49 protein-coding genes and 1 pseudogene (1 of these 50 running past the window's edge) are annotated in these 57,671 nt (G+C 38.3%); 21 read left to right on the top strand and 29 right to left on the bottom strand.

What is annotated here, in order from left to right:
- Window positions 1–769: the 5' portion of an IS110 family transposase gene (locus ACED29_RS17610; RefSeq protein WP_371698242.1), read on the bottom strand. Its footprint begins 260 nt before the window's first position; the window shows 769 of its 1,029 coding nt (coding positions 1–769); the start codon lies at window positions 767–769; its stop codon lies beyond the left edge, outside the window.
- A 571-nt stretch (window positions 770–1,340) separates the two neighbouring features.
- Here ACED29_RS17610 and ACED29_RS17605 point away from each other — a divergent pair.
- The 3 genes from ACED29_RS17605 to ACED29_RS17595 all read left to right on the top strand — a co-directional run bounded on the left by ACED29_RS17605 (window position 1,341) and on the right by ACED29_RS17595 (window position 3,797).
- A complete protein-coding gene (locus ACED29_RS17605) occupies window positions 1,341–1,697 on the top strand; it encodes a hypothetical protein (protein WP_371698241.1) in 357 nt (118 codons plus the stop codon).
- 20 nt (window positions 1,698–1,717) lie between these two features.
- The gene (locus ACED29_RS17600; protein ID WP_182741282.1) at window positions 1,718–1,972 is read left to right on the top strand and encodes a hypothetical protein; all 255 of its coding nucleotides are present in this window, start codon (window positions 1,718–1,720) and stop codon (window positions 1,970–1,972) included.
- 91 nt (window positions 1,973–2,063) lie between these two features.
- Window positions 2,064–3,797 (top strand): hypothetical protein, encoded by a 1,734-nt coding sequence (locus tag ACED29_RS17595; protein WP_371698240.1) that lies wholly within the window; start codon window positions 2,064–2,066, stop codon window positions 3,795–3,797.
- 55 nt (window positions 3,798–3,852) lie between these two features.
- Here ACED29_RS17595 and ACED29_RS17590 read toward each other — a convergent pair whose 3' ends face one another.
- Window positions 3,853–4,989, bottom strand: coding sequence for a hypothetical protein (locus ACED29_RS17590; RefSeq protein ID WP_371698238.1), 1,137 nt, complete (start codon window positions 4,987–4,989; stop codon window positions 3,853–3,855).
- 254 nt (window positions 4,990–5,243) lie between these two features.
- Here ACED29_RS17590 and ACED29_RS17585 point away from each other — a divergent pair, with 254 nt between their 5' ends.
- The 7 genes from ACED29_RS17585 (at window position 5,244) to comJ (ending at window position 11,555) form a co-directional block, all read left to right on the top strand.
- Window positions 5,244–5,462, top strand: a complete 219-nt coding sequence (locus ACED29_RS17585) for a hypothetical protein (RefSeq protein ID WP_347690992.1) — start codon at window positions 5,244–5,246, stop codon at window positions 5,460–5,462.
- A 50-nt stretch (window positions 5,463–5,512) separates the two neighbouring features.
- Window positions 5,513–5,755, top strand: a complete 243-nt coding sequence (locus tag ACED29_RS17580; protein WP_371698237.1) for a hypothetical protein — start codon at window positions 5,513–5,515, stop codon at window positions 5,753–5,755.
- Between the two features lie 110 nt (window positions 5,756–5,865).
- Window positions 5,866–6,270, top strand: a complete 405-nt coding sequence (locus ACED29_RS17575; protein ID WP_347690990.1) for a nuclease-related domain-containing protein — start codon at window positions 5,866–5,868, stop codon at window positions 6,268–6,270.
- A 19-nt stretch (window positions 6,271–6,289) separates the two neighbouring features.
- On the top strand, window positions 6,290–6,559 hold the full coding sequence (locus tag ACED29_RS17570; RefSeq protein ID WP_371698235.1) for a hypothetical protein: 270 nt from the start codon (window positions 6,290–6,292) through the stop codon (window positions 6,557–6,559).
- A gap of 471 nt (window positions 6,560–7,030) precedes the next feature.
- Window positions 7,031–9,157, top strand: a complete 2,127-nt coding sequence (locus ACED29_RS17565) for a SpvB/TcaC N-terminal domain-containing protein (RefSeq protein WP_371698234.1) — start codon at window positions 7,031–7,033, stop codon at window positions 9,155–9,157.
- Window positions 9,097–11,082 (top strand): RHS repeat-associated core domain-containing protein, encoded by a 1,986-nt coding sequence (locus ACED29_RS17560; RefSeq protein WP_371698247.1) that lies wholly within the window; start codon window positions 9,097–9,099, stop codon window positions 11,080–11,082. The genes ACED29_RS17565 and ACED29_RS17560 overlap by 61 nt, the downstream gene beginning before the upstream one ends.
- Window positions 11,082–11,555: a competence protein ComJ gene (comJ, locus tag ACED29_RS17555; protein ID WP_371698233.1), complete on the top strand. Its 474-nt coding sequence runs from the start codon at window positions 11,082–11,084 to the stop codon at window positions 11,553–11,555. Before ACED29_RS17560 ends, comJ begins: the two co-directional genes overlap by 1 nt.
- Before the next feature lie 442 nt (window positions 11,556–11,997).
- On the opposite strand, the pseudogene ACED29_RS17550 reads toward comJ, so the two are convergent.
- Window positions 11,998–12,352, bottom strand: a pseudogene (locus ACED29_RS17550) (transposase); the annotation flags it as partial.
- Between the two features lie 186 nt (window positions 12,353–12,538).
- On the opposite strand from ACED29_RS17550, the gene ACED29_RS17545 reads away from it, so the two are divergent.
- Window positions 12,539–13,036, top strand: a complete 498-nt coding sequence (locus tag ACED29_RS17545; RefSeq protein WP_371698232.1) for a hypothetical protein — start codon at window positions 12,539–12,541, stop codon at window positions 13,034–13,036.
- Here ACED29_RS17545 and ACED29_RS17540 read toward each other — a convergent pair.
- Complete coding sequence (locus tag ACED29_RS17540; protein ID WP_371698230.1) at window positions 12,970–13,926, bottom strand: IS1595 family transposase; 957 nt, start codon at window positions 13,924–13,926, stop codon at window positions 12,970–12,972. The genes ACED29_RS17545 and ACED29_RS17540 overlap by 67 nt on opposite strands.
- 183 nt (window positions 13,927–14,109) lie before the next feature.
- Here ACED29_RS17540 and ACED29_RS17535 point away from each other — a divergent pair, with 183 nt between their 5' ends.
- The gene (locus ACED29_RS17535; RefSeq protein ID WP_347690925.1) at window positions 14,110–14,445 is read left to right on the top strand and encodes a hypothetical protein; all 336 of its coding nucleotides are present in this window, start codon (window positions 14,110–14,112) and stop codon (window positions 14,443–14,445) included.
- Window positions 14,446–14,475: 30 nt separating this feature from the next.
- The gene (locus ACED29_RS17530) at window positions 14,476–15,252 is read left to right on the top strand and encodes a hypothetical protein (protein WP_371698229.1); all 777 of its coding nucleotides are present in this window, start codon (window positions 14,476–14,478) and stop codon (window positions 15,250–15,252) included.
- Between the two features lie 535 nt (window positions 15,253–15,787).
- Here the strand turns inward: ACED29_RS17530 and ACED29_RS17525 are convergent.
- The 8 genes from ACED29_RS17525 to ACED29_RS17490 form a co-directional block, all read right to left on the bottom strand.
- Complete coding sequence (locus ACED29_RS17525) at window positions 15,788–16,867, bottom strand: replication initiation protein (protein ID WP_182741292.1); 1,080 nt, start codon at window positions 16,865–16,867, stop codon at window positions 15,788–15,790.
- Window positions 16,868–17,754: 887 nt separating this feature from the next.
- Complete coding sequence (locus ACED29_RS17520; RefSeq protein ID WP_347690927.1) at window positions 17,755–20,349, bottom strand: TraC family protein; 2,595 nt, start codon at window positions 20,347–20,349, stop codon at window positions 17,755–17,757.
- A 1-nt stretch (window position 20,350) separates the two neighbouring features.
- Window positions 20,351–20,944 (bottom strand): TraV family lipoprotein, encoded by a 594-nt coding sequence (locus tag ACED29_RS17515; RefSeq protein ID WP_371698246.1) that lies wholly within the window; start codon window positions 20,942–20,944, stop codon window positions 20,351–20,353.
- A gap of 183 nt (window positions 20,945–21,127) precedes the next feature.
- Window positions 21,128–22,045: a hypothetical protein gene (locus ACED29_RS17510; RefSeq protein ID WP_347690928.1), complete on the bottom strand. Its 918-nt coding sequence runs from the start codon at window positions 22,043–22,045 to the stop codon at window positions 21,128–21,130.
- On the bottom strand, window positions 22,042–22,764 hold the full coding sequence (locus ACED29_RS17505; RefSeq protein WP_371698227.1) for a thioredoxin fold domain-containing protein: 723 nt from the start codon (window positions 22,762–22,764) through the stop codon (window positions 22,042–22,044). The genes ACED29_RS17510 and ACED29_RS17505 overlap by 4 nt, the downstream gene beginning before the upstream one ends.
- A gap of 633 nt (window positions 22,765–23,397) precedes the next feature.
- The gene (locus ACED29_RS17500; RefSeq protein ID WP_371698226.1) at window positions 23,398–25,266 is read right to left on the bottom strand and encodes a hypothetical protein; all 1,869 of its coding nucleotides are present in this window, start codon (window positions 25,264–25,266) and stop codon (window positions 23,398–23,400) included.
- 428 nt (window positions 25,267–25,694) lie between these two features.
- Entirely contained in the window at window positions 25,695–26,807 is a 1,113-nt protein-coding gene (locus ACED29_RS17495; RefSeq protein ID WP_371698225.1) for a DUF3800 domain-containing protein, read from the bottom strand.
- A 291-nt stretch (window positions 26,808–27,098) separates the two neighbouring features.
- The gene (locus ACED29_RS17490; protein ID WP_371698224.1) at window positions 27,099–28,178 is read right to left on the bottom strand and encodes an Abi family protein; all 1,080 of its coding nucleotides are present in this window, start codon (window positions 28,176–28,178) and stop codon (window positions 27,099–27,101) included.
- A 708-nt stretch (window positions 28,179–28,886) separates the two neighbouring features.
- Between ACED29_RS17490 and ACED29_RS17485 the strand changes: the two genes are divergently transcribed.
- On the top strand, window positions 28,887–29,486 hold the full coding sequence (locus tag ACED29_RS17485; RefSeq protein WP_371698223.1) for a DUF2913 family protein: 600 nt from the start codon (window positions 28,887–28,889) through the stop codon (window positions 29,484–29,486).
- A 70-nt stretch (window positions 29,487–29,556) separates the two neighbouring features.
- The gene (locus ACED29_RS17480; protein ID WP_371698222.1) at window positions 29,557–29,715 is read left to right on the top strand and encodes a hypothetical protein; all 159 of its coding nucleotides are present in this window, start codon (window positions 29,557–29,559) and stop codon (window positions 29,713–29,715) included.
- 2 nt (window positions 29,716–29,717) lie between these two features.
- Here ACED29_RS17480 and ACED29_RS17475 read toward each other — a convergent pair whose 3' ends face one another.
- The gene (locus tag ACED29_RS17475) at window positions 29,718–29,876 is read right to left on the bottom strand and encodes a hypothetical protein (RefSeq protein ID WP_371698221.1); all 159 of its coding nucleotides are present in this window, start codon (window positions 29,874–29,876) and stop codon (window positions 29,718–29,720) included.
- Between the two features lie 569 nt (window positions 29,877–30,445).
- Here ACED29_RS17475 and ACED29_RS17470 point away from each other — a divergent pair.
- Complete coding sequence (locus tag ACED29_RS17470) at window positions 30,446–33,529, top strand: EAL domain-containing protein (protein ID WP_371698220.1); 3,084 nt, start codon at window positions 30,446–30,448, stop codon at window positions 33,527–33,529.
- Window positions 33,530–33,816: 287 nt separating this feature from the next.
- Here the strand turns inward: ACED29_RS17470 and ACED29_RS17465 are convergent, their stop codons facing one another.
- The 13 genes from ACED29_RS17465 to mobI form a co-directional block, all read right to left on the bottom strand.
- On the bottom strand, window positions 33,817–34,302 hold the full coding sequence (locus ACED29_RS17465) for a hypothetical protein (RefSeq protein ID WP_347690934.1): 486 nt from the start codon (window positions 34,300–34,302) through the stop codon (window positions 33,817–33,819).
- Between the two features lie 3 nt (window positions 34,303–34,305).
- Window positions 34,306–35,637 carry a TraB/VirB10 family protein gene (locus tag ACED29_RS17460; RefSeq protein ID WP_347690935.1) on the bottom strand — a complete coding sequence of 444 codons (1,332 nt, stop codon included), beginning with the start codon at window positions 35,635–35,637 and terminating at the stop codon, window positions 34,306–34,308.
- Window positions 35,637–36,752, bottom strand: coding sequence for a type-F conjugative transfer system secretin TraK (locus ACED29_RS17455; RefSeq protein ID WP_347690936.1), 1,116 nt, complete (start codon window positions 36,750–36,752; stop codon window positions 35,637–35,639). The genes ACED29_RS17460 and ACED29_RS17455 overlap by 1 nt, the downstream gene beginning before the upstream one ends.
- On the bottom strand, window positions 36,752–37,429 hold the full coding sequence (locus ACED29_RS17450) for a TraE/TraK family type IV conjugative transfer system protein (RefSeq protein ID WP_371698219.1): 678 nt from the start codon (window positions 37,427–37,429) through the stop codon (window positions 36,752–36,754). The genes ACED29_RS17455 and ACED29_RS17450 overlap by 1 nt, the downstream gene beginning before the upstream one ends.
- Complete coding sequence (traL, locus tag ACED29_RS17445; protein ID WP_182741302.1) at window positions 37,429–37,713, bottom strand: type IV conjugative transfer system protein TraL; 285 nt, start codon at window positions 37,711–37,713, stop codon at window positions 37,429–37,431. The genes ACED29_RS17450 and traL overlap by 1 nt, the downstream gene beginning before the upstream one ends.
- Window positions 37,714–37,853: 140 nt before the next feature.
- Window positions 37,854–38,189 (bottom strand): hypothetical protein, encoded by a 336-nt coding sequence (locus ACED29_RS17440; protein WP_182741303.1) that lies wholly within the window; start codon window positions 38,187–38,189, stop codon window positions 37,854–37,856.
- Window positions 38,190–38,301: 112 nt separating this feature from the next.
- Complete coding sequence (locus ACED29_RS17435; RefSeq protein ID WP_347690938.1) at window positions 38,302–39,285, bottom strand: S49 family peptidase; 984 nt, start codon at window positions 39,283–39,285, stop codon at window positions 38,302–38,304.
- A 10-nt stretch (window positions 39,286–39,295) separates the two neighbouring features.
- Window positions 39,296–39,952, bottom strand: a complete 657-nt coding sequence (locus ACED29_RS17430; protein ID WP_347690939.1) for a DUF4400 domain-containing protein — start codon at window positions 39,950–39,952, stop codon at window positions 39,296–39,298.
- 13 nt (window positions 39,953–39,965) lie between these two features.
- Window positions 39,966–40,526 carry a hypothetical protein gene (locus ACED29_RS17425; protein WP_182741306.1) on the bottom strand — a complete coding sequence of 187 codons (561 nt, stop codon included), beginning with the start codon at window positions 40,524–40,526 and terminating at the stop codon, window positions 39,966–39,968.
- A gap of 5 nt (window positions 40,527–40,531) precedes the next feature.
- Window positions 40,532–42,436, bottom strand: coding sequence for a conjugative transfer system coupling protein TraD (gene traD, locus ACED29_RS17420; RefSeq protein WP_371698217.1), 1,905 nt, complete (start codon window positions 42,434–42,436; stop codon window positions 40,532–40,534).
- Window positions 42,429–44,897 (bottom strand): MobH family relaxase, encoded by a 2,469-nt coding sequence (gene mobH, locus ACED29_RS17415; RefSeq protein WP_371698216.1) that lies wholly within the window; start codon window positions 44,895–44,897, stop codon window positions 42,429–42,431. The genes traD and mobH overlap by 8 nt, the downstream gene beginning before the upstream one ends.
- Complete coding sequence (locus ACED29_RS17410) at window positions 44,898–45,632, bottom strand: hypothetical protein (RefSeq protein ID WP_347690943.1); 735 nt, start codon at window positions 45,630–45,632, stop codon at window positions 44,898–44,900. It abuts the gene before it with no gap.
- Window positions 45,633–45,644: 12 nt separating this feature from the next.
- Window positions 45,645–46,115, bottom strand: a complete 471-nt coding sequence (gene mobI, locus ACED29_RS17405) for a conjugative transfer protein MobI(A/C) (protein WP_182741310.1) — start codon at window positions 46,113–46,115, stop codon at window positions 45,645–45,647.
- A gap of 567 nt (window positions 46,116–46,682) precedes the next feature.
- Here mobI and ACED29_RS17400 point away from each other — a divergent pair.
- From ACED29_RS17400 to ACED29_RS17380, 5 genes are all read left to right on the top strand, one after another.
- Window positions 46,683–47,294 carry a hypothetical protein gene (locus ACED29_RS17400; protein WP_347690944.1) on the top strand — a complete coding sequence of 204 codons (612 nt, stop codon included), beginning with the start codon at window positions 46,683–46,685 and terminating at the stop codon, window positions 47,292–47,294.
- 18 nt (window positions 47,295–47,312) lie between these two features.
- Window positions 47,313–48,053 (top strand): hypothetical protein, encoded by a 741-nt coding sequence (locus tag ACED29_RS17395; protein ID WP_347690945.1) that lies wholly within the window; start codon window positions 47,313–47,315, stop codon window positions 48,051–48,053.
- Window positions 48,054–48,180: 127 nt separating this feature from the next.
- Window positions 48,181–49,155, top strand: coding sequence for a conjugal transfer protein TraF (gene traF, locus ACED29_RS17390; RefSeq protein ID WP_371698214.1), 975 nt, complete (start codon window positions 48,181–48,183; stop codon window positions 49,153–49,155).
- Window positions 49,152–50,567, top strand: a complete 1,416-nt coding sequence (locus tag ACED29_RS17385; protein WP_347690947.1) for a conjugal transfer protein TraH — start codon at window positions 49,152–49,154, stop codon at window positions 50,565–50,567. Before traF ends, ACED29_RS17385 begins: the two co-directional genes overlap by 4 nt.
- 1 nt (window position 50,568) lies before the next feature.
- Window positions 50,569–54,849 (top strand): conjugal transfer protein TraG N-terminal domain-containing protein, encoded by a 4,281-nt coding sequence (locus ACED29_RS17380; protein WP_371698213.1) that lies wholly within the window; start codon window positions 50,569–50,571, stop codon window positions 54,847–54,849.
- 41 nt (window positions 54,850–54,890) lie between these two features.
- Here the strand turns inward: ACED29_RS17380 and ACED29_RS17375 are convergent, their stop codons facing one another.
- The 3 genes from ACED29_RS17375 to ACED29_RS17365 form a co-directional block, all read right to left on the bottom strand.
- Window positions 54,891–55,418 (bottom strand): hypothetical protein, encoded by a 528-nt coding sequence (locus ACED29_RS17375; RefSeq protein ID WP_286957223.1) that lies wholly within the window; start codon window positions 55,416–55,418, stop codon window positions 54,891–54,893.
- 460 nt (window positions 55,419–55,878) lie between these two features.
- On the bottom strand, window positions 55,879–56,214 hold the full coding sequence (locus ACED29_RS17370) for a hypothetical protein (protein WP_347690949.1): 336 nt from the start codon (window positions 56,212–56,214) through the stop codon (window positions 55,879–55,881).
- 18 nt (window positions 56,215–56,232) lie between these two features.
- A complete protein-coding gene (locus ACED29_RS17365; protein WP_371698245.1) occupies window positions 56,233–57,129 on the bottom strand; it encodes a DNA replication terminus site-binding protein in 897 nt (298 codons plus the stop codon).
- Window positions 57,130–57,671 lie beyond the last annotated feature (542 nt).

Below are 57,671 nucleotides of genomic sequence, written 5' to 3'. Positions count from 1 at the left end.
TCGATTGTGATGGCACTAAGCCACACCATGCAGAGAATTGTCGACCGTTTTTAAATTGATGACCCGAACCTAATTCACTCATAAAGCTTGCCGTGACTAATGGCCCAAAGCCAGGGATCGACAGCAAGGCATTATAGCGAGGTTGCATTTGACATAGCGCTTTAATGTCGTGCTCGATTTGATTAATTCTCTCATTTAAAACACATAAATCTTCATACAAAAATTTTAACAAGTGATGAAGCGTATGAGACAGTTCATGTTCATTGTCTGCTAAAACCCGACTAAGTGACGCTTGTAGTTGCAATCTGCCGACAGAGAAGATCACCCCAGACTCGCTCGCTAGGCTTCGAATTTGATTGACCATCGCGGTTCGATTCTGAACTAGACGACTACGTACACAACGTAATGCTTTAATGTCTTGTTGCTCAACAGTTTTAACTGGAACCATGTGGATATTAGGTCTGAAAGCAGCTTCGCATATAGCGAGGGCATCGTTGGCATCATTCTTTTGGTTTGCAACGAATGGCTTAACATGTTGAGCAGGGATCAGTTGCACTTGATAACCAAGTGCTTGAAATTGTCTTCCCCAGTAATGCGCTGTCCCACAGGCCTCCATAGCAATAAGGCTACCTTCGGGGAATTGTCTAATTTTATCGAGCAGCTTGTTTCTGTTAATCTTTTTGTTACTCATGATTGAGTTATCCATAAGACAAACACAAACTTGAAAAACATTTTTGGCTAAATCGATACCAATAACTTTAATATCCATGATGGAAACCTCCTGAACTATTTGTCAGCTTCAAGCTTGGCATAATACTGCAAGCTTGGGTGCTGAGGCGTCCATCACATCACTACAGCTAGAGTTCGTGAAGATTGTCAATTGGACTTCATATAGGTTTTATTAGAAATATGATTTCGATTTACCTCAAGCTCTAGAAGAGCTGAAAATGTGAGTTGTTTACCATGGAGTCCGCTAAAAGTCGAGGATGTAAGTATTTCGAATAATGAGTTTGAGTTGATTACGATGGAACAATAGGTTTTTAGTGTACAAACTTTATTGTTCCGAAACATCACTTCATTGAAACACACTGGCTAATATAGATACGCCTGTCTTATTCCTCAGGAATAAATAACTTAATTATTAATTTCAACAATGACTTACACCACAAAAAATACTGTCCGAAACTTTCAGGATATATTTACAATTACTCAACTAAGTCAGTACGAATCTCAGTTGCGGGTTATTGGAACCATGATGAAATGAAATCAATTAACCACAATGATTAATACTCTTTGTGGCATTCATTAACTGTTTTATCCACCGCTAATGGAACCGCACGATGCAAAAAAAAATGACCTATTCAAAACCGGCGACCAATGCTGATGAAATATTAGCATTTATATCAACTCCGAATTCAAAACCATTTTACGACGCGATGTTGGGCTTTCTAACCGCTGAATACCAATCAGTTACGGGCTTTGGCCAAAGCGCTATTATCGCTCTTAACCGAATTCCGTCAGAGGTAAAAGCTGACTGTTACGCAGACGTTATTAGAGTGCTTGACGGGTTAGTGCAATCGGGATTAGCAAAATCACGTACAACAATGGTGGTGCAAGGCGAACATGAAATAGTTGTAGGTTCGCGAGTGGATTACGCATTGATGGATGATGAGAAATCAGTAATAAATCAGAATTAATCATAGGGAAATATGCAAATATGACTAATTTAATTAATCGCAATGGTAGCTTTAACTATTCAGCATTTGTTAAGCAATTATCGGCAACATTGGAGCCAGGACAAGTGATCCACCCTCGCTGTGTCAGGGAAACAAGGGGATACGGTAACACCGATCCGATCGAGAAAGCAGAAAAAGCCTTACGAAGTGCCTTTGAAATGCAATTGGGCAGTATTAACCCAAATTTCAAACGAAAACGCGCGCCTCATGGTGGTTATGAATATCTAAGAGTTTAGGCCCGCATGACCCTGACTGTTTGTGCCTCAGTTGCGGGTTTTTCATTTCAAGAGATCATAGGGGTATTCAACAAATACAAGGCACACACCAATGAATACCGCAATCGATTATCAATATATTGACTCTCACGACCATGACCAATATGAATTTGCCGTAGCACGTGCGCAACAGTTATTTTTAGATGGATGGCGTGTCTCAATCGGTTTTTCAGGTAAAGATTCAAGCGCTGCTTGTGTGTGTATAGTTGAGGGTTTACGAAGAGCTAAAGCGATTAGAGGCGATGTTGGTCCACTTCATGTTGTGACAACAAATACGACACTCGATAACATGGTTTTGCATGATTATATTCTAACGCTACATGATGATCTAATTGAATACGGCAGACAACACGATCTCCCCATCGAATGCCATGAATTAAAGCCTGCGTTATCGTCATTACCGGTTGTCGAGTTTGTGGGGCGCGGCAAATTGTTAAGAACCCCTGAAACATCTTCAAATGGGCGTGATTGTGCATTAGATTGGAAGATTAAACCCATGAAAACCTTTTTGAAATCGCTTTCTAAAAAGTATCAAACCGATAAGATTTGCTCGATTTCAGGATCAAGAGATGACGAAAGCAACGTGAGAAAAGGAAACCTCAAAAAAAGAGGCGAAACAGCCCATACGCCAGTTATGACAGATCTTGGTTGGACATTAGCCCTAATAAAAAAGTGGAGCCTCAGCGATGTATGGCACCTATTTGAATTGATAGATAACGATGACATTGAATCTTTTAGCGATAACTTACGATTTATGAAAAAACACTATCCAGCCAGTAACGGAGGCGCATGTGATTTATTTGCAGGAAAGTTAGCGGCCAATAAGAGCTGCGGATCAAGATTTGGCTGCGTGCTATGCGCTCAGGTAAAGGAGGATAACTCACTGTTAAATCAGATAAATATTGACCCTGAACAGTATGGATTTATGCGACCTCTAAATGATTTACGCAACTATATGGTAAACACGCTATACGATTTTAGTAAGCGTTCTACTTTGGGGCGAAAACTGACGAAAGACGGTTATATTAAAGTGGGTTTGAACCAATACAGCCTAGAATACCGCATGGATTTATTGCGATATATTCTGACTATTCAGCAAGATACCTATGAAAGCGGCGGCAACCACACCATTGATTTGATAGACTACCGTGAACTGTTGGCCATTCAATTTGCATGGTCAAGAGAGGGCGGCGAGGAAGCTCCAGGCATGGCACTCCAAATTTGGCATGATATCGTCAACAATGGTCAACGTTACCCAATACCAAAAACGACTCTTGTTGAAAAATCTTTTACGCCAACCTATACGTATTTCCCGTTAATGAAGTTCGTAGAAAGCAATCAGCCTGTTGGTCTAGACGATGAAGGCATACAAGCCGGCGGCAAATTTAAAGAAATTGAACGAATGTTTAATCGAAATGGTGAAAAACATCGCGTCATTAGATATACCGAGTCATCATCGTTCAATGTTGTTACTAAGAATGCGTTTGCAATGACGTTCGTTGAGGATTTTTATCTAGAATTGCTGGAAGACGGCCATTTAGAGAACAAATGCCCTACAGTCATGCTCAAGCAGTTATTAGAATCTGGTGTAGTGACACTGGCAAAAGGAACCATTGGGCGCGTTCACGACGACGCAAGACGTGCACAAGCGTTAAATACGCTAAGAGCCACCACCGGCATTCCTACCGCAGAGGCAATAATGGCATTATCTGTCTCTGAGAAAGTGATGAATGCTGAAATTTCATCGCGTCAAACTAACCAAGCAACCCAACAATCATTGTTTTAACTCTTGTCTATTTGATGCCTGTTGGACATTACCATTCAGGCATCCTATTTGTACGCTAGTTTCTTGGTTTGAGCCGATTAAATTCGGTTTGTAATTTAGTATATTTAGCATCCCAATTTTGAATACTTTTGTTCAATTCACTTATCATCTTATCTGCTGTAACAGCCTTGTTTTTCATCTCTCCTTGACGCTCGGTCAATCTTCGAACTTCAGCCTGAGCGTTAGCATCATCTCTTTCTACACGAGCAAGTCTGGCTCTTAGCTCTTTTTGCTCATCTTCTCTATCACTTAGCAATAGTCTTAACGACGTTTCATTATTAATGGCTAGCTCATATTGGTTGAGGCTATTTACTAACAGTTCATCTTTAGCAGTTAATTTCTCATTTGCTACGGCCAGCGCTTGTGAACAAGCAATGTGTTTTTCGCTTAACGTCGTGAATGATTCTTCTAACTTCGCTATTCGGGCCTTTGCTTCTTCTTGTGATGCAGTAGCGCGAGCTTTGACTTCTTCAACTAAGCTGGTGTTACTTTCAAGTTTAAGTTGATATTTCGCTAGTTCTGTACGTTGGTTTTCATTCACTTCACGTAATTCATTATTTTTCGTGGTGAGTGAGTCTATTTGATGTTGAAGCTGCTCGACTATCAGACGCTTTTCATTGTTTAAGCGTTTTTCTAAATCACCCATTTGCTGCTCAAGCTTACCAATGGCAAAGGCATTTTCTTTTTCTAGCTGTTCTGAATGTTGTTTAGCTTCTCTGGTGAGTAAATGAATTTCATTCTGTAACTCTCGAACCTGGTCATCTAATGTGTCGGCTCTAGTTTGATGGGTAATAATGGCATTATCGGCATTTTCTAGCCCTAAAATTGCCGCATCTCTTTCTTCGGTGAGTTCCACCAATTTTTCACTGTATTCATTTTTCGCATCCGTATGAAACCGGGCAATTTCTGACACAAAAGCGTTTTGAAAGTTATCACTGAAGCCAAAGGAATCAAACAACGTCTTTTTAGAGTTGTCTAACTCTGTTCGCCATTCTTTATGATATTTGTGAACAGTCGATGTGCTTTTGATGTCAGGCAGTAATTCTAAAACGGTTCGAATTTTTACCTTCGTATTTTCTGCGTAAAGCTGATTGCAGATCCTAAATACTCGTTCTCTCACAGATAAGCCAGTTGGTAGAGTGTCGCTGTTCATTGCTATATACCTGTCTCAAATATCAATTGTGCAAATAATACGCTAGCCGTTTGTATCGGTCAAACTTTTTTGTTCGGGCGAACATGTTCGTTTGTTCGCCAAAATATTTTATTAAATTTATATTTATTAAGGCTTTATAAAATATTTTTACAGAACATTTTTCAGTTTTGTTCGCTGAAAACATCAATAGTTGCGCGTTGTGTTCGCCATGTTCTTATATAGGTATATCGAGACGTTAAGCAGCAGGACTATTTATGGACACAGTAAGTAACATTGAGTATGTGGGCGGGCAAATGGGGTTCTTTTTTGGCTCTGAGGATGAACTATCAACCTATATCGCACAAACTCAAGGCAGTAAAAAGCTAAAATGCCGTGTTCAAGTGAAAGCAAATGACTTTCTTTATGATTTTCCTCTATCAAAATTGGGTATGGAGACTCGCTATAACGTGAATGTAGCCGCCATTAAGATCTAATCAGCGTTAAATGCCGCACAAGCTGAGGCAACTCTTGCAGAACAAAAAAATTGGCAAAATACGTAGGGTGGGGCGGCTGCGCCAATGTGTTTAACCCTAATGATGCTAAATGGTCCAAACGCCACAACACTTTAAAAAGCCTACTGACTTGTGATCAATGGAACTCTGCTAAATTATCCACCTTATCAGCTTTTTACACTCCTGACTTCTTGTCTAAAACCATTTATAACGAACTCGTAGAAGCGGGGGTTTGCTCAGGTACATTTTTAGACACATCGGGGTGGGCGGTTTAGTGCGTACCATGCCAGAATCCCTGTCGCTGAAAGCATTGACAAATTTAACCCATTCAATGACATAAAATGGCTTTTGTAATAAGGATATTTCTGTAGATCTAATAGGTGTTGTGATTAATTCTGCTTTTCAGGTTTGGTATATCTTTCCTATAATTATATTGACTTTTATAATCAGAACTCCTTGGTTTAAAGGCATTTTAGGTGAGTTTCAGGTCAATTTGATACTCAATAGGTTACCGCAAAATGAGTATTACAGGCTTAAAAATATTACCTTGCTAACAGAAGATGGTACAACTCAAATTGATCATATCGTTGTATCAAAATTTGGTGTGTTCATTATTGAAACAAAAAATTTGAAAGGGTGGGTTTTTGGCTCTGCTAACCAAAAGCTGTGGACACAGAAAATATTTAAATACTCATCTACGTTTCAGAATCCAATCCATCAAAATTATAAGCATCTAAAAACACTAGAAGCGCAGCTTAGCGCTATTTTCTGTCGTTGTATTTATCGGTGATAGTCAATTTAAAACGGATATGCCAGAGAATGTCACTTATGCAAGTGGTTGCTTATTATACATTCGTTCACATTCTGCTGAACTACTGAATCAACAGCAAGTTTTAGATGTCATCAAAAATATTGAATCAGGTCGTTTAGAGCAAGGGTTCTCAACAAATCAAGCTCATAAAGCGCTTGTTAAAGAAATCATTAAGCAAAAAACTACAAATAAGCTTTGCACAAAATGTGGGTCAGTTATGGTGTTACGTGAAGCTAAAAAAGGCCAAAATGTAGGATCTAAATTTTAGGGCTGTTCAAGTTTTCCCAAATGTAGAGTTGTTGAAAAACTCAACTAACTATAGCTGTTATGTATTGCCGTCATTTATTCGATCTAGGAAGATAAACCTTGGACTCAAGTTCAGCATTTACCACTACAATGTAAATCATTTATGCCCCAAAGCATCTTAGGGCTAAGCTATATTGCGCTAGGCTTACTTTCATTTCTTATGCAAAAGCTAATCAATATCCAACTGTTGGCAATAACAGTTGTTGCTTATTAGATTAACCAATCAAGTAAGATATTTTTGCACCAGTCACTCTCACATATCATTTATTACAAATAAAACAAGTAGCTTTTCAGCATGCGGAGAGTTTTTGATAGTTATTCAGCTATATAGGGAAACGCTAAATTAAAACATTTACAAAACTATTCATTTACATGGCTGTGTGTTTTGCGTACATTTTTAGCTTCTTATGTGATTTACTACTAATGGACTAGTATGCCACACTTTATTGTCTACCGATTTTGTTTGTATCTTTTACTCTCCTTAAATTCTTTTTTTGCCATTTCGGCTTATGCAGCTCCAACACTTGAAGTACCTTCATCTCCTATATTGACTGGATCGAAGTCGGGTTCTGCGGTGCAATTATACTGGTCAATGAGTTGCAGCATAACCTCTGCTAATATTCAAGAGTCACAAGATGGAACGACATGGCAAACTGTTTACGATGGTTTAGGGAGTCCTTATGACGGTGGCATTGTCTCTCGGGTATCAACCCCATCTAGTTTTTCTACTGTTCCCCTTCAGCCTAGCGCTATTGATTTTGTACCTGGACCTACTATATGTATTGGTTGGACAAGTTCAAGAATATTATCATTATCAAATAAAACAAAGCCCGGTTATTACTATCGTATTAAGGCCTGTGATGTAGGTGGATGTAGTAAATACAGTGCTACTGCTTTAGTTGGTAGCATAAGCAATGGTGGAGGTTCTCCAAGTAACGGTATTTTAGCTGATATATCAACCATTCCAGACTCAACCAACGGACAGGTATCACCAGAACAACGTGATTTAGTCGGTGAGATAAAAGGGGATAGTGGCGTTGATGGCGGCGCATTTTCCTATTCAGTGCCTTTGACTATCGCCCCAGGTCGTAAGGGCGTTCAACCTCGCTTATCACTAAACTACAGCAGTCAATCTGGTGAAGGAATTGCCGGCATGGGTTGGAGCCTATCAGCTAATTCTAGTATTTCCCGCTGTTCTAATATTTATGATTTAGATGGATCAACGATTAATAGTACCTTTAGTTCAAGCGATAAAATTTGTTACAACGGTAGCCGCTTAGTGGCAGTATCTGCAAATAATGGCGGCTCTGCAGGGCAATACGGCGCCTCTGGCACCTACTATCAAACCGAGCGTGATGGCTCCGTTATCGTGCAGCAATTAGGTGGCGGGCTAAATAGCAGTAGTGTTTACTTTGTTGCTTCTGAAGTGAATGGCACTCAACACATCTTTGGCCAATCCACAAATAGTCGCATTGTTCCTGCTGGTTTAAGTTTAGCTTCAACGTGGTTGCAAGATACCATCCGTGACAGTCACGGCAATGAAGTCAGTTATCAATATGATGAAGCCTCTGCAGGAAATCGTTATCTTCTTGATATCTATTATACCGGTCATAAAGGTGTTTTAGGGACTCGTCATATTCACTTTGACTACAAGACAATTCCTGGCTCTAAAAGTTATCAATGGGGAGGTTATAGTGTTCATAACAGGCAGTTGATGAGCATTTCAATGAACATTGAAGGGCAAGAGAAAGCCACGTGGTTATTAAATTATCAGGCGCCGACCACTTCTTTAAATGATGCAGCGATATTAGATAATTTACAGTATTGCGATACAGGCAATAACGATTGTTTAACAACCGAGTTTGGTTGGTTTTACCGTCAATATCAACACGGTTTGAAAAGTAGTCATGCGTTATCAAATATTACAAATAACTATACAGTAGGATTAAAAGTAAAGCAGGATGCTGATTATGATGGTGACGGTGTAGCTGATTTATCCGTCCCACTCGATGGTATTTATTTATCACGCACCGGAAATAAGATTACTTATAAAAACTTACCGGGGATTAGTAGTCGTCAGTGGGCAGGTGATTTGAATGGTGATGGCTTACCGACCTCTAATGAAGAAAGCAGTAATACTGTAACAGGTAATATTGATTATGATTTAGATGGTGCAGACGATTTTGTTTATACCAATAGTGCATCTAAGCTTGTTTTTAGCAGTTTTAACGCTGATGGCAGCATTAAAAGTACCTATACTTCAAATATTAGCGCGACTTGTTATACACTATTTATCGCGATATTGGTGATAAGTATTGTTCAAGCCATGCTGTTGATATTAATGGCGATGGGCGTAAAGATATTTTACTGGCGACCAACAAGCAAACTGGCTCGGGTAATAATGTCATTACCTACAAAGCTTATTTACGCAGCGATTCAGGTTCAGGTTTTGTCGAAAAAGGTACTTTCACTGCGCAAGCGAAAGAACCGCTCATTCCAATGGATGTTGATGGTGATGGTGTATTGGATTTGGCGCCAAGTCAATTCCACAAATCATTAAAATGGTACAAAGTTGGATTTAATTCAGTCTCAAATACGGTCTCATTTATTGAGAGAAATATCACTTTTAACATCAATGTCGATATTGTTCATAGAACAAGGCCGAGCCGCTGGGTAGACTTAAACGGTGACGGACTCAGCGATATCTTGACGTTGCATAAGGTGAACAGCACCGACACCTTTTACACCCGCTATATCATTTTCAATAAAGGCAATGGTTTATTTGAAGCACCTCTAAATACAGGTATAAAAGAGCTTGCATTTAGTGGCGGCAACGGCAGTTTTGCTAAGGACCCAACTTATGGTGGTTCTGCTGGTTATGTACACGAGAATTTTATTCAATTTATTGATTATAATGATGATGGTCGTCAAGACATCCTTTATCCTAATTATGCTCGCAAGCAATACCTGTACGAATGCTGGAATTGGACGTCTAACGAGTCATGTCGCGCCGTTGATGGCGGTAATGCAGGCCCTAACGCCATTAGGCAGTTTATTCGTGGTGGTACAAAAACCTTCACCTATGACAATAACGGTAACCGGCTCACGGGTGATGGCGTAACGTTAAGCTATAACGACCAAAACAAGCCGTTAACGGTAGACCGCAATAATGTAAAAAGTATATTCAGTTACGATGCGAATGGTAACCGCTATAAACAGGTTAAACAGCAAAGCGGTAGTGTGGTATCGACCACGTATTATGTGGGCAGTTTTGAGCGTGAAGTGACCCTAAGCAGTACGGTAGATAAAACCTACATTGGTGACCACACTATTAAGATGAAAGCCCATGTGGGCAGCTTAGGTAATCAATCACCGTTCCAGCACGTACTGCGAGACCATTTAGGCAGTGTTGATACCTTGATGGATGCCAAAACCGGTGCCGTATTACAACGCCGCGGTTATGATGTATTTGGTCGTCCAAGAGACATTGCAGCAGGTAATAACCTGTTAACTAGCTGGCAAGGTGTCACCAAAGGCTATACAGACCATGAACATTTGAACGAGCAAGAGCTTATTCACATGAACGGGCGGATTTACGACTTTAATGTAGGCCGCTTTTTAAGTGTTGACCCGTTTTTGCAGTTCCCAGAGAATAGCCAAAGCGCTAATCCTTATTCGTATATTTTGAATAACCCGATGAGTGGGACTGACCCGACGGGGTATCTAGCAGAAACAGATAAAGCAGAAGCGGTAGGTGGTCCGTCAAATGATGCAGAAGTAGAAAAAGAAGGCGCAAAAGTAACAGGTAATGGCCAGAAAAATGAAACTCGTCGTGCAGTCAGAGATCACCGTTCTGCAAGTAAAGCAGGAACTTTTGCGCCTAGTTCTGGTACGTTTGGTGGTTCTACTAGCTATGGAAATTCGTCAAGTTTTATCGCTGGTTATAGCTCTGCGAATAAAGGAGATATGACTGGTGCGCTTTCGCTAACACCCATTGGGCAAACTGTTGATGGAATTAAGTCTGGGATAGATGCATTAGAAGCAGGTTATGAGGAATATCAAAAAACAGGTGATCTAACAAGCGCAGCTGTTGTAGCAGGAAAAGTTGGAATTGAAGCCTATATTGAGCGTAAACTTAAGGTTGCTAGGCTTCCTGATGTTACAAAGAATGTAGACATTTCTAGAGCCAAATACGGTGACGCAGCAGAGCATATAGCTGACGCACAAAAAGCTGGTCATCCAGATGTGTTGACAATTGCTCGCGATGGCGCTAACGCAAACAGAAAAGCTTCAATTGGTGGAATGCCAAAAGTTCCCGGCAAACAACTAGACGAGTACCCTCCTGCGATGTTCAAAGAGGGAGGAGCTGGATCGAGTGTTAGAGCAATCAGTCCCAAAAACAATATGGGGGCAGGCGCTTGCATCGGTAATGCTTGTCGCAGTCTCGCAAACGGTGAAAAAGTTAGAATAAGGATTTTGGACTAATGGCCAACTTAGTTTTACAGATATATTTGTCATATTCTCAGATTTGTATTTTTTTGAGTTCCCTCTCACAACCATTTAATGACTGGAGTGACCGAAATTTCACTCAAGGTTTTTCTTGGCGAGATGGAAGCGTCTCGTTTCGGGCACTTACAGAAGAGGGCTATCATAAAATCAATTTATTCATCAACGAGCCTATTCCTAGTATAGATGAACAAGTTGTTCGGGCGTTCAAGGTGCCTTTTGAAACATCGGATGGGAATATCGAAATTGCAAGTATCTCAGATTCAACTCATTTGGAGATAGCTCCAGGAAAGTACTCATTGCAGGTTGAGTTTCTTCAGTTTGATGATGGAGATATGCCTCAAATAAACATCAGACTAAACAAAGGGCAGACCAAATTCACAATATTGAGAGCTGATGAAGAATTGATTCTTGATGAGGATTTAGATTTGGAGGCTGTACCAGCAACATAGGGAACTTCAGGGTCAGGTCTTGCCTTTTCTGTCAAAAATAATTAAGACATATATGGACGCTCCCGGTGAGCCAAGATAATACTCTGCTCACCGAAGGCTTTTTGGCCTTAGTTTTCTATTCTATTACTTCACACTTGTCATTGCTTTTAATGTGCTCATTTACCGCTTAAAGCGGTTGTACTGACATATATTCGGGCTTAACAGCCAAGCTGCGCCCCTAATGAAATCCGTACCACTGCGCCTAAAAGTGTGAAACACCCATGCGGATTAGGGCTTATCCTATCCTTGTCCTGTTCGGGCTTGCACTGGTTGGACTGAGCCATTTTTTCATCATTAACAACAACCTTGGTGAGTGTTTAACGTGCTATCTTGCCGCTCTTATCACCCAAACGGGTTAAATACCCTTGTCTCGAACGAGCTGCGCAAGATAGCGACAGCGGGATTAACAAGTGCCATGGCTTGCTCCTTGATTTGCAGCATATTGCGGAGCATAAGGCACTTTTTTTGTAATAAAACCCACATCAGTCTGGCAAGCCTGTGGGCGGTGGCAACGACAGTTGTGCAGATGCCTTTTCGGCCTCTTAACTGCATTATCCACTGATTCAAATCATCATTTTTTTTACTGGCATGGCTAACGACTGTTCTGGCGCCATGAATAAGCTGTTTATGTAAGTAGCAATCGCCTCGTTTGGTAATACTGCCATTGACACTCTTGTTGCCTGAGGCGAATTGTTGTGGGGTTAATCCTAGCCAGACCGCCAAGCTTGGCCAGCGCCAATGGAAGCGGCAAACGCCGCTAATTAACATGGCCACCCATGCCAACTTGCTAAATATTGAACACTCAACAATTAACATGAACCATAACATGGCCACCCACGATTACTGGCTAAATAAAAAAATTAACATAGCCACCCATGCTAGCTGGCTAAATATTGAACACTCAACTGCGCTTTATTTACGTTTTATCGACATGGTAATTAAAGATGGCCAGACCAAGACAGACAATCGTTAGCCTAGAAGATACGCCTTATTACCACTGCTGTTCACGTGTGGTGCGTAAGGCCTTTCTGTGTGGTATAGATAATTCAACAGGTGAGAATTTTGAGCATCGGCGTGAATGGGTTGATTCTCGCATCCTTGAATTGGCAACTATCTTCGCTATTGATATATGTGCCTACGCAGTCATGAGTAATCACTTACATGTAGTCGTTAAAGTCGATGCAGCTAGAGTGAAACACTGGTCAGATAAAGACGTGTTGGTGCAGTGGCACAAAGGCTTTAAAGGCACCTTACTGACACACAAGTTTGTTAAAGGTGAATACCTAAACGAATTTGAGTTTAAAACAGTGAATGATTGCATTACCCTATATCGAAGGGCTATCCACTTAGCACAACCAACCACTGTATATTGTGGTTATCGATTTTTAATTGATTGGTACGTTATCGGCTTAGAACGCACTGCTTGTTCAAGCAACCTGTAGAATAATAATCCCCGAGAATCTGACTTTCTTCTATTGAAGCGAAATGTAAACTCATCTAAATAATAATCAAGTTGCTTAGCCTTTACCGCGCCTTGATATGTACCTAAAAGCCATCTTTTACATAATGATGAGACTCGATGTACCCCAGCCATTGTTTCATGTGCAGGTACAGATGAACCTAAATGCACTATTAGGTTATGCTTATATCCTTTCTTGTCTATTTGTTTGTATGCTTGAGAGCCATCACTACAAATTGTACTACCAGGTTCAATTACATCTTGAATGAATTGATGGATATGTTCTTTGGTTGCACTTTCCACTTGCCTTAAACGTATCCGGCCAAATCCAGAGCGTGATAGCAGCTCAACAGCGACCAAAACGACAGCCTTACGCTTACCCTGTTGATTTTTAATAGATGATTGGGGAACGACACTACCTATTAGTGTTTCGTCAACCTCTACAATGCCGGACAGTTTATCCCTTTCAGGATCAACCATGGCATGTCTTAACTTGTGCATTAATGACCAAGCGGTTTGATAACTCCCAAGACCTAATAACCTTTGAACTCCAAGAGCGCTGACACCATTTTTTTGATTTGTAATAAACCAGACGGCAGCAAACCAACTTTTCATGGGGGTTCTTGTTTTATCAAAAAGTGTACTTGATGTTACTGAACACTGAGAACGACAAGCATGACATTTTAACTTGCCATTACTTAACTGATAAGGTGATTGATGGCTTGAACAGCTTGGGCATATGAATCCGTTTGGCCAACGAAGTTTGTAAAGGTAGCTAATGCAGGATTGTTCATCATGAAACCAATCAACAAATTCGCCCCAACTTGTAGGGTAATCTACACCAGTTTTTAATAAATACGATGAAGTTTTCATCACTACATATTGATACTGGTGGCGCTAAATGGATAGCCCTTGTTTATTTACAGTTACTCTAACACTAATTACACCTGAATTCATAATGACAGTTCGAATTACGCTGGACTTCAGTAGCCGGTTTTTCGATGCATGTTGTACTAACTGCAAACGTTAAACCACTTTGCAGTTAAGGAACTTCTCGTGAATTATTTAAGCTCGTTTTACCTAGAACCGGCAACAGTAAATGCTATTGATCGATTTTCTAAACAAGAATTAAAAACTGTATTACTTTCTCGGATTATCTATAAGATAATGAATGATATTTTTAGCAAACAAACACTAGCCAGGTTCGATAAATTATATCTCATCAATGGTTTTAATCATAAATTGCAAGTTGACGAGGTTAGTAAGGTTGCTGTCAATAAGCTGCTAAATCGGGATGTTATCGTAACTCTAGATCATCAATTACTTAATGACGCTTGGAAAAAAGTTTATTCGGCCGGTCTATGCCCCACGAATACTGATGTTAGTCATTAAGCATACTCTTCACATTTTACAGGCAACCACATGATCCACTTTGATGTAAATGTCATAACTCAATTTATTTATGCCTTTTCAGCATGTTTGTTTTCATTCATCACCATTGTTTACGTACGAAATATGTTGGCAGAAATTACTAATAATATTGCTTACAAGGTTTTGGGCATTGTCGGTGTGCCTATTCATGAGCTCTCTCATTTGACCACAGCGCTATTATTTAATCATAAAATAGTTGACTTTCAGTTATTTAAACCTAGTAGGGATGGTTCCCTTGGCTATGTTTTACATAGCTATAACCCATCACTATTTTCTCCTATTGCTAACATGTTGATTGGTATAGCACCGCTTTTTGGAGGGACTTTAGCTTTTATAGGTGTGACAAAATGGTTACGACCAGATGTGTTTGATTATTTTGCAACTTATATTGAGTTATCAAACGTGCTGAATGGCGATTTAAGCGGGTTTTTAAGTAAATTGACATCTATGTTAGATATTATCTTATTTTCTTCCACAAACGTTTATTTAACTGCCTTATGGGTGTTTGTTAGTAATTCCCTTGTTGTTTACTCTGTTCCGAGTAAAGCAGATTTCTCTCAAAGTAAAATAGGGCTCCTTTTAATCATCGTCATTATTCTATTGTTAAGTATATTGATGCCTTCGTTCCTTGAGTCGATAGGGGGCCTTATTTTATCACTTAGTGCAATATGGATTGCAATTGCACTTTTACACCTGGTGATCCTCTTAGTTACATTCATGGCTGTTTTTGTAACTCGGTTAATCTTCCAAAGTGGTAATAGACCTTAATGTTTTTAAATTCAAAATAGAATTCTCTTATAATAGATATAGGAAATATAAAGAATATAAAAGATATAGATCTATAGGAGAGACTAAAAATCTAACTTTCCATATGTAAAACAACAACTTAAAACGCCATAATTATGTAATCATCAACAAATCTTGTTTTACTCGATCAATTAAGTGTTGATAAAGATCTAATATCCGTTTTTAACGATCATTTACTTAGTTTTCGAGATCATTATAACGGCTTTCAAGATCTTTTATTTGTTGCTAGTTATCCACAAGATTAAAAAATAGCCAGATAGTTTGTTATTCACTCTAAACACCCACTAAATTTACATTTTGTTGTCTTATCCGATCATTAATTTGTTTCCACTTTTACATTTTTATGTTTTTTGGGCCTTTTTTTTAGTCCTAAGCCTAGGTAGTAAAAATATTGGGATCATTTAGTTGGCAACAAACGGATCTTTAAGTTGGTGTATACAGATCACTTTTTGGGCCATCTAAAGATCAATATTTTGTTGTTAAGGCGAAGAGATGATTAATAACCCACTTTAGATTTGGCTTTCATTTGCTTAATCTTCTCTAAAAACTTCAATTTATCATCTTTAGCTTTTTGTTCTGGTTCAATAACTAGCGCCGCCTCACGCTCGTTAATAACTTCATAAATCTCATTAGCCGTAGTTGTATCTTCAAACACCATATATGCTTCAGCTAACAAATTCAGTTCTGGTATTGTCAGCTTTTCATTCTTAAGATTTAACTTCGTTTCAAGCTCCCTAATAGTATCTTTAGCTGTGTCTTCGCTCATTGAAACTTTATGATCAATCCATTTATAGTGAAACTTTATGCCGATTGTAACTCTACCTTTTTTTATTAGGCTATAACCTAACTCGCCTTTATCGCTTTTGAATAAAACTAGCTCGTGCTTACAAATTTCGTTGATTTCTTGAAATGAATCTGAGATGCAACGTTTTATGAATACACCAATAGGGCCTAAGCTTTGGTTTCCTTTACTCAGGTTCCCGTTTTCGTCGAATAGCCCGAAATATCCTTTTAACTCATCGATTGTTAATGGTCGTTGATAACCCTCTTGCTTAAATCGAGATAAGATTTCATAAAGTCGCTTACTGTATGATTTCTTAAGTTTGTACAAAGGTTTACGATTGATTAACGCATACCCTTTCTTTGAGTAATCGATATATTGTTCTTTTAACTCAGGGTTGGGAATGATTATTAGCTTTGCATTTTTATATTTGATACGAGCAAGAATAGGTATGTAATCCCATTCGTCAGTTTCGCTATTAGTAAAGCCTACCGTTCGGGTCGCTAATCGATCAGCAACCGGGCTTAATGTCGAGCTTAAATGACTCGATTCAATATCAAACCAATCCGAAAGGATTTGTGCAGGGAATTCATATGATGGTCCAGATTTTGATTTCCAATGATCTTCCCTCATGTGAGCGACCATCAGATTAAAAATATTTTGCTCATGGACAGAGAGACGTTGCCGCGAAAAAATCAATTCATGAGATTTCTTAAATACTTCTGGCATTGATTCCTGCAAGCCTAAATCTACATGTTTTTGTTTTGGTGCGTTGTCTTTACTGTTGGATGTCATCTTCTTACCTTATTACCCTATCCATTGATAAGTATTTAAGCTTTAGCAATATTACATGTATTTGTCATATCAGCAAACAATTTATTGTTGTTCAGACGGACAGAAAATTGTTGTCAACAAATACAGGATTACGTTGTATGTCGTTACATTTTTCTGTTGTATTAATCGCTGAATATTGTTGTCGCTCGTTACTAAACATTGTTATTCAAAATTGCAGGAATTTGTTGTCAAAATAGCGCATATGATGTGTTAGTAAGGCGTTTAAGTTATGAAGTCCTTATAAAAATCCCATAAATATACATTCATTTTCCGCAAATCCGATTATTATTCTCGCGACTAAACATAAAGATATGTTTAGTTAACGTGTTGTAATAAAACATAAAACATAAAACTAGCAACTAATAGATCATTTTTATGTTGTTAAGATTACATAATCTTGGCATCTTTATTATATATTTCTGTTCAACCGATGTGATAACCGTTCTGTTAATAAATCAAAAAAATGACACAAGTTGCTGATTAATATGATTTAAAAATAATATTTTACCGCATGTTTGTTTTTTTAATATTATTCCTTTACATTTCTCCATATGAAAATAAACCATATAAAACAGTGTTTTAAGTTAAATTCTTTATTTCAACAACAAAAAAGTGATCCTTTGTACTCAAAGGATCATTTTATTGGTAACGGGAATTCTTGAATTTAACACCTAAGATACTGATTTAAAAATATTAAAGTATTTCCGTGTTATAGATCATAATAGTGTGCAACAACAAAAAAATGTATTAATTGGTTCAATTGCACCAAAAAACAGTAATAGTCATGCTAAATGCAACATAAAAGTGATCTTTAACCGGTATTCAGTAATATTCACTCATCTTAAATTCTAAATTTTATGTTTCTCTAGCACTGATAACCTTGCGGCCTCTTTTACACCATTACCTCTTGCCCTGTACTTTTTCATTAACTCGCGATCGTCGGCATCGGTTGAGAAAATCATTAACGTTTCAGGCTCAAGCTCCAATCGGCAAATCTCACTCATTTGCTTGTGGAAAATCATGATTTCTGAATATGAGCCCTTTTTAGTATGAACCGTTTTCATTTGCTCAAATTGCGCGTCAGAAGCTGTAAATGATTGAGTATTTTTAATCTTATCTACAGAAGAGGGGTCTTGCCCCAGGAACAACTTCCAGTCAGTATTGGCTAAGATAGCTTGACCCACTGCATTGCCGGTAGCGTCCATCAAGTTCTGTGTAATAACGCCACCCGACGCACGTACTTTACGAAACTTACGGAAAGCGGCTTGCAAAAACTCACCGACGAATTCAATCAGAGCGCCCTTATCGCCATCTTTATCACCGGCCATCCATTGCCAAGCTTCTTCAAGTAAGAATAAACTTTTGCGTGCAGTACCACCTTGGAATATTTTGTGCTGAATTTGATTTATCACACCAAGAATGACCACCAGCTGTAAATGCAAATCATTCTGTAGTTCTTCTAGCTCAACGACGACTAGGCGGCCATCAAAGTCAATTGCAGGGCGCTTGTCTGAAAACAAATGGCCATATACGCCGCCCTCAGCAAATATCATTAACTGTTTGCCGATCTGTCGCATGTATTCTTCAGGATGTTGTAAGCAACGCTCAACAAAGATAGTGACCGTGGACTTTTGCCCTAATTCATTCCACATGCCCGTGAGCATTGTCATCATTTCTGCTCGTTGGACTTCTGTCACGCCATGTTTTGGTGCCGCCATCGCTTTAAACATGGTCAATATCATTGGCCCTTGACCAATATCGCCTGTCCATTGATGAATAGATGGAAAGGGATTGAGCGAATATTTGAAATTGTTATCGAACGAAATAAACTGACTGTCAGTGAACATTTCTGCTAAATTTTGATATGAACGGCCACTGTCTAAAATAAACACTTGGGCCCCATCATCAAATTCTGGCAATTCATATAGCTTTTGATGTGGTTTTCGTAACAGTGATCCCCCAGGCTTAACTCCTGAGTTTAAATAACAGTTCACAATGTAGTTCACCAATACCGACTTACCTGAGCCGGTTGCCGCACTGAGTAAAAAGTTATATCCGCCATCAGTCTTAAATAAGTCCCAAAAGAAGATTTGGCCGTTACGCGTAGATAGCGGAACTATAGGCAAGTTTGTATTGCCCTTCCAATTACTCATATGGGGAGTCAAAAAAACTAGTGCTTCTGAGGAGTAGGTCGAGTGGCGACGATAATTTGAATACCCTTTATCCATCATGCAAGGGATGTTTTGTAAGAATAGAGGACCCGTTAATACTGACTCTGGAGTAAATGTAATTCGTTTCGTTTCAAAATAACGCTTCATTTTTGCTAATGAGCGTTCACTTCTTTCCGCTGAGCCTGAAAAGATAATTACATGGGTACCAGAGTGGGCGATTTTTGCCCCGCGCTGATCTATCTCTGTCCAAAGCTGGTCATAATCTCGCTTTTGGTCCGCTAACCCTTGGAACCACTCTAAAATTTTACCTTTTGCTTGGCCTATTAACCATTTCCTACCATTGGCTATGTCACTTTTTGCTTTCCCTTGCTCAGGATAATGAATTAGCGTCGAAATCATGAATGGATCACCATGAGCAACCCCACCTGACATCCAGTCACCCACTAAATCAAACATTTGCCCATAATAAATTTCATCAGGTAAAGACGATAACGACATGATTTTTATGTGTGTTTGATTGTCTGTTTCAAATTTTACTTGCCCATCGGATTCAACTTCTTTAGGTTTGCCAGTGATAATACCGTTGGGGGTAAAATGAACTGTATTTCCATCTTCAATAATTTGTTCTGAAAAGGTCTTACAAGCATTCGGTTTAACATTGCTATTACGCCAAATAGCATCTTTTGATGTATTCATTAGCATCTGAAGACGCCATAACAAATTATTAGGTGCTAATTTATTCGGTGCGAACCCAACCCCTTTTAAACTTTCTTCAATATCTAAAATGAGCGTGCGAAAACGTTTTTCTTCACGATCATTGGCAAGTAGTTCTGCTGTAGGTACTCTTACAGTAAACCAAAACTCAAAATTACGTAGACGTGCACCATTATGCATGTCTTTATGCACCTTACTTTCAAGGTCTTGAGCTAACGATTCGGCCATCGATGTGGTGAGTTCATTATCATTACCCATCAACCGATTACCACGAGTCGTTTCATATTGATTAATGAAGTAACTTATATCTGGTATAGCAACTAATTGAGCTTGGATAGTCGTATCAGCTGGATAATCCTTTTTAAAAATGGCATCCAATGAGTTTTTTAATTCTTCATTGCAACCAGGAGTTGGCTGACAACAGAACATGACGGCCATGCCGCCACCTTCCATGATGTAGTAATCCGATTCATAACCAACGAAACCAAACATTTCATCAACTTTGTCATAGTCTGCTAGTTTGCGAATTTTATTAAAATAACTCGAAAAAACACCCATATTACTTTCCTTGTCTTTCTGTTACACCCAAGCTGTTATAACCTTGCTTAGAATGAGATTGTCGGCGTTCCTCTTCTTGGGTAACTTGCTGGATCTGTAATGGAACTATTCGGCCAGGACGGTCATTCGCTTGCTCTCCCACTAACCATTTCTTAGGTGCAACTTCGACATATACAAATCCTGGCATGTGCAAATCTCCATCACTGTCCGTCCAAGACGCAACAAGAATACGCATCGTTTTGGGTTGCTGCAGCACGGCTAATGGTTCAGGTGCTAACGCCATTGGTGATTCTCTATGAACCATTAATTGACCATGTTCATTTTGCACACCCTCAACCGCCCCAAACGTCCTGTTTGTCGGTTCTTCGATTAATTGGGCTTCTGGTAATGTGTCGTGCCTTATGTGCGTAAGAGGCTCATATACTTCGTTATTTTTATTGTTTTTTCCTATATTTGACGATGAAGCAGGTTGATTTACGACTTGTACACTTTCTACTCGTATCGGATTTAATGAATCAGAGTCAAAAGTATAATCCGTGCCTGATGCTGGTTTAGCTTCAGCATCATCGCCTGTAGTGCTTTGAATTTTCCCCATCGACACATTAAGTCCTTCTAGACTACTTCGATTGTTTGTTAGGTCGTGTATTTGACGCGCTGATGAACATGTCGCACCCTTTGTATCATTTGGACAGGCGAATTCACTCTCACCTACCTGTAAAGCACAGCCAGAAGAAAGAATGCTTAACGTGAAAGGGATCAATAGGGCTAATTTATTCATTTATTGTTGCTCCGTGACATCGGCCATCGCGTCGGCCATAACTTGTTCGCTTGGGGATTCAATCACTTCATTTGAGGGGTTTTTAACAACAGGGATTTTTTTCACTGTTTTAGCTGATGTTTCAGTAGTTTCAGCCACCGGGGCTTTGGGCAGGTTTTGTAACCATTCAATCGGTTTATCAGGTAAGCCAGCAAAGCGTTTGCCATCAATGCGAACAAAATAAGGGATCTTGCTGATGTCTAAATATGTCGCCATCAACATAGGTGTCATCACTTTCTTTAAATCTGTTTCATCACACTCGCGTTGCGCGATATCATTTGCATCGCCCGTCATTAAGACTTGCAGTGAATCTACTGTCGAATACCCACACCATGCTTTCATAGATGGCGTAATTGACCCTTTGTCATGCGGCATAATAATCAAATCTAAATTTACTTTGCTCGGGTCAATGTTCATTAAAAACTCTTGAGACTGTTTAGCTGTTGGGCTAACAAATACACGAGCTTGTTTTTTTAATGATGGATTGCCAAAGGGGATAACCGCCATTTGGTCCATTAGCGTGCCGTTAGCAAAGGTATCAAGATGTAATAACCAAGAATCTTCGGCTTGCTCAACCGTTTGCACTGGCGTCATTGACCATAAATCTTTAATGTCACCTTCTATTAGGAAGCGGCCATTGGATGAAACGAATATTGGAGGCTTACCTTTAAGCTGAATCAGCATGACATTTCTAATCGGCAACATTCGCACATTTTCTACATCACCCAGTTCACTCATCATTTTTTTCACATCTTCTGAAAAACTCGATTTTATATCTGATTGGGCTTCTTTTAATTTGGCCGCTTCTTCAAGATCAAATGCCATTATTGACGGACTACAAAGCAGCATTGCTAACGTCAATCCTGTTATTAGCTTCATCCCGCATTCTCCAGTGTTTGTAATAATTGCAGAGCAGGTCGATAGCCTGGCACCATTTCGCCATTTGGTAAGATGATGGCGGGTGTACCATTAATGCCTAACGATTCACCAATTTGATACATTTGGTCTACTGGGGTTTGGCAAGAGCCTTTAGCTATTGGGATATCATTCTTAGCGTCAGAGAGGGCTTTGTTGTGGTCTTTTGAACACCATACATCCTTCAACAGTTTGTCCATTTCGGAGTTAATACCGCCACGAGGGAACGCTGCATATGCGATGGTGATGCCTAAATCGTTGTATTGTTCGATTTCAGAGTGTAGTTTTCTGCAGTAACCACACGTTGGATCAGTGAACACAGTGACGCGATATTTTTCATTTTGGGCAGGGAACACAATGAGTTCATCTTGAATGGCTTCCATTTGCTTATTGGCAAGCTCACGTTGTCTTACCGCGGTTAAATTAAGTAACCCATCTGTAAAGCTATGAAGCGAACCTGAGAAAATATACTCACCGTCTCGAGACACATAAAAAATGCCTTTTTCTGACTCTAATTGATAAAAACCTGCCAGTGGTGAATCACTAACTTGATTGATTTTGAAAGGTAGTAACAACTCAAACTTGGTTTTGGCCTCTGTGGTCGTTAAATCAGCCGCAAGTGTGGGGGCTGACATTACGACCGATAGAACAGTTGCCAGTATTTTAGTGTTTGCTAGTCTCATATCTAAACCCTAATGATTGAATTCGGGATAATTATGTCTTACTTTTTTTTTTGCCTTGTCGTTTCAGTGTCCCAAAGGGCACCTGAAACGAAAAACAATTAAAATAGTGGTCATTTTTGTAGAAATGGATAGTTTGAGAGGTATGTATGAGTGAAGTAATGGAGTAGTTTACTGAACCTGTTTTGATGACAGCGGAAAATATATTACCAGACCCTCTATTTTAAAGTGATGGAGCGGTATTTTATCCAACTTTTCTTCGTTTAGACGTTTTATTTTTCATTTACAAGATGTGCGTTTAGATTAAAGTTTGATAAAAAACAAGGCTACCTTGAGCGGTAACAGTGCTATAGTTTGATAATTTATCTGAGTAATAACATCATTTTTTTATAATAAAAAATGTTATTTTCAGGCTCATTTTTGGACAGAAATGAGTCAACGACTTTTCTAAATTAGCAAAAGATAGATTAATTCAAGTATGGCAAACTCCGATCGGCAAAAGGTATGACCTGCCCCCAATTAATTCACTAAGTTAAAGATTTAGATCAGATGATTCATAATCTCAAGAAACAGCACAAAGCCTGTGCTGTTTAATTTTATTATGCTCAATTAGTTGTATTGCCCGATATGAATAAGCTACATAATCTCTGGCAAAGGTGGTTTTTCTTTACCAATACGAGCCTTGAAGTTATGAATATCCGTTTCGAAACTTTTGTCTTCTGTTTTTAGAGCAAATTCTAACATACCATCTGTAAATCTAGTTAGGTTCAAAAGATTTGATATGCGCTCATGCTTGAGGATTTTTCCATAAAGTAAGTTATGATCTATATAATCAATAGATATAACAGAAACATAATCATTGTATTTTAGGTATCTTGCATTAATTCTTTGCCTATGTGCAAATTGAATCCTACAATAATCTCTTAATATCAACCCACAACTTTCAATTAATTTAGATGAATCGCCAAGCTCATATTTTTGAGCAGAGTTTAATATTTTATCAAAATGATATGACAATGATAAGAAATCTTCCTTACTGAAGTATTTTAATGCATCACTTATTAAAAATTTGTAGTTCTTCTCTTGATTGTCAATTACATCATTTAGTAAGTTATTTAGCATTTCCTCATCAAAATTTAAAGTATATGTTTCACTATAAAGTTCTTTAAGAAATTCAATAAAATCCTTATATTCTAGTTGGAAGTCTAGGTTAGGGTTATCTATAATGTCCAATTCTACTGGGTATGTTTCTGTAGGAACTTGCAGTTTCTTTTTGTGTATAGAATTTAAGTTATATTCAAGATATGCTTCACGTCTAATCGGTGACGTTGAAAGTGTTAGAATGAATTTGTAAGATAGCTCTGAGTCGTTTAGATAAGTGACAATCAAAATGACTGTCGACATAATTTTCTTTTTTAGCAATTGATCAAAGTTGGTGTGCGTCACCATATTATCAAGCACATTACAAATGGTTTTAATTAGTCTTTCTTTCTGATTGCTACAAAGAAGATAATACATACCATCGACTATATTTTGTACTATTTGAAAAGAGTTGTGAAAGCACTCGTCTCCGAAAATTAAATCCAGCGCGGTTGAATATGCACCAGATGTTATTTCTGGATAATATTTTAATATAGTGTGGTCATTAATATACTCGTATAGTCTATCATTATCTTTATCATCTAACCTCATCGATGAAAGCTCTTTCCTTCTAGACTCAATCCACTCACTAGCTTTGATTTTTTCATTTATTTTTGTTCGTCTTTTAAAAATCATTGGTGTGTAATCTGGAAGATAATCAGGAGAAATTTTCTCTCCGAAAACTGAAATTTTCATTTCATTTTGTAAATCATAATTATCTTCAAAATACTCAGTGGACTGAGATATTATAAATCCTATATTATCATAGTGAGAGAAAGGTTTTCCCACGTTACCACTATTTGGTTGAGTCCATGCAGGGAAGGCTGATTTAATTTCCGTTCCTTTGAACTGAATAACTATTTTCATAGTTTTCATTGGTTCATCATTATTGATGTAACCTATGATCTGACCATTACTTCGTTGAGTTATATCTTCATTCTCTAATGCCTCATCAATTGCCTCGATGACAGCATTTCTATCAAAATGCTTAGGGAAAAGAGTTTTCCATAGGTAGCCAGATTTATAATAATCGTCTGGATACATTGTTATTTTAGCTGCTTTACCCGAAAATAAGTCTCTGGGTAGCCTTAACGTGATAACTCCATTGCTAAGCTCTCTAGCGTAATACCAGTATTTGTGAATGTTACTGTTGAAAAAGTGTAAGTGAGAAAGTTCTTTGTTGTAATTATTTCTAAAGGTGTTCCATCCGCTACAGGAATGTAAACCACCTCTCAGCACAGTCATATTGTCATCACCTTGCTGAGTTCTTACTACAAAGTTACCTTCATAGACATGCGTGATAGCCTCTTCGCTAAGTCTTAGTTTTTTACCATCTGACTGTATATATTCTTTAATAATTTTCATATTTCAATAAACTTTTGTTAAACACTTGAGATATGATTTGTTAATTGTAATCTTTACTATGAATACTGTTAGGGAGATATACATACGAATCATATAGTTAGTTGAACCAGAGGAAATTGATGCTTCACCTCCTCCAGTACACTTTGTTGCATAAGGAAAAGTAAGTCAATTGATGCTGAGGAGTAGCTAGTAGAAAAATGTCGAAACTCACAATAGGGTAAAGGCGAGTTATATTTATAACTCGTCGATGGACAAATGTTTGCCAGAGGCTTTCTTAAATTAGCAATTTATGGATAACCACAGGTATGGAAAGTCGTTAGCTTTATGTCCAGTATCAAAGGGGCAGATCACAACTCTATCTGACACTTTCATTTTAGAGCTAAACCAAACCTGACACTCTGTTTTGTGCCAAAAGCAGACTTTAACCCTTAAAAATTTACGCCATGTAAAAAATGGTTATGTCTTCGTTGCTCTCCCTCGCTGCTAACTACATTAAAAAATCCTCTGCTAACATCGTCTGAAACATCAATGATGTGTTTTAACGCAGAAAGTGTCTTAAATTGCTTGCTAGTTAAGCCTGTCTTATCAAGCACTAATTGCTCGTCATTTACATCTTTTAAATAAGAAAAATACTTACCTAAAAAGCCTGCGATAACATCAGATAGTTGAACAGCCTCTGAGCTGTGGGATGTAACGAATTTATGATTCTGTATTGGCATGCCATTATCAGTTAACGGGAAATCTTTAACGTCATCCTGAATACTTTTTTCTTCATCAAATATGTGAATGGAATTTTTAAATAGATACAGTTTTTTTAAATAAAATACCATAAAGCTATCGATCAGTACTCGACCATGAAAACCCGATATGAACGGTAGATCTTCGATTTTCAGAGATTCTTTAACCAAATTTTCGAGTACATTCGCTCGAAAATCAGACAGCATACAACTGTGCATGAATGTAAAATCGATAAGCCATAGGCAAAACTCATGAATTTTTTCTTCTGGAATATCTGGATAGTTAAATTCATGTAAAGCATTAAGAAAAACATCAGAGTTGCTATTGGCAAGCTCATAAAAATCGCTCTTAAGTGACATGTGATTCATGATATAAAAAGGATGATGTAACTCACCAATAATAGAATCAATAATGTCAGTAATAGACCAGTATATGATATTAAGATTCAAATAATGAATGTAGAATTTGTTATCGATGAGCCAGTTTAGAATAATTAGAATTTTATCAGATTTAAGCATATCCAAAAAATCACCCTTAGCAATATGCTTTAGCTTTAGCTCCTGGGCACTTTTTTGAAGATTAAGCATTTTAAATAGAGTTGAATAATCACTGCCAGTGCTTAACCCTTTGTGCACTATGCCTGCAAGGATGAAATTATCCGTCTTTTTAACATTAAAACCAGAATTTTTTAAATATAACTTTCGGATGTTATTCGTTTCATCATAATAAAACGTATAGATTTCATCAGTATTTTTAAGACCATTATGCTGGATGAGCATCTCTCTAAGTTTATTGACATCCATTTCATTCCCCTTATGCAATTCTCAAAAGAAGGTCAATTCCGATATTTATCCGTTTATCTTTATGAACTGATCCAGTAAAAGTGGACACTTTGTCTCATTACTAAAATTTGGTCAACTTTTAGGTGAAGGCGCCAACATCTATTCCAAAGCTAAAACGTAATGGGGCATAACTGTGCCAGATAAAGTGGCGGGCACGAATCTGGGAATAAATATCAGATTTAAAGGTCTAGCTTGGTTTGGATTACGACAAATAAGATGAAGTATTTAGCACCTATTTAACACTTGTGAACATTAATTAGGTGAAATAGAAATGTCTAGAGCTAGAGGGTTCCGTTTGGGATCTTTTGGTGGTGCCCCCACAAACCTTACTTTATCATTTGTTTTAAGGTCAACGTGACCATCAGGCAGCTTAATTTTAGATTTTGGTGTAAAAAAAATCTGACTTGAAGTATCACGAATGAATAGGTGGCCATCCTTGGTAACTGAAATTATCTCGCCTTCTCTCGTTTCATCAATTAAGCTCAGATTAGCCAACAGATCTTCAGCTGGCATATTGTCTAGATCAACAGGCAACATCATCATCTGAGCGAGTGTTTCTATTTTACACAGTTCTTTGATTCGCTTGTGATTATCCACCATGGATAGCAACTTCGTCATGGATGGATTTATCCAGTTAATTACAGTGATGCATCGTTGATAATCATTGATAACTTTATTAATAACGGACTTGGTATCAAACTGGCTATTAGTTTTCCACAAAGGTTCATGATGAGCTAAGCGATTACGAAGTGTATTGATATATTTTAACTCATCTCGGATCTCATTGATGCCAAGCGGATTACCTTTACGAGTAGCGTTAGGAAAAACATCAGAACGAATTGGAGGCCAGAGTATTAAACCTGTTGTATTTTCGGGACTATTTATACTATAAGCTTTATCAATCAGTGCCACCCAAAATCCCAGTGTTAACTTTGCAATGTAATTCTCAGGAGTTCTTGGCTTATTTTCAGCCTTGAGTTTATTCTTAACACTATTAATGATATCTACAGCAGTTTTATTAGTTTCGGAGGTGAATGCCATCCTAAACCACATCTCAGGATTTCCCCTTACAGGGGCAAGGATATTTGCAGCTGTTGATTGAGCCGTATCAGCTTGAATGTGCTTCTTCACATAGTTAAGGTAACTGTCATATATTGCATTACGCAGCGATATTTCGATAGTGTGAAGAACGCTTCCCATGACGCTGCTTACTTCTTGGTTCCATAAGTAAGCCCCTAAAGCGGCTTCATCCGTTTTACAGCCAACTGGCGGGGTAAGGTAAGTGGATAGACGCTGAAGAGATAAAGATGACTTTATTGATTTTATGGTCATAACAGGCTGATTTTTGGTGATGTTTAATACGACCTATTATACATGGTTACCGGACAGGTTTAATATCAAATTTTTTCTTGACATAGCTGTCCTAACTAACCTAGACTAGTTATCAAGAAGTGCGTTTCCCGCCCGACTTACACAGTGAGGGCTAGGTCCTACTCAATTAAGTTTGATGTCCTAGTACCGAAGAATTTCAAAAAAAGCACCATTTAGGTGCTTTTTTTGATCCTGAAATATCCTCAACAAAACGTCACCATACGCCTATCAGCCTTGTGAACACATACCACTATAGGTTTGCTTTTGTTGCTATCATTAGCTTTTCTATGGTAAATCCAGTTTAGCAATCTGTGTTTGAGTCTTTACTCTAACGAATAATGGGGCAAAAGTGTGCTGATCCTTAACCCGCACATTCACCAAAAGCGCAAAAAATATCATGTACTATTATATAAACGCACACAAGAAAGCGCTTATTCATTTTTGCAGTCTATTTAACATGTAATGAATATTGTGTGCATCGCGTTATGGACACTCAATTTAAATCACTATCAAATCCTTCAAAATCAGAGGTTTACTTCCGTTAAAATCAAAAAAATCAGAACTCAATAATTGGTCAATTTAACCACTTTGTTTGTTCTGCTAAAAATAGCCCTCAAATGCTTAAAATTGGTAAAATAATTCATTCTTTGTCTACTAAGTTGTGCGCACTTGGATACTTACTATATTTTAAATGACGTTCTTGATAACGCACTCTTACATCTCTATTTGAGCGTGGCTGAAACAGAACGCTTTACCCCTAAAGCAAGGCGTAATGAAATTTTGGTTCGCTATCTAAAACCAATGATAAAAGATAAGCGCTATCAGCAAGTAAAAAAGGAATTAAAGAGTTTGGTTGCGCTAGGGCGTGTAGCGTCATGTGACTTAGAGTTAAAGCTTATTGAGTTTAATGAATTGCCACAGCGTTATGATTTGCAAGCGACTAAAGCTAAACAGTTGTTTGACTTATTGACGCGCATTGAAACTGAGTTATCCCTTCCCACTCGATTTCTAAATGTTGTTGATAATGGTGTTAAATTACCTAATACCATTTATATGTTACAAGAGCATATTGAAAACGGATTTACCGTAGCTGGTGAGCAGGTTGCTTCTGTATCACTGTTTTTAGAATCTGAGCATGTCATCAGCCTATTTAATTTCATTAATGTTGATGGCTCATTTATTGCCGAAATGTCGCAGCACAATATTGATGCAAAACAAGGTCATATTTTGCTGCACCCTAAAAAGCAACAAAAGGAGGGGAGCTTTTGATTTTAAAACGTTTAGTCATAGGTGCTGTTGCGCTCCTTCCTTGTTTAATTATAGCATCAAAGTGAACTAAATGTTTGATTCATTTGAAGGGAAAAAAGCCACGCAGGAAGGGAGATGCGGGAGGAAATGGGTATGTTTTATTCCTCGTGTGGATCAGTTTGAGGTAGAGTTGTTGGGCTTCGAAGTTTTAAATAAGCCAATCATCGCTCATGACTGGCAAGCAGAATAAAATTATCCCTGAACAGAATGGGCTTTTTGGATAGTTTTGTTTTGAGACTCTGTCGCAGCGACAATAACGCGCTTATAAACCTTGTTTTTATCACCCGCAGATGCATTACGAACAAATCTCGCAAGTGGTGAGGTAGCATTGTTGGCTTTAGAATCAATCATCACACTTCTCCTAGTGCATACTAGCACCTACAATTTCTCTTACAACTTCCAAAGTGTACGCTGGATCCAAATATCTGAGCAACAGTTTCATTGGCTGTTATCTGGTTTTTATGTGCTGGGACATCAGCATGTGAACGGCTTGAGTTGCAGTTAATTGATCGTCATTGCAAAGGCAGTTTTCGATAATTATATCACTGTTTTGCCCTTATCGAAGGGCCATTTTTGTATAATGACACCATGAAATTAAGCCCCGACCACTTATACAACGACGTTGATTTTATTAAGTAATTGTTGCTTGAGACGCTGGCGGCTCAAATCGCTGAGCTTAAACACTCGGTGCAGCAGTTACTGGAGCAATTTCGCTTAGCTCAGCAAAAGCGTTTTGGGCGAGCAGTTAAAGCCATGACTATCAAGGAGAGTTGTTTAACGAAGCTGAGTTGATGAGCCTGCTGAGTTAACAGCAGATGCTAATGTGTATGTGTCGGAGTAATTCACTATCTATACTGTACTGGTTTTGATATGTTTATTAACTTTTATGGTGATTTGGCGATAGTCATTATGGAGTGCGAATGGTAAATAGTATTGCACAGAATCGTAAATCTCGAATTCAATATATTGTTTTAGCCGTCGCCAGTTATGCTCTTGCAGCGCTTGGATGGATTTTTTTATCAGATCAATTGTTATTGGCATTTACAGACCCCGAAACTGTGTTTCGTTTATCCCTCGCCAAAGGTTTTTTCTTTGTATTTACGAGTGCGTTTATCTTTATTTTTGTTTTGAATATGGTTCCCGATCGTCATCAATCTCCATCCAGTAATCTGCTGGATACCACTTTTTCTCGCGCTGTATCTACAAGTCATATCTCTTGGCTTAAATATGTTGCAATATTAGGCTTTACGCTTATTACACTGTGGTTTGCAAGTTCTCTTTCGGCTGAGCAGCACCAGCGCTTATTGCTGTTGATCTTCATGTTGCCTATTTCATTAAGTGCAATTAGCGGGGGCTTCGCTCCAGGGCTCACCGCTACATTTTTCTCGGTCTTGTGTATCTATTACCTTCATCCCGCATCCAATAATCTTGACAGTATTTATTCAGTTGACTGGTTACAGCTCATTAGTTTGAGTGTTTACGGTATAGTTATTAGTGCTTTAAGCGGCTATTTGCGTGCTTCGTTGCAAAAACTAAATGTCAATCATCAATTACTCGACTCTGTAGTGTCTCAAACAACTGATGGTATTTTTGTGAAGGACTTAGCGGGACGTTATATCTTGTTTAACAAAGGCGCTGCTGCTTTTGTCGGTAAAAAAGTTGATGAAATCTTAGGGAAAGTTGTTGCTGATATTTTTGATGCAGAATCAACTCACTCTATCCAAGAAAAAGATAGAATGGTATTAGCGTCTGGAATGGTTACTACGCATAAGGAATATTTGCGTATACATGAAGTTGCCACAGTGTTTCAGGTAACTAAAGGTCCTGTGTTTGACGCTAAAGGAGCTATCTGCGGATTGTTCGGGATTGCAAGGGATATTACAACTCAAGAAAAAAATGCACAGCATCTACGCATTAGTGAAATGGGATTAAAACAAGCACAACAGTTGTCTGGTATTGGCAGTTGGGAATGGGATTTAGTCACCGATCTACATACTTGGTCTGAGCAGGTTTTTGTTGTTTATGGATTGCCCTATAAGCAAGTTGTACCTCCCATAGATGATGTACAGCAATTATTTACGCCAGCCAGTTGGAAAGTGCTAAGGACTTTGATCCAGCGATGTGTGGATACCGGGGAAGAGTATGAATGTGAAGCGGCATTGATGCTTCCCGACAGTTCTCACCATTGGATTATGGCCCTTGGTCAAGCGCAGAGAGATCATCAGGGTAAAATTATTAAATTACACGGCACGGTACAAAATATTACTTGGGCGCGACAACTACAGTATCAATTGAAGGCGCAGACCGCTCAATTACAACGGGTTATTCAAGGTTCTGAGCAGGGCTTTTGGGATTGGAATGTCATAACTGGTGAGGTGCAATTAAGTCCTCGATTTGAAGCAATATTAGGTTACCAAGCCGGTGAGATGCAACTAACGGTTAATAATTGGCGTCAATATGTGCATATCGAAGATGTACAAAAAATAGAACAACAAGTTTTACAACATCTAAGATATAAAACGAACAGTATCGAGTTTGAGGTTCGTGGCATTAACAAAACTGGCGAGGTTTGTTGGATATTGTGTAAAGGCCGAGTTGTAGAAGAAGACAGCCAGGGTAGGGCGTTGATGATTTCGGGAACTCAAGCTGATATCACTCTTCTAAAATCACATGAGGCTGAGTTGGATCGTGTCGCAAATTATGATGCTCTGACAGGATTACCAAATCGTCGCTTATTATTAGATAGGTTTCAGCAGACAATTGCGCATGCTAGCCGTAATAGCAGTTTCTGTGCTGTATGTTTTATGGATCTTGATAGCTTTAAGGCGGTAAATGACCGTTATGGTCATGGAATGGGCGATCAATTATTAGTTGCGATAGTGGATAATGTCTCTGAGGTGGTTCGTCAGCAAGATACATTTGCACGGGTCGGTGGCGATGAATTTGTTATTTTGTTTGAAATTAAATCAGAGGAGGAATGTACTCAAGTGTTATTGAGAATCCTGGCGGCGGTTGACCAATCAGTCGTTCTGGATGATGTTAGTCTGCGTTTAAGTGCGAGTATTGGCGTCAGTTTATATCCTGAAAATGTTGATCCTGATATTTTGTTGCGTCATGCTGATCAAGCTATGTATATGGCCAAAGCAGCAGGAAAGAACTGTTTTCAAATGTTTGATCCTAAAATTGAACGTAATATTATTGCTCGTAGAATTTGGTTAGAAGAAATTAAATCTGCTTTTGAATGTCATGAATTTGAGATGTATTATCAACCTAAAGTAAACCTTGCCACCGGTAAACTTATTGGGGTGGAAGCCTTAATTCGTTGGAATCATCCACAGCGAGGCATCGTTGCTCCGAGTGAGTTTTTACCCGATATTGCAGGTACGGATCTTGAAATTACGTTGGGTGAATGGGTTATCAATACTGCTGTATCGCAATGTCATTATTGGCATATGAATTGTTGCCCAATAGAGGTAAGTATTAACGTGAGTGCTCGGCAGTTATTGGCCGAGAACTTTTGTACGTTCTTAAAATCTACGTTTATTAAATTTCCCAACTTACCTAAATCAGCTATAGAAATAGAAATTTTAGAAAGTGCTGCCATTGGAGATATCGCATCAGCAATCGAGATCATACAGGAATGTAAACGTTTAGGCGTCCATTTTTCCCTTGATGATTTTGGTACGGGTTATTCATCGTTAACATATTTACGTCAATTACCCATATCGACTATAAAAATTGATCAGAGTTTTGTGCGAGGGATGCTTGATAGCGAAGATGATTGGCGAATTGTCGAGGGCGTTATCCGTTTAGCGTCAGTGTTTAATCTTAATGTGATCGCCGAAGGCGTTGAAACGATTGCTCATGGTAAGAGTTTAGCTGATTTGGGTTGTCATTTGTGTCAAGGCTATGGTATTGCTCGGCCTATGCCAGTATGGGAGTTTGCACATTGGTACGAGGGCTGGCCAGTTCAATTTCAATTGTTGACATCCTCCCAACACTAGTCCGGGAAACGCAGCTATAGTAGAACACCCTATACTGCATTGCAGCCTTAAGTGAGTTTACCTTGCAGTTTTTCAAGGGAACCTGCTTCATAGACCCTAACAATTCAGTCTCTCCACAGGCTAACAAGCGATGTTCTCGCTCTAAAATATTAATAACCGCATTTGATATCAGCATGATGTGAACGTCTAGCAAACCACACCTATTTTTAAATTCCATGGTAACAAGCCGTCGATATCAGGTTCTAGTTTGCTAGACGGTCACAGTAAATCTCTTTAGTGGGCATTCTCTATTGAGTGGTTATACTCTTCGTTAATTGTTCCAATATTGATTTTTGTAACCGCTCTCGTTCCTCATACTGCGCTTGATTTTTTACCCTAGGATTTTCTATACCTAACTCATTTAAGCTCTGTCGCAATGTTTCTATACTATTCAATTTCAATGCGTATTTAGAATCTTTAAACTGTAATACGTCATCATTGATAGCGATAATATTGCTTTTATCGAGTAGGATTTTCAGAATATCAATGTATTCAAGTTGCGTCGGCGTATCGTAACCCGCCAAGGCAAAGTGTTCTGCCATCACTTTTGTATTAATGGTCCTGACTTCAGGTTTGTTTGCGTTGGCTTGTTGCAAATGTGAGATGGTATTCAGCAATGGTTGCATCTTGTAATCGATAACACTGTTCACAATGACTACCACCGTCAGAATACATAACATGATAGTCGCTATGGTTTGCCACAATGGGCGGTTTTCCATCTTTTTAGCAGACATGGGCTATTTCCCTATTTTTAAGGCAAGACCTTTTTGAACAATAAAATCAACTTCACGACCACCAAGGACTTCGACTACCGGCCAACTGGCATCAACCATTTCTAAGTAATATTTCGCAATCATATCGAACGAGGTACTCGCGCCATTTAACGCAGCAGATTGCCCCATACTGGCCCAATTTGTGCTTTGAAATAATGATTTTTCGCTGGGACTGGTATTGACCACGTTTACCGCTTGTGGTGATGCGGCATCAGATAAACCTGACAAAAAACCAGCAGTCATCGCGTTACCCATTAAATTACCAGATTTACTGACCAACGTGCCATCGATGCCGTTCTTACCGTCACGGCCAACTGCATAGGCCATCAACGGTACTTCAATCGCTTCATTATCTTCAGTAATACAGGATATCGCCTCAGCTCGAATAAACGCGCGGGATGTAGCTAAGTCACCAATACTGGTACCAATTACAACACACTCCCGAATATCTAAAGTGTAATTGTTCGGCATTAACGCTTCTTGCTTAAGCCTTATCAAAACGGGCATAGGCATTTTACTTTGTTGGCCTCCTGATGTTGGCGCATCAACACCATTTATCAATGTACCCGTCAATATTGAGCCTGCCGATAACCAAGTTGATTTATATTTTTTATCATCTACTTTGTTAGGATTGACGCCATTATCAACCTTTGAATCATTCTGTACGGTTTGCGAGTTTTCCGAGACTGTTACCATGCTAACGTCTTGTTCTTCAATATGACCCGTTTCTTTAACTGATCGCACTTTACCTTGAGTGACGGTGCGTAAAACATTCCCTTTTACCAATGGCTGACGAGTAATTATCTGCGTTTGTGGACGTTCTACAATTTGTGCAACATTCCCATTTTGATCATGACGAATAATGGTGCCATCACCTTGGTTATTGCCATTACCAGCACCTTGAATGTCCTTACGGTTTAAAATTTCACTTTTTAATTGGCTTATGACTAATTTTTGCTGATTAATTTCATTTCTGAACTTAGTCATTTCCATTTCAATTTTCTTTTCGCGATCTTTCAGTCTATTTTCCTGAGCATACGCAGCAACTTCTCGGTTTTGAGCATCGGCTGACAACTGGTCAAATAGCTCCTTGGTCTTCTTTTCCTCCATCTGCGAGACTTCTTCAACGGAAAATAATTCAGTTCCATTATTCGTAGTGGTGACATTTGCCGGTGCATTCGATGAAGCAAAGAAAACAGGGACTAAGAAATACAAACTTATTAGTGATACGCCCAAAATAATAATTTGCCGCTTCTTGGGATCTCCCCAAAACTCTTTAATTGCTATCTTTGACATTAGTTAACCTCCCGCATCAAGCCCAGCTCTTGTGCGCTAATCTGTCTACGACGGTTACTTTTTTCCATCTTCTCAATATAAAGTTTATCTCTCACGATATAGACTTCAGTTGACTCACCTGGCTGCAATATCGATTGGTCAATAAAAGCAACTGCCAAGGCATCACGACTTAAGCATTGTTCTTCTTTAATTTGATAGGCATATGACGTTTGGTTGTACATCACCACGACATCGATATATTCACGTGAACCAGCATAGCGTTGCGCTGTTTTTTGTCTAACTGCAACGGAACAAGGCTGTCTTAACGTGTTGGGGATCTCAACCGACTCAGTAAAACCCTTTGGGATGCCATTTTGAGCAATCGGTAATAACATCGATTTAAGGCGTGACACGTGTGAAGCCGTATTGAGTTGTTCATTATGAATATTGGCCAAATCATCGATTTTTTTTAATCTCTCACGTTCTCTTTTACGTTGGCTCATTAAGTATCGCTGTTCACCTGTTAACTTTACGTCCACATTTACCATTGCCGGTGGGTTATTATCTGGTTGAAGCACCAATGAGATTGCCGTTTCAGGCAAACCTTCTTCATAAACCATAATGCCAACAGGGGTCATAGAATTGGTGGTGATATAAATGTAACCGTTAGAGGCTTCAATTATCGAGTCTTCGTCTGATGTACGGATCGCCACCATTGAGAAGTTGGTTTTAATCCGATTCATTAATCCTGCAGCAATGGCCACGGCAATATTTTCACCGGGCTTGAGTGAATAATTTTGTACAGGTTTATAGCTTGCTTGCAATGCGCGTCCAAAGCTTGATTTGTCACCATCGGCCAAAATTCGACCATAATGGTCTACTTGCTGCGGTGCTTTGACTGGCTCATTATCAGGTACAGCTGACTTCAGAGAATTAAAAATGTATGAAACAGGACTATCGGCACTATTTTGATCGATATAGTCAGAACTCAGTCGCTGATTAGACGTTTGTACAGGTAGCGAAAATTCATTTACTGGATCTGATGACACTTTAGTGGAAGCGCCTTCTGGTGCACTTAAGACGGACTGGCTTATCATTGCACTGAATATAATCGACAGTCTTATGTATTTTTTCATTATTTAACGTCCTTAACTTCTGAACCTGATTCTTCTAGATCTGCGCGCATGTCTTCTGTTAACTCTGGAATAGTATCGGCTGCTGGAACAACACGTTGTCGCGTATTTGGCTTTCCGGGATATTGTTTAAAATAGGAAATCTTGGGCATACCACTGGCGACGCCTATTCTAAATTCATATGTCCATGTTTTAATTAAGTGAGGTTGCCCCGGCAAGGTGATTTCTCGTGACCCCCAAATCCAAACCACATCTTGATGCTCGTCAAAATAAACATCATCAATGGTAAAGCGTTGCTGGAGTTTTCTTGCGCTAATAATGGCAATTTGACGATCTATCTCATCTTGGAATTGTTCTCTTAAATTGGGCGTAGCCGCCGACATAAAGCGTTCTTTTACAAAATTAATATTGGATTTACTAATATTACCGATCAATTCTGCAAAGGCGATTGCGTGACCTCTTTTAAACGATGCGTTAGCCCAATCCCCGCGTACTTCTATTACTTCGGTCATAGGCGCATTGGGTAATACGACTGAGCCCGGTTCGAAAAATGCAAACTTAAATGCAAATATACAAATCCCAATACTCAATAATAAATTTGATAAAAGAGTCACGTTTCGTGTGGTGATGGCATCTATGAGCGATTTTCTTACATCATTTGCGTTTTTTAGAATTTCCATTATTTAATGAACTCCCGTTTTAGTGGATCTGGAACGGTAAAGCCAAGTTTGAGAGGCATCACCCCCCAATACCAAAGCACATGCTCAACAAAGCCTCTGGGATGGTTTTCGTTAAAGTAACTGGTGATTTTGAAATACATAACAGCAAAGATGGTTGATTCAAATACTGCACCAAATGTATAGCCAAGCCCAAAGGCTGTTGCGATTGGAATAAATTGATCTAAGGTAAAAAACAATACCAATAGTGGTTTATTTACCCGATAAGGAATTCTGTAAGTTGCCATGTTCTCCCCACCCACCGATTAATAATGAATTAGGTTTATTGTTACATGAGTTATCAGTGTTTTTACGACGGTTCAGGTGCCGTTTGGGACGCTGAATCAAAAAAAGGCGCAAATAATGGCGCCTTTTTGATTTATTTGGATTAGATTGTACCGGTCAAGAAGATGTTGATGATGGCGACTGATTGGCTTAATAACATGCCACCAATAAATGCACCTACAGCCATATAGTAGTTCTGCTTTAACACATTAAATAATGCTGCAAAAAATGCGAGCAGGGTAATAATCTTACCAGGAGCACCGTCCGCCCAGCCAGATAACTCAGTCCAAATTGAGGTAAAGGCTGTACCGCCAGAACCCGCTGCTGAATCAAACGACAACACCATAAAAAGAACACATAAAACTAAGAGGACTAAAATGCCTTTCTTATTTAATGCGTCTTGGCTTGCTACTGTCGGTAAGTTAAATGTATGTTCCATTTTTTTTCCTCAAGGTTTAGTGATTTCGATATTATCGTACTACTGTTTTTTTGTAGGCCACCTCGTTTCAGCGTCCAAAACGGCACCTGAAATGAATTTCTCAAAAAATAATCTATTTGAATGGATTTTTTATAAAGGAACCAAGGCTAAAACTACTCTTAGAATAAATCTTATAATCGTCTCCAATTATCTTCTCTAGCGCTGATTTTACTATTACGGGGTTACTCGTTGCATCTATAAGACCAGTCTTTACAGCGTCATCTCCTGTCCACGCCAAACCTGAGAACAACACGTCGTAATTTATCTTTAATTTATCTGCTCGTGCAGCGATAACATCGGACTTAAATTGCTCAAACACGGGTTCAATTAATGTCTCTTTTGCTATTAAAATTTGCTCTTCGTCTATGGCTTTCCAAGGGCTAAGCATGTCCTTGTATGGTCCAGACGTAATAACTGTACTTGTCACACCGACTTTCTTTGCTAATTCAGACCAGTTGATACTGCTTAATCTGACACCGATATTTCCAATCAGCGAAGCTCGCTGACCTATAATGACATCAGCATTGATGATCGACTGTATACAGGCGGAAGCGCATTGTTTAGTGACAACCGCTACGATTAACTTTCGTGGCTGCGTTTTCACGTCGATATCACTCTCAAAATTTTCATTAAATGGAGTTGTGGGATCTTTAATAACACTGAGAATGTTTTTAGCTACTTCAGTGTCGATTGGATCGTTTGATTGTTTGTACTGAACTATTAACTCATTAATAGTTTGCGAGTCGGTGGGTGAGCCACCCGGTGAATTCGCTTCGATAACAATCAAGCTTGATTCATCATTGGTCATAGCGTCTAAAAGATGAGTCGCAATTTTCTGGCCATCCCCTACGTCACTATCGGCACCTATTTCACCACTGATTTGGATCACTGCTATATGTGATTCCGATGGTGTAAAGAAGCCGACAATATTGCCTAAAAAACCTAACAAGATAATCCCACCGAGTAGGGATAACTTCCCATAATTAGTGCGCTTATAAACCGTTAAGTATTGTTTTAAAATACCGAGTGCTTCGTGTTCTGATGCTGGATTAAGCATATTCAATTTCCTATGCAACTTTCATATAATTTGAAATGGTGTTTCGACATGCCAAAGCCGTTAGCATTAACATCACTACTGGATACCAAGGTGCCTTTTGTCCAAGAAAGTTTGGAATTAATAAATAACAAAAAGTAAAAACGAGCATGTATACAATCGAGCGAGTCCAAATCCGTGACCCTTTGATTGATATCTGCCTAGGTTCATACATCCGGATTTTTCTAATCATATAACCGTCATAAATTAGTGCGATGAATAAGGGCAGCATGACCCATATCCAATACTTCATCATTGAAACTCTATAGACCATTTGGTATGACAAAATATGAATGTTATTCACTACACGCTCGAGAATGAAATCTCCTTTAAATTTCTCAACAATCTCCTTTACCTTGTAGTTTCCTTTTGGTAACAATGCATTTTCTATTGCTTCCTGGACCCCATTGTTGATGTAGTTATTGGTGTAAATGTTCTTCACTTGTAACGTTAGGTCTAACCACTGATTCTCATTGATTAATGACGATAGCGATTTCACCTCTGTTTCCATTTCTCTCTGAAATATCTGGCTGGGAACTGAGGTCAATATCACTAAAATACTAACGGTAAAAATCAGTAAAAATAATGAAAGCAATTTCGATATTCCATGATCCCTAATTAGCTCTGACATGATAAGCGTCCTCTTAGCAATGTTCTGTGAGTGAATGGCTCAAAGAATAAACACTTTGTCGAGTAGGTAAGGGCAGACCTAGCAAGTTAAGCACTCGGCGATTAAATACGTGTCGGGCGAGTAATAGCGAGATAGCCTCATTCGATAATGTTGAGCGTTTATCTATATGTTCGACTTTCAAACAGTGACATTTAGTGGGTTTGGTTGGATCATCCCCAAAGCAGTCACATTTTTTGTTTTTTCTTTTCTCATTTAGAGACGAAACCTTAAACTCTTCAAAAGTCTGTGAAATACAATCCCAGTGAATTGATTCTTCATCATCTTTTTTTAAGCTGACTTTAAAATAAGTAACCTTATATAAATCGTACAAAATCGATTCAGCAAACTTTGTAAACTGGAGTTCTAAACCCTTTTCGGACTCCCGCTCCCATGCCAGCATAGCCTTGAGCAAAATGATATTGATAATTGGCGTTGAGTGAAGCAGAAGATATTTGGTGCCTCCCACTAACCGTTCTAATGAATTGACGATTTCCAACGCCCCTTCATGCTGTGAAGTAATTCTAGAAATATCCATTCTGGCTAACCTCTAATAATTGGTAGTTTACATTTGAGTTTTTGACCGTTAGAGAGTCGCGCAACATATTGCAGCTTCGGCAGATCGCCTATCAGCGAGGTCGGGAACATATCTTCTCGAGTTTTTGTGATATTTTCTTTGTATCCACCAGAAAACTCGGATAACGCTTGGCCTGTGGCTGATTGAATGGAATACTGAACACCAACATCGCTGATATTAGTCTGACTGAATTGTTTAGCTACATATTCTTGAGTTTGAATGTCTGTGACTTTAAGGCTAAAAAAATTGTTACATAATCCTAAGTATCGATCGGCTGTGGCCTGGTCTGTCATATCAATTAAATCGGGGATTGTCTGCGTACTTAACACAAATTGACATTTCGCCGCACGTCCTTGCGCTAGGTTGTTAATGAGACTGTCATTTCCCGCCACGGCAGCATGCACTTCGTCAACCAATATAGATACTCGACGTTCTTCACCTGTTCCATAGTTATATCGGTCACCTAAACAAGATGAAATATCCGCTAGCAACAATTTAGCTAAATGGCCGGCAGTTCTTGGGTCATTCATTGAGTTCAGTGCACAGTAAATTATCCCACCGTCCATAATGACCCGTTTAATGTCGATAACTTCGATGTCATCTTGTCCACGTGTAGGCGAAAGTAATTTATCCAGAGGGTTACTGCATAAGACTTTGAATAACGGAAATACGCTAGCTAACATTTTTTGGGCATGTTCATGGTTGTGCGTGACAAATTGAATTACATCATCAACAGTCGCATTTTTTTCTTTACTTGGAATATTTTGCGTATAATAGTTGTGCATACCTTCAAGTGTGGAATCTCCAAGCCCTTCCATTTGACTTAGTTTTGATTGTTTCCAATGTTGGCCAAATCTTAGCTCGTAAAACTTACTAAGTACCTTTTCTAATAACTCTGTTTTGCCGGAACGCATATAACGATAGATCTCAGTAAGTTTTGGACTTTCTGAACAAAAAATCATCCCATCTGTTACTTGTGAGATAGTTTGCCAACCAAATTCGATAAAGCTGTCTGTTGCTCCACTTCCGGATTTTAATAAACTAGCTATGCGTGTGGGAATTTCCGAAGGAATTGCAAAGTTTTTCAGAATATCAATTGCACAAGACTCACTTGGTCTAGCAGGACAAAACTCATAAAATTTATGCCCAATACCTAATGCCTTAGCCTCACTTCTCAACCCTTCTTTTAAGTGTTTATCATCTTTAGGGTCAATGACTACTATAGAATTGCCCATATGCAAAAAACCAGTACCAAGTAGTCGTAATAGGGTCGTTTTACCACTACCAACTACACCTGTAATAAACGAATGACCATAAAAGGTATCCTCATTGACTATCTGTGGTTTTTCCTCGCCTATAGCGTGTATCCAAGTCCTACCCCCCATGTTTTTTGTATGCTTGCGGTATTTAAGCACAATCGGCTTTAATGCGAATGGGATTTCCATTTCACGCAAATCAACAGATAAATCCATAATTTGATAAGCCCTTTGTGCGTGTTGGGGGCCCCACTCAAAACCATTACCGATATATATTTCTCGTTTGTCAGTGTATTTAAAGTTTTCTGATTTAGAGTTGAATTTCCATTTGTTGATATACCGAACTACATCAATATCGATAAATTCTAGTTTATTGATGAAAAGTTTTAATTGTTGTCTCATCTTTGGGTACGCACACAGTATTTTGTATAAGCCCACACCAATGAGCCCACCAGCGATGATAGTTGGCGTATTTAGTGAACTAGAACTAATTTCACTAACCTGACTGATAAAACCGGTAGCGACACCCGCCCCGATATATACGTAAGCGGAATTTAATTCATAAAGCGGCCTAAAGAGAGTTTCACTGTATGTTAAACGACTGCGATTATTCATTGTTATCCCTCAGTTTCCATTTTAATTCATCTAGTTGGACCGACGTTATTTCAATATTAATTTGGCCTGATTCCGTAACGATTGGTGCAATACCCTCAGCTTTACAGAAATCTCTTAGTTCGCTGTTCTTTAATGTTGGACATATACTTTTTAGCTTCGAAATAAGTTGGCTATATTCCATTAATGTGGCTTCTGAGGTCAGATCATCAATATCATCTCCATCATCACTTACATCTTGATTACTGGTTTCTACATCGGAAGGCCGAATATCATTAGGCTGTTCCAGTAATGCCTCACCATCTAGATTGCTGGTTTCCACATCGGAAGGCTTAATATCTTTAGGCGGCTCAGGTAATGACTCACCATCTTGATTGCTGGTTTCTACATCGGAAGACTCAATATCTTTTGGTGGTTCAGACAATTTGTTTGCTAATAAAATAGGCAAAAATAACTTACTAAGAGTGTCATTGAGCAATACATACATCACCTTGTTATCAGGCTTGTCCAAAATTGAGATTTCTTTACCCTTACAATTTTTTTTCAATAACTTTAAAAAACTCATTGCATTGATAATTTGTGCCGAGAATTGATCAGTTCTCTCAGTCAGAAAGCTCATGTTTACGCAAACATCCCCGTTATCTATCCAAATGAAATTGTCATCAGGCGCCTTCAGTAATTCCGCTAATGCTTTATCAACAGGCTTAGGTCTACGCTGTTTAACTATCCATGGATAATCGCTATTAACAGTCTCCTCAACAGCACTTGAGTTTGGTTCAATATTTTTGGGTTTCGATTCGGTGTTGTTTCTTACGATTGGCTTCTTCGCCGTGACAGGTTGGTTATCACTAGTACCCCCCTCACTAACTGCCTCAGTGCTAGATACCGTTGCAGGAGCACTTATCGGATCTTTCCCCACTTTACTTTCAGGATCGCTCTTATCTGTGTTTGCTGAATTTTTTGACAGGCTTTTAGTTGCCGTTTTTGGTTTAGCTTTTGGCTTAGGCTTAGGTTTAGCCTTGGGTTCCGGATTAACACTTTCATTATTTGTCGGAATAGGCTGCATTTCTTCAGGAGATAGCTCGGCAAGTTGTTCATCTACTGCGCTATCTTTAGGAGCAACGATGCTTACTCCTTGGTTATTGCAGAGTTTATGAACATTCTTATTCGCACTTGTGTTGTACCTTAACGCGCCATGAACTTCGCCTGGCAACGGATTATCACCCACAACAAAGTTTGCCCACTCAACAAGGATTACGGTAATCGGCGATATCCTTGCCATTGGACCCGTTTTGCATTCTGCAAACTCATGAATATTTTCCTCAGTAAATTCACCTAGGTATAAATTGGCAAAGGTACTTTTATCACTCACCTTGGATAAAATGCGCTTATCAAGCAAGATTGATATTAGCGCCTTTGGCGATGTTGGTAGTTTGATTTCATAATCTATACATTTTTTTATTACATCACTGATAGGGCGATCTGCTGAGAGAAATACTTGATGATTAAATACAAATAAATCTCCACCAATTTTGTTCACCACCCAATTTGAGTAAAGCGAACGCATGGCATTTACAACACCTATGGTTAATGATTTCTTTCTAGACGAATCATGCAGCCAAACACGAGCATAGTCTTCGTATGTCGATTCTGAATCGGCCTTTCTAACCGCGTTGAATAGATATCCTTTGTATGAATGATAATGAACCAAAGTTTGCGTTATCATTGAATACAAATCGTCGTGAGAACCGATTAGATAATTTTTGGCAACATCGTTTAACACAAGTGGTAAAAAGTGAACGGAATTGGTTTCGTGGTCATTTTGTAGCCGCTCTTTTTGATGAACAACGGTGTATTCTTTTATTTGGTTTCTTTCAGCCCAATCAAATATTGACTCATTCAATGGACGCCAAATTTCACCGTTAGAGCCAATCACTTGTACATTTGAAATTATTTTCCCAGCATCATGCAATAACCCGCATACCCAAGCCGCAAATTCGTAACGAGGCCTGCGTGCTTGGTCTTCATCTACTAGACCCATTTGATCTAGCATAAAACTCATTGAGAATTGCAACGATCGGATTGAAACATCTAATGAATGCTCTAATAGACCACCGATATATTGATGATGGTCCATTTCTGATGCTGGGATTAGGTGGCAGTAACCAATGTATGCTCGAATGGTACTTTCAACCAAATCAACGAAATTAAATTCACACCCTTTATGAATTAACCCAATATCACGTTCGATAATTCTAATTTTATCTTTATGACGATTTAATAAACTTTCGATTTGCACAAGAGGTATCGATGCCGTTTTCAAAGGATAATGTAAAACGGCATCTAATTTTCTTTCGTCTTCAAGTTCGGTCTTTGATTTAACAGATTTCCAAACATCAATGCGTGACCATAAAGAATTTAATAGCACTCTAAATTTAAACGCATGAATTGAAAGACTACTCATTTATACAGCCTCAGTTAACTCAACATTTTCAGTGTCAGTTTTTTTAGCTATTAACTCAGATTCATTTTTTGAATCCATGTTAACAACATTGCTTTCGACTTTTGTGTCTGGGTCGGGATATAAAGTGAATACACCTTTTTGCAGACCCTCCAAGAAAAATCCGGGCGAGAATGGCCCACCATTACGTTTTCCTGGTTTAGTAATTTTAAATATTTTTGATGCAATGTTATTTAAAATGGATAAAGCCTGATTTCTGGCGTTGTTTTCAATATCATCATCAAAAGAACCAGACAAGGCAATTGCTTCAATATCATCCATAACAATATCAATCTTTGATATTAAATTTATTATATCCAAATGGCTTTTATGAATTATACTAAATTCTAAATCCATTTTAGGGTTTTTAATATCTAAAAAACTGTAGCCTGGCACTAACTCACTTTGAAGCGCTTCAAAGTAATTTACTAACTTATCGATGTCTTTTTCTGCAACATCAATGATTTCTGTTTGAAACCAATCTTTAATTGTGTTGTATACTTTTTTATCCGAGGACCGATGAGTCATTTTAAAAAGCTCACCCATTCGATAAAGTGATTTGTGTATAGCTTCTCCAGATTGTCCGCGCATATGTAAATACACGGCTTCTGATTTTAATTCAATTTTTGTAACCGCAGTTTTACGACGAACAGTTTGGTCATTGCTATTCTTAATGCTTGCATTTTTTTGAGTTGCCATAATTGATTCCTCTTAACTTAAAAGTTTAATTGTTGATTTCAACATCGTTATTTGATCTGCCATTACAGCTAACGCTTTTCTCAACGTTTTAAATAATGGCTCGTACTTATCAAAGAATTTCTTTTCCCAAGCATTCGCTTTTTTTGATATCGATTTCCACGTATAGCCCTCCCGTTTATTTGGTTTTATTTGCACACCAGAACGTGGGTTTTGAAATTTCCTGTACGTCGTTTTTTTCCAATCTAACCATTCGATATAAACTCGATGTGTAACTTTAGACCTCTTCAATCGCGGTGCTAATCGACCTGTGTTTTGGTATTCCTTCTGCCCAGGCTTTAAACCAGAATCAAAAAGCATCTTGTTATGTTTACGCCATTCGGACCAGTAACCATCAACGAGTAACTGGGCTCGGTCCACAAGTTCTTCATAACATTCGCTAATGGTATCTAAAGCCAACTGTAAACTTACTGATTCAACAGACATCCGATACTCCAAAATCTAAGAGAAGTTGATCATGCCATACAAAATTTTAAGTTCAGGCCGTTTCAGGTGCCTTTTGGGACTCTGAAATGAAATTCTTTGAAAATAATTTATCTATATAAATGTCTTCGACTTGCTGTTTTTTCCAAAGGAACTATCTGTTGGAAACACAGTGTGGTTTCCAACATGTGATGAAGACTTATATAAGCCAAATATAATTTTGAAAAAAAACCGACAGGAATATAAGAGTGAGTATTAGGTTTAACCATGTGTGACGGCTGTTTTTTTGTACAAATATTAACCGTTTGATGGGGGGTTTTGTTCCAATTAGGGATTTTAATGGTTTATATCACAAATTTGATAAATCCTATTGTTGCAAAATCGGTTGCGCAAAAAGTGAAAAATAAACTAGTTATCAATCATTTATTTTCGTTTTAATACAAATTATTCACGATACCTAATTTAAAAAATCATAATTAAATGAGTAATAGCAATATAAAGGATTGATTACACAAAGCCGTATGGTTAAAATGACCTCGTTCATTTGTTATGAGACGGAGTTCTACAGGAATGGCTAATATAAATCATTATTACGAAGCTTTACTTCAAGGCCAAAAACATTACTTGATAGCTATGCAAAAACTAGCTATCGATGACCCGTTGGCTTGTAGTAAAGTATTCAATATGAAGCCATCTCATGTAAGCAGTTTGGTTAAGCAAACAGTTGAAACTTGGACTAAATTCGTCTCTGAATTGAAAAATTGGGTTTTAACTCCTAAAAAAGATTTAAGCGGTGATTGTTTGTTTGAATATTTCATTAGAAACATTTGCTCATATGAATCTATTGTAAACCAAGTGAACGCTCGTGTTACTTTAGGTCGCACATTCCCAGATAACTTAGACTGTTTATCTACTATCTCAAAATATCAATCGGCTATCTTTCAAAACATATGTTTATGTGTTCAAGAAGCACCTTTGTTTACCAAAGGTTTATTATTTATGGAACAGCCAACAATTGATTTGATTACAGAAAACTATTTAACTTCTAACAAGTTAAATTTTATAGATTCTTTTATACCTATATTTGTTGTGAATGAAACAATTGATTATTCAACATTTTTCTCAGTTGATTCCAACGCTTGTAAACACGTAGAGCAAACTTTGTTTTCTTTCGTCGCTTAAATAATCAGGATTTATCAAATGAAGTTACCATCCGACGTCGAAAGAGTTAACAATATAGCATTAGCACGACGTATGCATGATTTAGGAATGATGCCCAAGTTAATCTCTGACTTTGTGCCGGGCACGAAGAAGTTAGTTAGAACTTTTGGAGAAGCAAATCCAGAATTAAACTTTTCAAGAGGCTACTCAAAAACATGGGCTAAATCCAATGATGGATTTAAAATGTCCAATATTCTTTTTAAAATATACGGTATCGTATCAGGTGATCCGTTATTAAAAAAAGGTTTGAATATCTATCATATTGCAACTGCTTGGGAGGTTGCGGTTATCCAATATCCCCAATTATTAAGTAGAAAAATTTGTGATATATCTCGATTCACCTATCTTTTGAAAAAGATAATTTGCAATGAGTTTTTAATAACTCAATGCAAAACTAATTGTTGTAATCATAGGTTTATTGTTCATGAAGATAGTGATCGCTATTTTTGTTGGGCATGTACAGAAAATTATTCATCTGTTAGCTTAAATAAACTAAGCGAAAAATATAATTCAAAAGAACAGTCACATAGAACTACGTTATATGCACCAGTAAGTGATAATAAAAAAGAGTCTTTTGATAGTTCTGTATATTTATCAGCTACTCGACACATGCTAGTAGCATCAAAAGTTAATAACCAACTCACACCTAAAGTTAATAAAAATTCTCACCATGGCATCTCCTGTGATATTCCTCAACATAGAAGCGTTGCAAACGGTTAATCATTTTTATTTTCTCTAAAACCCCCCACTTAATTATGCGTTTTTTCGTTTCAGTGTCCAAAATGGCACCTGAAACGAACAGAACTAGTGTGCTTGCTTGATATCATAAAGGTATTAAGGGGGAGCCATGAATACCGTCATTTCAAAAATATTTATACCATTTTTATTTCTATCGCTCAGTTTTCAATGTCTTGCTGGGGATGATTTCTATGAACAAAGCCAACGAGGTTGGTTTTGGCATGAAGCCCCTCCTGAAGTTGTGGAGCCAGAAGAACCAGAACCAGAAAGCCCTCCTGAAAAACCAGAGGAAAAAATGGTTAATATTGACGTAAAGTGGATAAAAAAAAATCTGCCAATACTTCAAAATAAAGCCATTGAAAATCCTACAACTGAAAATTTAGGCGCCTTTTATGCTGCTCAACGGCTAATGCTTGATTATAGTTCTAATTTTGCCAACAAATCAGGTGATTTTTTTAGAAAAGAAGCTAACTGGTTATCTGAAGATCATCGAAGACCAACAGAGTCATTCATGCTCAATCGGTTTAAATCAGATTTATTGAAAGCTCAAGAGCCAGTAATTAAAAAGGTCGCTACTCAAGCAGGGATTTGGTTCTTTTTTTCTAGCTCTTGTCCATACTGCCTTAAACAGTTGCCTCTCATTCAATATTTATCGAAAGAATACAATATAAATGTCCTTTATATTTCCTTAGATGGTGGTTCGATCCCTGGTATTCCTGACGATAAAGTAGTTATTGATGTTGTTGGTAAAGCCACAAGCCAATTTAATGTCACCGTTACCCCTACTACTTACCTCGTTTCTAACGACGCTTCAAAATTTGAATTGTTGAGTAATGGTGTTTCTGCGTTACCAAAAATACAGAATGCACTTGTTCAAATAGCCCATAAATTTGATTGGATCAATGATGATGAATACAAATCAGTCCAAGCTGTTCGGCGGAGTAATGTTCTTGATAGTGGCTTGCTACAAATAAAGGAATCTGAGTTAAATAATTCAGAGTTTTTATACAACGCCCTGCAAAGCCGAGTCGATTTATCCATATCCCCAATTGGAACACCCATTAGTTTAGGAATTAAAAAATGACTTTAAAAAAATTAAGTGTATTAATTGTTTTAACGTTGACTACTTCTTTTGCAATAGCAGATCCTATGCAAGATGTCTTTAACGACATGTATTCAAAGTCAGCACCTAGTGCTGGTAAACATGCAAATGGACGTTATGGTGTCAATTTGGGTGGGTTTTCATATAGGCCCAACATTGGCGAAAATCCCTCAATAGTTAGCGCAAGATTACCTAATGCAAATATGGGGGCTTGTGGTGATATTGATATTTTTGCCGGTTCCTTCAGTTTTATTTCAGGCGATGAATTAGCTCAATTAAGCCGCGCAATCATGCAAGGTGCGGCCACTTACGCATTTAAATTAGCTCTTCAATCTATGTCTCCCATGGCCGCTGGAATTGTTGATGAGTTAACGACTCTAGTCAATGGAATGAATGAATTCAATATTAACGGTTGTGAAAAAGGGGCTGAATGGGCTCAAAAGGCACTTGGTTCCGGAGATGCTACTCCTGCTACCGAAATGGGATTTGTAGCCAATAAGCTGAGTTCTGTTAACGTTGCAATGGGTTTTTCACCCGATCCAAACGAGGCACGAAACGGAGAATCTTCGCAAAAATCCGTTTCTGACTTAGAGAGCCAAGTGGGTGTAAAGATAGCCCAAAATGCATTAATTAAACCCTTATCGGATGCAACCCCAAAAGGATTTTTATTCGATAGTTTTGGCGGAGTGAAAAAGAATGAACTCGTGTTCACCATTTTAGGCGCAACCATCACAACGACTGATTCGTCTATGTGTACTGCCCCCATGAATGCGGGAGAAAATACCTGTCTATCGTATGTCCCCGGCAAAGGAGCCGAATTCTTCACAAACCTATTTTATAATGCTGAAGCTATCGATTCTAATGACGAAGATATTGATATTAAATATTTAAAATGTGCCACAGAAGAATGTCTTTCGGTACATGAGACGTCTCTTACGTTAAAGCAATTCTTACCTAAGTTACGTAAAGATATTTATTCCATTTGGCAAAAAACCTACAAAGAACCTAATACTGAGTATACAGAAGACGAACTAAAACTCGCATATTGGATCGGCGATGACATGCATTTGATGATGTCTACCTTTGGAGCCACTGATAATTTTGGTGAAAGTTACGCAAAATATAAGTCTATTGAAGCAACTGCCGCCATTATGGATTACTTAGCTTACGACTTGGTCGAACAAGTCGCAAAGGCGCTGACAATTTCGAAAAACAATCAAAATAATGACAAAATTTATCCAGTTGGTTTATCTCAAACCGAGAAAGATTTAGCAACATTCCAAGCTAACTACAAGGCGCTTCGAAATGGTGATATTCAACAACGCATAGATGAAAACAGAGCTAATTTACGTAGTAATCTGGCCATATTGCTTGCTTCAAATAAGGGAGCATAACATGTACGAAATTTATTCGATTGGTAATGCAACTTTTTTAATTGAAGTGTTCCGAGGCATTGCAAGGTTATGGTCCACTGGTGATATTTATCTCATGTTATCGATTGCGCTTTTGCTCGGTCTTATTTGGAACTCTCTTATGTGGGCTATAGATCAAGATAAAGCCCCATTTCCCGCAAAAGGCTTTATTTTATCAATAGTGTTCGTGTTAGCCTTTTTAGGTCCTCAATCCCTTGTTGATGTGAGGATCACGTCTAAACGAGATGCTTCATTTCAAGAAGTAAATAATGTTCCTTTATTGCCGGCGTTAGGCGGTTGGTTAATTACGAATAGTGGTACCGCAATTGCTGATTTAATGGCTCAGGCATTTTCGATTGTCGGTATTGCAAATACATGGGAAGCATTGAGCCCAATTCAAAATTTTGTCGCGCTAGATGACGCAAACTTTAGTTCAGCTTGCACTCCGATCAGTGGAGACCCAAGTTACAATGTGTGTAATACCCTGCATAAATATATTGAGGATTGTTATGAAACTACAAATATCATTGCAAAGAACGCTGCACAACCTATTGAAGCGTTAACAAACGCTGCTCCTAGAGACATAATGGCCGCGTTAAAAGTTACTAGTCCTAAATTCACTACCACCAGCTACCTTGTCTCAAACAATCCTGATGGAGAGGTTCTCACTTGTCCTGCAGTTTGGTCAAAATTGAATACTGTTTTAAATAATTCTACTTTTAAAACCAATTTACAGAAGACATTATCAAGTGAAGGTGTCGATTTAGATGCGGTAACTAAGTTTCTCAGCCAAGCAGCTCAACAAGGTGTGGTTCCAAGTGCAGAGTCGTCTTTTGATTTAGCTAATGTGGCATTCTTGAAAAGTGTGTTTGCAGATTACTTCCCTCATTCAAAATATGGACAACAAGTTTCGCGCGCCATGTTTGATACGGTTAGACAACGACAGCTCGCCAATGCGGGTAAAAAAGAGTATTGGATGGAAAACGCCGAAGTGATGCAGTCATTTTTTGAGGCATTAACCGTATTTTTAGTCCCCTTTCTTGGGCTCGTTCTAGCAATATCTGGACACGGGATTATGGCGATGGGGCAATACTTTGCGGCCTGGGCTTTTGTACAGCTTTGGTCCGTCATGATTGTGTTGGTTAATCTTTTTACGGCGTTAGCAATGACCAATAGATTTACAGATGCCGTCGTTGCAGGCAAGTCCCAATTCAGTCTTTCCGCAATTGACAGTCAGTTTGCAACTGCAAATAGCTATATCAGTATTTCAGGCATGATGTATACCTTTATCCCTGCCATATGTGTGTTTGTACTCTATCGAGGAGTCCATTCAATGCAAGGAATGGCCAAACAAGCCATGGCAGATCCAAACATTAATGCACAAAGACTTTCACCAGATACGGGGGCGACTGTGAGCAACGGTAGGGTACCGTTTGGGAACAACACTGGCGTACTTCAAAATCAAACTGGTGATTGGCAAACAAGTGATACTTTAACAGCCAGTTCAATGGGGAAATTTACTGTTGCTGAATCAACAGGTAACGGCCTTACCGCCGGAGCCACCGACCTTAAGTCTGCCGCTAAAGGGTCGACGGCAAGTGCAAGTAAAGCTCTCGACAATGTTTTTGGCGACGCAAATACAAGTTCAATGGATTTTAGTGACGGAAAATCAACTACATACAACGCCTCAAACATTAAAGAGGCTACAGCTGGGGTTACAAAAGCATTAGTTGACGCTACTGGAATGTCAACACAACAAGCTGAACAACTGATGGCAAATGGTGATGTAACTATGACTGCTGGCGGCGGATTTCAATTAGGTGCTAAAGCGGGAAAAAATGGGACGGATGAAGATGGTCGTGTTAATAGTGCGGCCCCCACAGGAATGTTTGCTGGGTTTGGTGCAAAATTTAATGCAGACATAAAGGCCGCTGTTGGAGTAAATTCAAAAACAGCACAAGGAACCTCCGACTCTTATCAAGAAGCACTTCAGAAAGCTAATGCGAATAGTGAAAAAGTTAATGCTAATTTGTCTAGAATTCACACCGGAAGTGAAGTCTTATCAGCTTCAAATAACCAAGGTATTCAACAGGCAGCTAAAGAGGCTGCAGCGTATACAAGGCAAGCTCAGGCATTAGAGCAACAAAGCGCCATGCTTTCTCAACTATCAACAAGTTCATCACAATTAGGTCAGTCTAAAGAAATCGATATGGTTGGTGCGGGTCTTCATTTGAAAAACCAATATATTGCTGACTTTATGCAAAGCCAAGAACCTGAAGCATGGGATAGAATTAAAAACTCGACTATTGACGATATGCCAGGGGATAAGTGGTTACAACAACGTGAAGATAAGAACTTCGCGGAGCGAGGGCTTCATACAGATAATCCACGTGGTGATGCAAGGGCTTTAGCGCTCATGGACTTAGTTAAACAGAATAATTCAATTGATTTAACCGCTAATGGGCAAGGTGGCGTTGATATTGCCAAAGAAAAACAAGATACACAAACAAATAAAGATATTTTTAAGGCTTTATCTAGTGTAGGTATTGCCAATGCTGGGACTGCAGCTGAGTTCTATGATAAGAAAGATACAACATTATCAAATATGGAAAATACGAATACAGAAATCGAACAAACGAGAGGCTCAATTGGAGCGGGAGCACCTACTATTGCAAGTGCTCAAGAGTTTAACCAAGAACACCAAAATCGACAAGATGCTGTAAGAACCGGTGTTGATTCGGGTGCGGCAAATGCCAAACAAGGTCAAGTTGAAGCAGAGCAAGCTCAGAAAGATGATATGGCACGATTTAAATCAGAAAGTGAAGAATTAACTGGCGGAAAACTACCTGATATTTCTCCAAGTAAATCTGATGAACTTAGCAAAAAAAGTGATCATCTTAATAGAAATGTTGATTCAATCAGCAAAGTGTTAGACGTAGTTTCAAACTCTACGAATGCCGTTGGTGAAGTCCTTAAACCTGGTGGAGCTAATGCGTACAACAATTTTGTAGAAAACCAAACTCAAGCCAAGGCTGATACATCTAATTTGAGACCGGAATACTCACAGGGTGTTGAATCATCTAGCCAATTGACAGCAGTCGAAACAGGGTCAATGAATGACCGATTGACCTCTAAAGATGCTGACAAGGTTAAAAATGCACAAAGCATGATCGCTGTGTGGAATGATGATACCTTGATGACGCAAATTCTTGGGAAAGATGAAAATGGTAAATATGGTAAAGGAACTGATGAAAGTAAGAAAAATTTTGATACCAACACGCTTCAATCATTATCTGATGGCGCTAATTGGTTAGATGACTATAAGACCTCTGGTGAACACTTAAAGGCAATTGACCAAAGCATTGCCCTTGCCGATACTAATGCTGCAAATAGTGATGGTGCAAGGGCCTATCTAGGTGCAATGCAACATTTAGGGATAGCACAAGAGGCATCTGAAGAAAGTGATGGCAAAGTCTTTAGTTCAATATCCGTCCAGGCGGCATCTGATTTAACAAGTGTTTTAGACAAACAGGCAACTAATGGTAATACATCTAATTTAATGGCAGAGGTTACAGGTAACCGTGATATGACCAGTGGTTCAATTTGGATGCCTGCTGGTGACAGAGAAGCTACGCGAGATGATTATTCAAATAAATTGGATAAAATGGAAACGTTAGCGAGTCGAATGGATCACCTTCTAAATGATGACCAAAAACAATTTGTTAAAGACTTTATCCAAGGATCGCGGGATAGGATAAATGAAGATGTAGGTGATAGGCCAAACGAACAAATGGGCGGAGATAAGGATGAATACCTCAAGGCCGCGGAGCAAATATTTACAGGAGGCAGTTCAAGTCAAGCTGGTTCAAATACAGATATGAATACCATTAACAGCACAGATTCGAATGCTGATGTGAATACCACTAACAGTACAGATTCGAGTACCACGCCTTCTAGCCAAACGGTTTCAAATGCCGATTTAGACGGTCGTACAGCATCAGTTCAAACTGTGAATAGTTCTTCGGATAACACTGTTACAAATATTAATGTTGCTCAAACATTCAATAATCCAGAAGTGAATACAGCAACAAATACAAATGCCCCCCAAGCTCCAAATAAGTCAGAGAAAAGTCAAGGTAGCGATGAAGATTCAACATCGAAAACTGAAAACCAAGACAAGAGTGCGGAAACTATTGCAGATTCATCTAAACAGTTAGATAGTTATTATTCGATGTCTAATTCTGTTGTAGGAGGAAGACTTTAGATAAGGGTGATTTAAGCGGGCATAGTCCCGCTTAAATCATGTTATTCACCAACGAAAATATATCGCCAAAAGCTGATGTTATTTGGACGTTCTAAACTTAAAAAACTATCTTTATAATGTGTATGTAAGTCAAACGGTACATCTTGTGGCCGTTCATTATCTCTACACCATCCACGCCAATCAGTTTGAGTTTTAATCCCAAGCGAACGAGTAAAAGACAGTAGTTCTTCAAAGTCTCTATATTTATCAGTGTTGAGAAATTGTGTCCAATTGCTAAACCCTTGTACTTTTGAGACAAAAAGCGGCGCATCTATTTGTTTAGTTGTAACAGCCATACGCCACTCTTCTTTAGTTTTTATCCCCATCTCAATAGCAATTTTCTGAATTTCTTGAATGTTTACTTCTTCTTTTTTATGTTCTATACCGGTGAATTCATTCCAACCATTCCATTCATTTTTATAAAATACACTAGGTTGAGCAGGTAGCTGTTCTTTCAATACAGAACTACCATTTCTGAACCTATCATACTCTTTGGCTGTAAATACACCAAAGTCTCGAATAAGGAGCATTGCTTCATTATATGATAACTTTATAGATCCTCCATTGAGAACTCAAAGAAATAATAATCGCATTATATCCTTGTTTAAATGAATTGTTAATAACTTCATCTATCAATAATCAGCCCCGTATATTTATTCCCTATGAACAACCTATAAGTTGATTTTTTTGGGGTAGATGGTTCCCAGGAAATATTTGCGTCGTCACACAATTCGAAGTATGTTTTTATTAAGGTTATATTGATAAAGCAGCGATAAACAACGAGATTCTCTCCTATCTGTTCTACTTTGATTTTATATCCAAGAAATAAAAAAGGCAGTGCAGTTATTACGAACCATGGCCAAGGTACACCATAGTGGTATATATTAGTGTTAACTAAATTAATTAATAGGCAAACAAAAAAAGGAAGTGTAAAAGCTAAAACACTCGCTCTAAACAATGAATATCGTTTAAATACATAATAAGATTCGTTCATTCTTTAGCCTCGTTAAATCGGTAAGTCATATCTAATTTTATCTGAACTTTACCATCCCTTGAGCCATCGTTATATGGAGCATAACCTATAAAAATAGTATCGTTTAACAAGTTCCTATATCCAAAATCACCATCCATGTTATTGCTTTTAATAAACTTCATTTGTTTATCATACATAGTATTTATGAACTGTTGTTGCATCGATATAGTAGGTGTTTTAGGCCTATATATAACGTTGTTAAATAGCGTATTTTTGGTATCAACCGACAGTCCGTTAGGTAGCGAACTAGGAGAGCTAAACACAAGGGCCGTCGCTAATATCATGGTGAGCATATATAATTCCTCATTTATTTAGTCACTATTTGGAACCGCAAACCAAGACTTCCTACCGTTAATCAAGGTGTGTTGTACCTCTTTAAACTGCACATTCTCCCGCAGATAATTGGTTAACGGGTTCACTTTAATCGGTGGTTCACCAAAGATAATCATTGGCAATGATGCATTGCTAGAAGATATTTTTTTGTTGGCTTTACTTCCGTCAACTCTAGTCCATAAATCGATAAAGGGCTGAGCTCGAGTTTGTTTTATTTCCATGATCCGATGGTTCTTAGGCACATGAGATAACTGTTCAATTTCTTGTTCAATCATGTTTAATTTGTCATCACGGTCAGTCCAAGCGTATTCAAATGTTGGATTGTTTTTAGCCTTTTCTAAGCTTAGTTTAGCGTCTTCCATCGTGATGTTTTTATGGATTGATTTATGCTGCCAGTAAAAACTAATGGTGTTTATTGGTTGGCTGCAACTTCTAATCTTACGAGTGGCTGTTAACAAAACCACGTTTTCAATTTCTTTATGCAAATTTTTATGAGCGCTCTGCCTTTTTCCGCAGTAGCCTTTCTTAACAGACAAATGAAATTCTGCTTTACGTCTATTGATTTCATCAATATAACTTTCAACTTCACTCTTTATCTGTAAGGGAAGAACCACGTACCCTGGAAACCGATGAGCAAGGTAAGTGCTATAGGTAAAGGCATCAAGCTTCAGTGTGGTAAAGGCTTTTTGCAAGAAAGATACTCCTGCAGCATCATTGCCGAAGGTATTTAAGATGTTGATACAAATCGGTTCTTCCAACACTTCATCAACTTTGATGAGCGGCAATTGATATAGTTCTTGTTCAACAACCGATTCGCTCAGTAATTTAGAAAATTCGATAAGCATTTCCTGTAACTGATAAAAGTTACTTTTCATTATCGAATTTAGATGTGTGCGTTTTGACATTTGCGCTACCGCATACTGACCACTTATGTATGTTATATCACCGTACTAAGTTAGTTTCAATGAGTTTCAATGTTTCGTTATATGTAATTTATCTCAACTATAAATTATCTGTCATAACGCTAAGAAATACATTAGAGATTCAATGTAATCAATTATTTTATAAATTATTGGTTAAGGTGTCCCAAATGTATCCTAAAATAACAAAAATAAATCAATGTAGAGATAACATTGTATTCAGAACTTACTCATTTTTGGTAACAAATATGCCAACACAGCAATCTGCCACTATCCTTTACTATGAAAGCAAAATATCTATGGAACTTAAATCTTTACTGATTAAAAACTGCCAGATAGGTGATGGTTTTCGAGTTAAAACATTACACATTTTCAAACAAAAGATGAGGCGACTAACGAGCCGAAATTGGGGTATGTATGAGTTATCAGCAGTTTAAAGTGTGTCAATACATGCAAGGCTGGATCAATTACTTTGGCATCGCTAACGCTTATCAAGG

Source organism: Shewanella sp. 5S214 (genome assembly GCF_041439795.1).
GTDB lineage: Bacteria > Pseudomonadota > Gammaproteobacteria > Enterobacterales > Shewanellaceae > Shewanella > Shewanella vesiculosa.
Note: the sequence above shows the minus strand (reverse complement) of the source record. Positions and strands in the feature narration are given on the sequence as shown.

What these genes read in the sequence shown, in the direction of transcription:
- ACED29_RS17605 (WP_371698241.1), top strand. Translation starts at nt 1,341, where the DNA reads ATGCAAAAAAAAATGACCTATTCAAAACCGGCGACCAATGCTGATGAA.
- ACED29_RS17600 (WP_182741282.1), top strand. Translation starts at nt 1,718, where the DNA reads ATGACTAATTTAATTAATCGCAATGGTAGCTTTAACTATTCAGCATTT.
- ACED29_RS17595 (WP_371698240.1), top strand. Translation starts at nt 2,064, where the DNA reads ATGAATACCGCAATCGATTATCAATATATTGACTCTCACGACCATGAC.
- ACED29_RS17590 (WP_371698238.1), bottom strand. Translation starts at nt 4,989, where the DNA reads ATGAACAGCGACACTCTACCAACTGGCTTATCTGTGAGAGAACGAGTA.
- ACED29_RS17585 (WP_347690992.1), top strand. Translation starts at nt 5,244, where the DNA reads ATGGACACAGTAAGTAACATTGAGTATGTGGGCGGGCAAATGGGGTTC.
- ACED29_RS17570 (WP_371698235.1), top strand. Translation starts at nt 6,290, where the DNA reads ATGCCAGAGAATGTCACTTATGCAAGTGGTTGCTTATTATACATTCGT.
- ACED29_RS17565 (WP_371698234.1), top strand. Translation starts at nt 7,031, where the DNA reads ATGCCACACTTTATTGTCTACCGATTTTGTTTGTATCTTTTACTCTCC.
- ACED29_RS17560 (WP_371698247.1), top strand. Translation starts at nt 9,097, where the DNA reads ATGGATGTTGATGGTGATGGTGTATTGGATTTGGCGCCAAGTCAATTC.
- comJ (WP_371698233.1), top strand. Translation starts at nt 11,082, where the DNA reads ATGGCCAACTTAGTTTTACAGATATATTTGTCATATTCTCAGATTTGT.
- ACED29_RS17545 (WP_371698232.1), top strand. Translation starts at nt 12,539, where the DNA reads ATGGCCAGACCAAGACAGACAATCGTTAGCCTAGAAGATACGCCTTAT.
- ACED29_RS17540 (WP_371698230.1), bottom strand. Translation starts at nt 13,926, where the DNA reads ATGAAAACTTCATCGTATTTATTAAAAACTGGTGTAGATTACCCTACA.
- ACED29_RS17530 (WP_371698229.1), top strand. Translation starts at nt 14,476, where the DNA reads ATGATCCACTTTGATGTAAATGTCATAACTCAATTTATTTATGCCTTT.
- ACED29_RS17525 (WP_182741292.1), bottom strand. Translation starts at nt 16,867, where the DNA reads ATGACATCCAACAGTAAAGACAACGCACCAAAACAAAAACATGTAGAT.
- ACED29_RS17520 (WP_347690927.1), bottom strand. Translation starts at nt 20,349, where the DNA reads ATGGGTGTTTTTTCGAGTTATTTTAATAAAATTCGCAAACTAGCAGAC.
- ACED29_RS17515 (WP_371698246.1), bottom strand. Translation starts at nt 20,944, where the DNA reads ATGGGGAAAATTCAAAGCACTACAGGCGATGATGCTGAAGCTAAACCA.
- ACED29_RS17510 (WP_347690928.1), bottom strand. Translation starts at nt 22,045, where the DNA reads ATGAAGCTAATAACAGGATTGACGTTAGCAATGCTGCTTTGTAGTCCG.
- ACED29_RS17505 (WP_371698227.1), bottom strand. Translation starts at nt 22,764, where the DNA reads ATGAGACTAGCAAACACTAAAATACTGGCAACTGTTCTATCGGTCGTA.
- ACED29_RS17500 (WP_371698226.1), bottom strand. Translation starts at nt 25,266, where the DNA reads ATGAAAATTATTAAAGAATATATACAGTCAGATGGTAAAAAACTAAGA.
- ACED29_RS17495 (WP_371698225.1), bottom strand. Translation starts at nt 26,807, where the DNA reads ATGGATGTCAATAAACTTAGAGAGATGCTCATCCAGCATAATGGTCTT.
- ACED29_RS17490 (WP_371698224.1), bottom strand. Translation starts at nt 28,178, where the DNA reads ATGACCATAAAATCAATAAAGTCATCTTTATCTCTTCAGCGTCTATCC.
- ACED29_RS17480 (WP_371698222.1), top strand. Translation starts at nt 29,557, where the DNA reads ATGTTTGATTCATTTGAAGGGAAAAAAGCCACGCAGGAAGGGAGATGC.
- ACED29_RS17475 (WP_371698221.1), bottom strand. Translation starts at nt 29,876, where the DNA reads ATGATTGATTCTAAAGCCAACAATGCTACCTCACCACTTGCGAGATTT.
- ACED29_RS17470 (WP_371698220.1), top strand. Translation starts at nt 30,446, where the DNA reads ATGGTAAATAGTATTGCACAGAATCGTAAATCTCGAATTCAATATATT.
- ACED29_RS17465 (WP_347690934.1), bottom strand. Translation starts at nt 34,302, where the DNA reads ATGTCTGCTAAAAAGATGGAAAACCGCCCATTGTGGCAAACCATAGCG.
- ACED29_RS17460 (WP_347690935.1), bottom strand. Translation starts at nt 35,637, where the DNA reads ATGTCAAAGATAGCAATTAAAGAGTTTTGGGGAGATCCCAAGAAGCGG.
- ACED29_RS17455 (WP_347690936.1), bottom strand. Translation starts at nt 36,752, where the DNA reads ATGAAAAAATACATAAGACTGTCGATTATATTCAGTGCAATGATAAGC.
- ACED29_RS17450 (WP_371698219.1), bottom strand. Translation starts at nt 37,429, where the DNA reads ATGGAAATTCTAAAAAACGCAAATGATGTAAGAAAATCGCTCATAGAT.
- traL (WP_182741302.1), bottom strand. Translation starts at nt 37,713, where the DNA reads ATGGCAACTTACAGAATTCCTTATCGGGTAAATAAACCACTATTGGTA.
- ACED29_RS17440 (WP_182741303.1), bottom strand. Translation starts at nt 38,189, where the DNA reads ATGGAACATACATTTAACTTACCGACAGTAGCAAGCCAAGACGCATTA.
- ACED29_RS17435 (WP_347690938.1), bottom strand. Translation starts at nt 39,285, where the DNA reads ATGCTTAATCCAGCATCAGAACACGAAGCACTCGGTATTTTAAAACAA.
- ACED29_RS17430 (WP_347690939.1), bottom strand. Translation starts at nt 39,952, where the DNA reads ATGTCAGAGCTAATTAGGGATCATGGAATATCGAAATTGCTTTCATTA.
- ACED29_RS17425 (WP_182741306.1), bottom strand. Translation starts at nt 40,526, where the DNA reads ATGGATATTTCTAGAATTACTTCACAGCATGAAGGGGCGTTGGAAATC.
- traD (WP_371698217.1), bottom strand. Translation starts at nt 42,436, where the DNA reads ATGAATAATCGCAGTCGTTTAACATACAGTGAAACTCTCTTTAGGCCG.
- mobH (WP_371698216.1), bottom strand. Translation starts at nt 44,897, where the DNA reads ATGAGTAGTCTTTCAATTCATGCGTTTAAATTTAGAGTGCTATTAAAT.
- ACED29_RS17410 (WP_347690943.1), bottom strand. Translation starts at nt 45,632, where the DNA reads ATGGCAACTCAAAAAAATGCAAGCATTAAGAATAGCAATGACCAAACT.
- mobI (WP_182741310.1), bottom strand. Translation starts at nt 46,115, where the DNA reads ATGTCTGTTGAATCAGTAAGTTTACAGTTGGCTTTAGATACCATTAGC.
- ACED29_RS17400 (WP_347690944.1), top strand. Translation starts at nt 46,683, where the DNA reads ATGGCTAATATAAATCATTATTACGAAGCTTTACTTCAAGGCCAAAAA.
- ACED29_RS17395 (WP_347690945.1), top strand. Translation starts at nt 47,313, where the DNA reads ATGAAGTTACCATCCGACGTCGAAAGAGTTAACAATATAGCATTAGCA.
- traF (WP_371698214.1), top strand. Translation starts at nt 48,181, where the DNA reads ATGAATACCGTCATTTCAAAAATATTTATACCATTTTTATTTCTATCG.
- ACED29_RS17385 (WP_347690947.1), top strand. Translation starts at nt 49,152, where the DNA reads ATGACTTTAAAAAAATTAAGTGTATTAATTGTTTTAACGTTGACTACT.
- ACED29_RS17380 (WP_371698213.1), top strand. Translation starts at nt 50,569, where the DNA reads ATGTACGAAATTTATTCGATTGGTAATGCAACTTTTTTAATTGAAGTG.
- ACED29_RS17375 (WP_286957223.1), bottom strand. Translation starts at nt 55,418, where the DNA reads ATGCTCCTTATTCGAGACTTTGGTGTATTTACAGCCAAAGAGTATGAT.
- ACED29_RS17370 (WP_347690949.1), bottom strand. Translation starts at nt 56,214, where the DNA reads ATGCTCACCATGATATTAGCGACGGCCCTTGTGTTTAGCTCTCCTAGT.
- ACED29_RS17365 (WP_371698245.1), bottom strand. Translation starts at nt 57,129, where the DNA reads ATGAAAAGTAACTTTTATCAGTTACAGGAAATGCTTATCGAATTTTCT.